Source organism: Clavibacter quasicaliforniensis (assembly GCF_051201715.1).
In the GTDB taxonomy this organism is placed as follows: domain Bacteria; phylum Actinomycetota; class Actinomycetes; order Actinomycetales; family Microbacteriaceae; genus Clavibacter; species Clavibacter seminis.
The window spans coordinates 2,665,711-2,723,119 of the sequence record NZ_CP139624.1 but is presented as its reverse complement, the minus strand read 5'-3'; the positions used below and the strand labels follow the sequence as shown (position 1 = coordinate 2,723,119).

51 protein-coding genes, 2 tRNA genes and 1 pseudogene (1 of these 54 cut by a window edge) are annotated in these 57,409 nt (G+C 72.8%); 31 read left to right on the top strand and 23 right to left on the bottom strand.

The genetic code is table 11. From position 1 onward, the window contains the following. Window positions 1-110 precede the first annotated feature (110 nt). Both NL142_RS12935 and NL142_RS12930 read left to right on the top strand, forming a co-directional pair. A complete protein-coding gene (locus tag NL142_RS12935) occupies window positions 111-494 on the top strand; it encodes a cold-shock protein (protein WP_079534890.1) in 384 nt (127 codons plus the stop codon). Further along, entirely contained in the window at window positions 487-1,179 is a 693-nt protein-coding gene (locus tag NL142_RS12930; protein ID WP_435080080.1) for a DUF3027 domain-containing protein, read from the top strand. The genes NL142_RS12935 and NL142_RS12930 overlap by 8 nt, the downstream gene beginning before the upstream one ends. A 72-nt stretch (window positions 1,180-1,251) precedes the next feature. On the opposite strand, the gene serC is transcribed toward NL142_RS12930, so the two are convergent. Beyond that, on the bottom strand, window positions 1,252-2,370 hold the full coding sequence (gene serC, locus NL142_RS12925; RefSeq protein WP_435080078.1) for a phosphoserine transaminase: 1,119 nt from the start codon (window positions 2,368-2,370) through the stop codon (window positions 1,252-1,254). Window positions 2,371-2,478: 108 nt separating this feature from the next. On the opposite strand from serC, the gene NL142_RS12920 reads away from it, so the two are divergent. The 4 genes from NL142_RS12920 (at window position 2,479) to NL142_RS12905 (ending at window position 7,388) form a co-directional block, all read left to right on the top strand. Further along, window positions 2,479-3,177, top strand: a complete 699-nt coding sequence (locus tag NL142_RS12920) for an iron-dependent transcriptional repressor DtxR (protein ID WP_012039156.1) — start codon at window positions 2,479-2,481, stop codon at window positions 3,175-3,177. 405 nt (window positions 3,178-3,582) lie between these two features. Beyond that, window positions 3,583-4,425: a C40 family peptidase gene (locus NL142_RS12915; RefSeq protein ID WP_277620536.1), complete on the top strand. Its 843-nt coding sequence runs from the start codon at window positions 3,583-3,585 to the stop codon at window positions 4,423-4,425. A gap of 359 nt (window positions 4,426-4,784) precedes the next feature. After that, window positions 4,785-5,282: an HNH endonuclease gene (locus NL142_RS12910; RefSeq protein ID WP_104235109.1), complete on the top strand. Its 498-nt coding sequence runs from the start codon at window positions 4,785-4,787 to the stop codon at window positions 5,280-5,282. Window positions 5,283-5,315: 33 nt separating this feature from the next. Next, window positions 5,316-7,388, top strand: a complete 2,073-nt coding sequence (locus NL142_RS12905; protein ID WP_194684976.1) for a prolyl oligopeptidase family serine peptidase — start codon at window positions 5,316-5,318, stop codon at window positions 7,386-7,388. A gap of 39 nt (window positions 7,389-7,427) precedes the next feature. Here the strand turns inward: NL142_RS12905 and NL142_RS12900 are convergent, their stop codons facing one another. The 4 genes from NL142_RS12900 to NL142_RS12885 form a co-directional block, all read right to left on the bottom strand. Beyond that, window positions 7,428-8,192 carry an AfsR/SARP family transcriptional regulator gene (locus tag NL142_RS12900; RefSeq protein WP_435080074.1) on the bottom strand — a complete coding sequence of 255 codons (765 nt, stop codon included), beginning with the start codon at window positions 8,190-8,192 and terminating at the stop codon, window positions 7,428-7,430. 233 nt (window positions 8,193-8,425) lie between these two features. Further along, on the bottom strand, window positions 8,426-9,796 hold the full coding sequence (locus tag NL142_RS12895) for a hypothetical protein (RefSeq protein WP_435080072.1): 1,371 nt from the start codon (window positions 9,794-9,796) through the stop codon (window positions 8,426-8,428). 220 nt (window positions 9,797-10,016) lie between these two features. Then, on the bottom strand, window positions 10,017-10,367 hold the full coding sequence (locus NL142_RS12890; protein WP_043583279.1) for a histone-like nucleoid-structuring protein Lsr2: 351 nt from the start codon (window positions 10,365-10,367) through the stop codon (window positions 10,017-10,019). Between the two features lie 355 nt (window positions 10,368-10,722). Then, the gene (locus NL142_RS12885) at window positions 10,723-11,505 is read right to left on the bottom strand and encodes an L-threonylcarbamoyladenylate synthase (protein WP_104294506.1); all 783 of its coding nucleotides are present in this window, start codon (window positions 11,503-11,505) and stop codon (window positions 10,723-10,725) included. A 210-nt stretch (window positions 11,506-11,715) separates the two neighbouring features. Between NL142_RS12885 and NL142_RS12880 the strand changes: the two genes are divergently transcribed. Further along, complete coding sequence (locus tag NL142_RS12880; protein WP_435080069.1) at window positions 11,716-13,317, top strand: SNIPE associated domain-containing protein; 1,602 nt, start codon at window positions 11,716-11,718, stop codon at window positions 13,315-13,317. Window positions 13,318-13,325: 8 nt separating this feature from the next. Here the strand turns inward: NL142_RS12880 and NL142_RS12875 are convergent, their stop codons facing one another. From NL142_RS12875 to NL142_RS12855, 5 genes are read right to left on the bottom strand one after another with little or no spacing between them, the layout of a single operon-like run. After that, window positions 13,326-14,903, bottom strand: coding sequence for a PucR family transcriptional regulator (locus tag NL142_RS12875; RefSeq protein ID WP_435080067.1), 1,578 nt, complete (start codon window positions 14,901-14,903; stop codon window positions 13,326-13,328). Continuing rightward, entirely contained in the window at window positions 14,900-15,994 is a 1,095-nt protein-coding gene (locus NL142_RS12870) for a DUF917 domain-containing protein (RefSeq protein ID WP_435080065.1), read from the bottom strand. Before NL142_RS12870 ends, NL142_RS12875 begins: the two co-directional genes overlap by 4 nt. Before the next feature lie 23 nt (window positions 15,995-16,017). Next, window positions 16,018-17,145, bottom strand: coding sequence for an S-methyl thiohydantoin desulfurase family protein (locus NL142_RS12865; RefSeq protein WP_043583289.1), 1,128 nt, complete (start codon window positions 17,143-17,145; stop codon window positions 16,018-16,020). Then, window positions 17,138-18,697: a hydantoinase/oxoprolinase N-terminal domain-containing protein gene (locus NL142_RS12860; RefSeq protein WP_435080063.1), complete on the bottom strand. Its 1,560-nt coding sequence runs from the start codon at window positions 18,695-18,697 to the stop codon at window positions 17,138-17,140. The genes NL142_RS12865 and NL142_RS12860 overlap by 8 nt, the downstream gene beginning before the upstream one ends. Further along, window positions 18,694-20,061 (bottom strand): purine-cytosine permease family protein, encoded by a 1,368-nt coding sequence (locus NL142_RS12855; RefSeq protein WP_435080061.1) that lies wholly within the window; start codon window positions 20,059-20,061, stop codon window positions 18,694-18,696. Before NL142_RS12855 ends, NL142_RS12860 begins: the two co-directional genes overlap by 4 nt. A 171-nt stretch (window positions 20,062-20,232) precedes the next feature. On the opposite strand from NL142_RS12855, the gene NL142_RS12850 reads away from it, so the two are divergent. Further along, window positions 20,233-20,802, top strand: coding sequence for a hypothetical protein (locus NL142_RS12850; RefSeq protein ID WP_435080059.1), 570 nt, complete (start codon window positions 20,233-20,235; stop codon window positions 20,800-20,802). A gap of 24 nt (window positions 20,803-20,826) precedes the next feature. Here the strand turns inward: NL142_RS12850 and NL142_RS12845 are convergent, their stop codons facing one another. Further along, entirely contained in the window at window positions 20,827-21,984 is a 1,158-nt protein-coding gene (locus NL142_RS12845; protein WP_435080057.1) for an LLM class flavin-dependent oxidoreductase, read from the bottom strand. 283 nt (window positions 21,985-22,267) lie between these two features. On the opposite strand from NL142_RS12845, the gene NL142_RS12840 reads away from it, so the two are divergent. Beyond that, window positions 22,268-23,380, top strand: coding sequence for a type I restriction endonuclease (locus tag NL142_RS12840; protein WP_435080055.1), 1,113 nt, complete (start codon window positions 22,268-22,270; stop codon window positions 23,378-23,380). An 86-nt stretch (window positions 23,381-23,466) separates the two neighbouring features. Continuing rightward, complete coding sequence (locus tag NL142_RS12835; protein ID WP_435080053.1) at window positions 23,467-23,910, top strand: hypothetical protein; 444 nt, start codon at window positions 23,467-23,469, stop codon at window positions 23,908-23,910. Window positions 23,911-23,963: 53 nt separating this feature from the next. On the opposite strand, the gene NL142_RS12830 is transcribed toward NL142_RS12835, so the two are convergent. After that, window positions 23,964-24,035, bottom strand: a tRNA-Arg gene (locus NL142_RS12830). Window positions 24,036-24,214: 179 nt separating this feature from the next. Between NL142_RS12830 and NL142_RS12825 the strand changes: the two genes are divergently transcribed. Beyond that, window positions 24,215-28,021 carry a DUF4011 domain-containing protein gene (locus NL142_RS12825; protein WP_435080051.1) on the top strand — a complete coding sequence of 1,269 codons (3,807 nt, stop codon included), beginning with the start codon at window positions 24,215-24,217 and terminating at the stop codon, window positions 28,019-28,021. A gap of 95 nt (window positions 28,022-28,116) precedes the next feature. Beyond that, window positions 28,117-28,269, top strand: a complete 153-nt coding sequence (locus NL142_RS12820) for a hypothetical protein (protein WP_435080049.1) — start codon at window positions 28,117-28,119, stop codon at window positions 28,267-28,269. 40 nt (window positions 28,270-28,309) lie between these two features. Here NL142_RS12820 and mscL read toward each other — a convergent pair whose 3' ends face one another. Next, entirely contained in the window at window positions 28,310-28,792 is a 483-nt protein-coding gene (gene mscL / locus NL142_RS12815) for a large conductance mechanosensitive channel protein MscL (RefSeq protein WP_194636150.1), read from the bottom strand. 32 nt (window positions 28,793-28,824) lie between these two features. Here mscL and NL142_RS12810 point away from each other — a divergent pair, with 32 nt between their 5' ends. Continuing rightward, window positions 28,825-29,079 (top strand): hypothetical protein, encoded by a 255-nt coding sequence (locus tag NL142_RS12810; protein WP_435081632.1) that lies wholly within the window; start codon window positions 28,825-28,827, stop codon window positions 29,077-29,079. A gap of 62 nt (window positions 29,080-29,141) precedes the next feature. Here NL142_RS12810 and NL142_RS12805 read toward each other — a convergent pair. After that, a pseudogene (locus NL142_RS12805) lies at window positions 29,142-29,234 on the bottom strand (FmdB family zinc ribbon protein); the annotation flags it as partial. Window positions 29,235-29,240: 6 nt separating this feature from the next. Continuing rightward, window positions 29,241-29,816 carry a 5-formyltetrahydrofolate cyclo-ligase gene (locus NL142_RS12800; RefSeq protein WP_043583310.1) on the bottom strand — a complete coding sequence of 192 codons (576 nt, stop codon included), beginning with the start codon at window positions 29,814-29,816 and terminating at the stop codon, window positions 29,241-29,243. A gap of 40 nt (window positions 29,817-29,856) precedes the next feature. Here NL142_RS12800 and galU point away from each other — a divergent pair, with 40 nt between their 5' ends. The 7 genes from galU to NL142_RS12765 all read left to right on the top strand — a co-directional run bounded on the left by galU (window position 29,857) and on the right by NL142_RS12765 (window position 36,609). Then, on the top strand, window positions 29,857-30,753 hold the full coding sequence (gene galU / locus NL142_RS12795; RefSeq protein ID WP_012039135.1) for a UTP--glucose-1-phosphate uridylyltransferase GalU: 897 nt from the start codon (window positions 29,857-29,859) through the stop codon (window positions 30,751-30,753). 57 nt (window positions 30,754-30,810) lie between these two features. Next, window positions 30,811-31,479, top strand: coding sequence for a GNAT family N-acetyltransferase (locus tag NL142_RS12790; RefSeq protein WP_194684959.1), 669 nt, complete (start codon window positions 30,811-30,813; stop codon window positions 31,477-31,479). Between the two features lie 98 nt (window positions 31,480-31,577). Further along, entirely contained in the window at window positions 31,578-32,546 is a 969-nt protein-coding gene (locus NL142_RS12785) for a hypothetical protein (RefSeq protein WP_435080046.1), read from the top strand. 113 nt (window positions 32,547-32,659) lie between these two features. Further along, window positions 32,660-32,732: transfer RNA gene (locus NL142_RS12780), tRNA-Ala, on the top strand. Window positions 32,733-32,844: 112 nt separating this feature from the next. Beyond that, on the top strand, window positions 32,845-34,479 hold the full coding sequence (locus NL142_RS12775; RefSeq protein ID WP_435080044.1) for a cellulase family glycosylhydrolase: 1,635 nt from the start codon (window positions 32,845-32,847) through the stop codon (window positions 34,477-34,479). Between the two features lie 99 nt (window positions 34,480-34,578). Continuing rightward, window positions 34,579-36,204, top strand: a complete 1,626-nt coding sequence (locus NL142_RS12770; protein ID WP_435080042.1) for a DUF7059 domain-containing protein — start codon at window positions 34,579-34,581, stop codon at window positions 36,202-36,204. A 9-nt stretch (window positions 36,205-36,213) separates the two neighbouring features. Next, a complete protein-coding gene (locus NL142_RS12765; RefSeq protein ID WP_435080040.1) occupies window positions 36,214-36,609 on the top strand; it encodes a DUF3054 domain-containing protein in 396 nt (131 codons plus the stop codon). A gap of 19 nt (window positions 36,610-36,628) precedes the next feature. On the opposite strand, the gene NL142_RS12760 is transcribed toward NL142_RS12765, so the two are convergent. Next, window positions 36,629-37,066, bottom strand: coding sequence for a pilus assembly protein CpaE (locus NL142_RS12760; RefSeq protein ID WP_435080038.1), 438 nt, complete (start codon window positions 37,064-37,066; stop codon window positions 36,629-36,631). 119 nt (window positions 37,067-37,185) lie between these two features. Here NL142_RS12760 and NL142_RS12755 point away from each other — a divergent pair, with 119 nt between their 5' ends. From NL142_RS12755 to NL142_RS12735, 5 genes are all read left to right on the top strand, one after another. Continuing rightward, the gene (locus NL142_RS12755) at window positions 37,186-38,187 is read left to right on the top strand and encodes a LacI family DNA-binding transcriptional regulator (protein WP_435080036.1); all 1,002 of its coding nucleotides are present in this window, start codon (window positions 37,186-37,188) and stop codon (window positions 38,185-38,187) included. Between the two features lie 103 nt (window positions 38,188-38,290). Continuing rightward, entirely contained in the window at window positions 38,291-39,640 is a 1,350-nt protein-coding gene (locus NL142_RS12750; RefSeq protein WP_435080034.1) for an extracellular solute-binding protein, read from the top strand. A 93-nt stretch (window positions 39,641-39,733) separates the two neighbouring features. Further along, entirely contained in the window at window positions 39,734-40,678 is a 945-nt protein-coding gene (locus tag NL142_RS12745) for a carbohydrate ABC transporter permease (RefSeq protein ID WP_194684952.1), read from the top strand. Further along, window positions 40,675-41,595: a carbohydrate ABC transporter permease gene (locus NL142_RS12740; RefSeq protein WP_435080031.1), complete on the top strand. Its 921-nt coding sequence runs from the start codon at window positions 40,675-40,677 to the stop codon at window positions 41,593-41,595. Before NL142_RS12745 ends, NL142_RS12740 begins: the two co-directional genes overlap by 4 nt. Window positions 41,596-41,677: 82 nt before the next feature. Continuing rightward, window positions 41,678-43,216 (top strand): arabinosylfuranosidase ArfA, encoded by a 1,539-nt coding sequence (locus NL142_RS12735; RefSeq protein ID WP_435080029.1) that lies wholly within the window; start codon window positions 41,678-41,680, stop codon window positions 43,214-43,216. Window positions 43,217-43,285: 69 nt separating this feature from the next. Here the strand turns inward: NL142_RS12735 and NL142_RS12730 are convergent, their stop codons facing one another. After that, entirely contained in the window at window positions 43,286-44,902 is a 1,617-nt protein-coding gene (locus tag NL142_RS12730; RefSeq protein ID WP_435080027.1) for a S1C family serine protease, read from the bottom strand. 135 nt (window positions 44,903-45,037) lie between these two features. Here NL142_RS12730 and NL142_RS12725 point away from each other — a divergent pair, with 135 nt between their 5' ends. Continuing rightward, window positions 45,038-45,565, top strand: coding sequence for a hypothetical protein (locus NL142_RS12725; RefSeq protein WP_435080025.1), 528 nt, complete (start codon window positions 45,038-45,040; stop codon window positions 45,563-45,565). A 9-nt stretch (window positions 45,566-45,574) separates the two neighbouring features. Then, complete coding sequence (locus NL142_RS12720; protein WP_435080023.1) at window positions 45,575-46,567, top strand: aldo/keto reductase; 993 nt, start codon at window positions 45,575-45,577, stop codon at window positions 46,565-46,567. 67 nt (window positions 46,568-46,634) lie between these two features. On the opposite strand, the gene NL142_RS12715 is transcribed toward NL142_RS12720, so the two are convergent. Then, window positions 46,635-47,108, bottom strand: coding sequence for a hypothetical protein (locus tag NL142_RS12715; RefSeq protein WP_435080021.1), 474 nt, complete (start codon window positions 47,106-47,108; stop codon window positions 46,635-46,637). 111 nt (window positions 47,109-47,219) lie between these two features. Then, window positions 47,220-48,431, bottom strand: coding sequence for an MFS transporter (locus NL142_RS12710; RefSeq protein ID WP_012039119.1), 1,212 nt, complete (start codon window positions 48,429-48,431; stop codon window positions 47,220-47,222). Window positions 48,432-48,761: 330 nt separating this feature from the next. On the opposite strand from NL142_RS12710, the gene NL142_RS12705 reads away from it, so the two are divergent. From NL142_RS12705 to NL142_RS12690, 4 genes are all read left to right on the top strand, one after another. Next, a complete protein-coding gene (locus NL142_RS12705; protein WP_435080018.1) occupies window positions 48,762-51,266 on the top strand; it encodes a ribonucleoside-diphosphate reductase subunit alpha in 2,505 nt (834 codons plus the stop codon). Between the two features lie 160 nt (window positions 51,267-51,426). Beyond that, on the top strand, window positions 51,427-52,422 hold the full coding sequence (locus NL142_RS12700; RefSeq protein ID WP_012039117.1) for a ribonucleotide-diphosphate reductase subunit beta: 996 nt from the start codon (window positions 51,427-51,429) through the stop codon (window positions 52,420-52,422). Window positions 52,423-52,556: 134 nt separating this feature from the next. After that, complete coding sequence (locus NL142_RS12695) at window positions 52,557-53,090, top strand: GNAT family N-acetyltransferase (protein ID WP_435080015.1); 534 nt, start codon at window positions 52,557-52,559, stop codon at window positions 53,088-53,090. A 37-nt stretch (window positions 53,091-53,127) separates the two neighbouring features. Next, window positions 53,128-53,973 (top strand): sulfurtransferase, encoded by an 846-nt coding sequence (locus tag NL142_RS12690; RefSeq protein WP_435080013.1) that lies wholly within the window; start codon window positions 53,128-53,130, stop codon window positions 53,971-53,973. 7 nt (window positions 53,974-53,980) lie between these two features. Here the strand turns inward: NL142_RS12690 and NL142_RS12685 are convergent, their stop codons facing one another. The 4 genes in view from NL142_RS12685 to NL142_RS12670 are tightly spaced (each overlapping or abutting the next) and all read right to left on the bottom strand, a layout consistent with a single transcriptional unit that may run on beyond the window. Further along, the gene (locus NL142_RS12685; protein ID WP_435080011.1) at window positions 53,981-55,507 is read right to left on the bottom strand and encodes an ABC transporter ATP-binding protein; all 1,527 of its coding nucleotides are present in this window, start codon (window positions 55,505-55,507) and stop codon (window positions 53,981-53,983) included. After that, entirely contained in the window at window positions 55,504-56,328 is an 825-nt protein-coding gene (locus NL142_RS12680; RefSeq protein ID WP_435080009.1) for an ABC transporter permease subunit, read from the bottom strand. The genes NL142_RS12685 and NL142_RS12680 overlap by 4 nt, the downstream gene beginning before the upstream one ends. After that, complete coding sequence (locus NL142_RS12675) at window positions 56,325-57,299, bottom strand: ABC transporter permease (protein WP_435080007.1); 975 nt, start codon at window positions 57,297-57,299, stop codon at window positions 56,325-56,327. The genes NL142_RS12680 and NL142_RS12675 overlap by 4 nt, the downstream gene beginning before the upstream one ends. Beyond that, window positions 57,296-57,409, bottom strand: the end of a protein-coding gene (locus NL142_RS12670) for an ABC transporter substrate-binding protein (RefSeq protein WP_435080005.1). 1,416 nt of this gene lie beyond the right edge of the window; the window shows 114 of its 1,530 coding nt (coding positions 1,417-1,530); its start codon lies off the right edge, out of view — the gene reads right to left on this strand; it ends in the stop codon at window positions 57,296-57,298. Before NL142_RS12670 ends, NL142_RS12675 begins: the two co-directional genes overlap by 4 nt.

Here is a 57,409-nt window from a genome sequence, read left to right as displayed (position 1 = left end):
ATGGCGGCGGGCCGGGCGTCGCCGCCGCCGGGTCCGTCGGGGCCCCGGCGAATAGACTGGACCGCCCACCAGCACATCGAGCCCCGCCCGGGGCGAGGGAAGAGGATCGCATGCCCACCGGCAAGGTGAAGTTCTACGACGAGGACAAGGGGTTCGGGTTCATCAGCTCGGACGACGGCCAGGAGGTCTTCCTGCACGCGTCGGCCCTGCCCTCGGGCGTCGCCGGAGTGAAGGCCGGCACCCGGCTGGAGTTCGGGATCGCGGACGGCAAGCGCGGCGCGCAGGCCCTCTCGGCGCGGATCCTCGACGCCCCGCCCTCGCTGGCTCGCATGTCCCGCAAGCCCGCCGACGACATGGCCGTCATCGTGGAGGACCTCGTGAAGGTGCTCGACGGGATCGGCACCGGCCTCAAGCGCGGCCGCTACCCCGAGGAGTCGCACGGCCGGAAGATCGCGGCGCTGCTGCGCCGGGTCGCGGAGGAGCTCGATGCCTGAGCCGCGGGATGACGAGACGACGACCGACACGACGGCGTCGGGCGCGGTCGACGAGACCACCGGCGACCTGACCGCCGCCGACGCGCCCACCGCTGAATCCCCCGCGACGGAGGCGGAGCCGGCCGTCCCCGACGCCGAGCTGCTCGCGGCCGTGGACCTCGCCCGCGCTGCCCTGCTCGAGATCACGCCGGCCGAGACCGTCGGCGAGCCGGCCGGGTCGATCGTCGAGGGCGACCGCGTGCTGTCGCTCCTCTTCGCGAACACGATGCCCGGCTACCCCGGCTGGTTCTGGACCGTCACGCTCGCCCGGGTCGACGACGCGGCGCCTACGGTGCTCGAGGCCGAGCTGATGCCCGGGGAGGGCGCGCTGCTCTCGCCCGAGTGGCTCCCGTGGTCCGACCGGCTCGCCGGCATCGAAGCCGACCAGGAGGCCGAGCGCCTCGCGGCAGAGGCCGACGACGAGGACCAGGACGAGGACGGCGACCCGGCGGAGGACGCGGAGGACGCGGACGACGTGCTCGACGGCGTCGACTTCGAGGCCCCTGCATCGGACGACGATGACGACGATGACGACGATGACGACGATGACGATGACGATGACGATGACGACGACGACGACGATGACGATGACGACGACGACGACGATGACGACGACGACACGAGCTTCGACGGCGCCGATCGCTGACCCGCGTCCCGCGTGACGGCGGCGGCGACCCCCGAGGGGGCCGCCGCCGTCGTCATGTCCGGGAGGCCGTGATCAGCCCGCGCCCTGCTCCACCACGAACTCGATGCAGCGCACGAGGGCGCGCACGTCGTCGGGCTCGATGGCCGTGAAGGTCGCGACCCGCAGCTGGTTGCGCCCGAGCTTGCGGTACGGCTCGGTGTCGACGACGCCGTTGGCGCGGAGCGTCTTCGCGACGGCGGCCGCGTCGATGGAGTCGTCGAAGTCCATGGTGACCACCACCTGGGAGCGGTGCGCGGGATCCGTCACGAACGGCCGCGCGTACTCCACGCGCTCCGCCCACTCGTAGAGGACGGAGGACGACTCGCGCGTGCGGGCGTCGGCCCAGGCCAGGCCGCCGGCCCGGTCGATCCAGTCCAGCTGGTCCTCCAGCATGAGCAGCGTGGCGAGCGCCGGGGTGTTCAACGTCTGGTTCAGGCGGGAGTTGTCGACGGCGTTCTTGAGGCTGAGGAACTCGGGGATCCACCGGCCGGACGCCGCGATGCGCTCCACGCGCTCGAGGGCGGCCGGGGAGAACAGCGCGAGCCAGACGCCGCCGTCGCTCGCCAGGTTCTTCTGCGGGGCGAAGTAGTAGACGTCGGCCTGGGCCGCGTCGAAGTCGATGCCGCCGGCCGCGCTCGTCGCGTCGACGACCGTGAGCGCACCGTCGTCGCCGTGGACACGGGTGACGGGCGCCATGACGCCGGTGGAGGTCTCGTTGTGCGGCCACGCGTAGACGTCGACGCCCTCGACCGGGTTCGCGGATGCGCGGCTCCCTGGCTCCGCGCGGATCACGTCGGGCGCCTCGAGGAAGGGCGCCGCGGCGGCCTTCGCGAACTTGCCGCCGAACTCCCCGAACACGAGGTTCTGGCTGCGGCGCTCGATGAGGGAGAAGGCCGCGGCGTCCCAGAACGCCGTGGATCCGCCGTTGCCCAGCACGACCTCGTAGCCGTCGGGCAGGCGGAAGAGCCGGGAGAGCCCGTCGCGGACGCGCCCGACCATGTCCTTCACGGGCGCCTGGCGGTGGGAGGTGCCGAGGATCTGCGCGCCCGCGAGCGCGAGGTGGTCGAGCTGCGCCTGCCGGACCTTGGACGGGCCGCAGCCGAATCGTCCGTCGAGGGGCAGCAGTTCGGTGGGGATCGTCGTGGCTGGCATGCGGCAATGGTAGGGGACCGTCCGTCGTCGCCCCGGGCCGTCCCGCGACCCGAGCCGGTCATCCGGCACCCGGGGAAGTAGGCTGGTCCCTGGCGCAAGGGAGGCCCGATGACTGATCTCGTGGACACGACGGAGATGTACCTCCGCACCATCCTCGACCTCGAGGAGGAGGCCATCGTCCCCCTGCGGGCGCGCATCTCCGAGCGCCTCGGCCACTCGGGCCCCACCGTCTCGCAGACGGTGGCGCGCATGGAGCGCGACGGCCTCGTGATCGTCAGCGGCGACCGCCACCTCGAGCTCACCCCGGAGGGCCGCAGCAAGGCCGTCCACGTGATGCGCAAGCACCGCCTCGCCGAGCGCCTCCTCAGCGACGTCATCGGCCTCGAGTGGGAGTTCGTCCACGACGAGGCCTGCCGCTGGGAGCACGTGATGAGCGAGCAGGTGGAGCGCAAGATCCTCGACCTCCTCGGGCACCCCACGGAGTCGCCGTACGGCAACCCCATCCCCGGGCTCGACGAGCTGGGCGACTCGCCTGCCGTCGCGTTCATGGCCGGCGTCGTGAGCATCGTCGAGGCGTCGCTCGGCACGACGGAGGACGCCCCCGCTCGTGGCGTGATCCGGCGGCTGGGCGAGCCCGTGCAGTTCGACCCGGAGCTGCTCTCCCAGCTCAAGCAGGCCGGCGTGCTGCCGGGCGCGACCGGATCCTTCTCCCGCGAGGGCGCGTACGTCCTGGTGCGGGTGGACGGGGCGGGACCGGGGCTCGAGCTGCCGCTCGAGGTCGCGGGGCACATCTTCATCGAGCGCTGACCAGACGTCGGGGTTCCCGGCACCGACCGTGGGCGGATCCCCAGGACCACCCCCGGACTGGGCACAGGCGGGAACGCGCCGCCCTCACCGGGGATTCCGTCCGGCATCCGTCGTGAGGATGACGTCTGCCGTTATGGATTCGTTAGAAATATGGTCCCGCAGGATGACAAACGGGAGCGCGTCCCTTACTCTCGAACAGGCCCGACCGACCACCACAGAGGTTCCGGGCCCGATGCAGGGCGTCTCGACACCCGTCCCCTGCATGAGTACCCCTCGACGACCTTGGAGGGACGGGGCGCCAGCATGTCCGGCGTCGAGACGCAGGAGGTTGACAACTTGGCCCATGGTGACATCAGCGGTTCCGTCGGGAACCCGTCCGACCCGACTCGACCGCCCGCACCCGGGATGGATCGTCTGCCCACTCGCCGCGAGCTCCGCGCCGCGGAGACCGCGAAGGCCGTCCGCCCGCGTCGCGACTCCGCGACCCGCACCCTCCAGGCTCCCGCTCCCCGCCTGAGCCCGGCTCCGGCGCCCGCCGGCCGTTCGCGCCGCACGAAGGCCGCCAACGCCGTCGTGATGACCTTCGTCACCGGCCTCGTCGGCGTCATGGCCATCCCCGCGTACGCCGCGGGATCGCAGCTCGAGCACACCTCGTCCGCCGAGGGCGCTTCGCTGCAGGACTACACGGCCGCCAACGCGCAGGTCGTCACCGCCGACAACGCGTCGTCCGCCCCGGTCGAGGAGGGCTTCACCGCCACGTCCGTCGCCGACCTCAACGCGCAGAAGGCCGAGGCCGCCCGTGCCGCCCTCGCCGAGCAGCGCCGCACGCAGCTCGCGTCCTCCGCCACGACGTACAACGGCGCGTCCGCGTCGCAGCTCGCCCAGAACCCGATCTACCCGGGCACCTCGGCCACCGGCGTCGCCGCCGTCGCCCGCCAGTACCTCGGGGTCCCCTACGTCTTCGGCGGCAACACCCCCGCGGGCTTCGACTGCTCTGGCCTCGTCCAGTACGTGTTCGCCCAGTTCGGCCTCAACCTCCCGCACTCGGTGCGGGCGCAGGGTGCGGCCGGCGTCACTGTGCCGGCCTCCCAGGCGCGCGCCGGCGACATCGTGGTCTGGAACGACGGCAGCCACGACGGCATCTACACGGGCAACGGCATCATGATCGACGCGCCGAAGCCCGGCGACCACGTCAAGGAGCGCCCGGTCTGGAGCTCCAACGTGCACTACGTCCGCCTTCTGGGCTGACACCGGCACGAGCACGACCCCGGGAGGCCGGCGGCACGCATCCTGTGGGATGCGCCGCCGGCCTCCTGCGTTCCCCGGGACAAACGGGGGACGCTGGGCTACCCTGTCCGGTGAGACGTCCCTCGACCCGCCCGGGAGCCCCGATGACCACCGCACCTGACATCCGCACCATGGATGCGCATGTGCGCCACGGCCATCGGCATCATCCCCGGATGGGCAGCCACCTGTTCCACCCGAGCGGTCACCCGCTCTCCTAGAAGGCATCGCCGAGCACTCGGCGGTGCCTTCGCGTGTTCCCGGGGACGGGACGCCTCATTCGGATTCCTGGAAGCCGTCCAGGCCGGTCTGAGAGGGATGTCGTGCGCACACTGGTACTCAACGCGGGCTTCGAGCCGCTCGCCGTCGTGTCGTTCAAGCGGGCCCTTGTGCTCGTGCTGAGCGGCAAGGCCACCATGCTCGCCCAGGACGAGGAGCACCCGATCCTCGGGAACGGCGGCGCGTGGGGGCGCCCGTCCGTGATCCTGCTCACGCGGTACGTGCGGATCCCGCACGCGCGTCGCGTGCCCGTCTCGCGGCGCGGGGTCCTGCGCCGTGACGGCGGCCGGTGCGCGTACTGCGCCCGCAACGCGACCACCATCGACCACGTCCTCCCGCGTTCCCGCGGCGGGAAGGACACATGGGAGAACCTCGTGGCCTGCTGCCTGTCGTGCAACAACCGCAAGAGCGACCGCACGCCGGAGGAGATGGGCTGGACGCTGCGCACGGCGCCCCGGGCGCCGCAGGGGAGCGGCTGGGTGGTCAGCGGGATGGAGCGGCCCGCGCCAGGATGGGACGAGTTCCTGGCGCCCGCAGCCTGATCCGGGCATCCCTCGCCTCCGTAGGCTGAGGGGATGACCGCCGACGCTCGCGACTCCTCGACCCCCGACGACCCGTTCCTCTGGCTGGAGGAGATCCACGGCGACCGCGCGCTCGCGTGGGTGCGAGCGGAGAACGAGCGGACGCTCGGGCGGTCCCCGGAGGGGTCGCGGGCCGAGCTGACGGGCGAGCTGCTCGAGGTGCTGGAGTCGGACGAGCGGATCCCGTACGTGACCCGGCACGGCGAGCACCTCTACAACCTCTGGCGCGACGCCGACCACGTGCAGGGACTCTGGCGTCGCACGACGCTCGACGAGTACCAGGCGCCCGCGCCCGAGTGGGAGGTGCTGCTCGACCTGGACGCGCTGGGCGAGGCCGAGGGGATCCCGTGGCAGTTCTCCCGCGCGCAGCTGCTGTCGCCGTCGCGCGACCGGGCGCTCGTGTCGCTCTCGCCGGATGGCGGGGACGCGGTCGCCGTCCGCGAGCTCGACCTCGGCACCGGGCTCTTCGTCGAGGGCGGATTCGAGGTGCCGGTCGCGAAGACGATGGTGTCCTGGATCGACCGGGACACGGTCTTCGTCGGCACCGACTTCGGGCCCGGCAGCCTCACCGAGAGCTCGTACGCGCGCACCGCGCGCCGCTGGAGCCGCGGGCAGGCGCTGGCCGACGCCCCCGAGGTGCACGCGGTCGCGGCCACCGACATGCTCGTCCACGTGACGCACGACCCCACGCTCGGATTCGAGCGGGACGTCGTGCGCGAGGTGCCCGACTTCTTCACGTCGCGCACGCTGCTGCTGACGGGCGCGGGCACGGTGCCGATCGACGTGCCCGAGGACGTGGACGTCGACCTGCACCGCGAGTGGCTCGTGCTGCGACCGCGCACCGACACGGAGATCGGCGGCGTCGTGCACGCCGCGGGCTCGCTGCTGTCGGCGCGCCTCGACGACTTCCTCGCCGGATCACGCGAGCTCGCCGTGCTCTTCGCGCCGACCTCGTCGCGGAGCCTCGAGGACTGGGCGTGGACCGCGGGGCACCTCGTGCTCACTCTGCTCGAGGACGTGGCCAGCCGGATCCGCGTGCTGACGCCGCCTACCGCCGCGGGGCCCGCCGGGTGGCGCGAGGAGGACGTGCGGGTGGGGACGCCGCTCGCGTCCGTCTCCGTCGTCGCGACCGACCGCGAGACCGACGAGTACTGGCTCGCCGTGACGGGGTTCCTGACGCCGCCGACGCTGCTGCACGGCGTGGTCGGCGAGGGCGCGCCGCGACCCGTCAAGGAGCAGCCGGCGTCGTTCGACGCCGACGGCCTCGAGGTGCAGCAGCACTTCGCCGTGTCCGACGACGGGACGCGAGTGCCGTACTTCCAGGTGGGTCCGCGCGACCTGCCGCTCGACGGATCCGCGCCCACGCTGCTCTCCGGCTACGGCGGCTTCGAGAACAGCCTGCTGCCGTCGTACAGCGGCGTCAGGGGGCGCGGCTGGCTGGCGCGCGGCGGCGTGTACGTGCTCGCGAACATCCGCGGCGGCGGCGAGTACGGTCCCGCGTGGCACCGTGCGGCGCTGCGGGGAGACCGCCATCGCGCGTACGAGGACTTCGCGGCCGTGGCGCGCGACCTCGTGTCCCGCGGCGTGACCGTGCCCGCGCGCCTCGGCTGCGAGGGCCGCAGCAACGGCGGCTTGCTGGTCGGCAACATGCTCACGACGTACCCGGAGCTGTTCGGCGCTGTGGTCTGCGGCGTGCCGCTCCTCGACATGCGGCGGTACACGCGGCTGTCGGCGGGGGCGTCGTGGATCGCCGAGTACGGGGACCCCGACGTGCCCTCCGACTGGGACTTCATCCGGACCTTCTCGCCGTACCACAACGTGCGCGCGGGGGTCGCGTACCCGCCGACGCTCGTCTACGCGGCCACGAGCGACGATCGCGTGGGTCCGGTGCAGGCGCGGAAGATGGTCGCGCTGCTGCACGAGACCGGGGTCGAGGACGCCTGGTACTTCGAGAACACGGCGGGCGGCCACGGCGGATCGGCGGACAACCCCGCGACGGCCCGGCTGCAGTCGCTCATCCACGCGTTCCTCTGGGAGCGGCTCGGCGGCGTGCCGGCGGGGGACTGAGCGGATGCGCGGCGGCGTGATGGGCCGCCGCGCGGGCCGTCAGCCGACGCGGCGAGCCGTGGCGCGGGCGCGCAGGCCGGACACGAGGTCGGTCAGCATCGCCGTGGGCTCGAGTCCCACCTCGCGGTCCAGCCGCGTGCGGTAGATCTCGTAGGTGCGGAGGGCGTCGGACTGGTTGCCGGCGGCCACGTGCACGGTGATGAGGCAACGCTGCGCGGTCTCACGGAGCGGATCCACGTCGATGGCCCGTCGGGCCGCTGCCGCCGCCTCGTGCAGGCGCCTCCGGGCCAGGAGCGCCTGGGACTGGGCCTCGAGCGCGTTCATGCGCAGGTGCCGCCACTCCTCCGCCGCGGGCTCCAGCCAGGCGTCGAACCAGTCGGGCAGGAGGTCCGCGCTGAAGAGGGCCACCGCGGTGGGCGAGATGTCCGCGTCGTCCGGTTCCCCGTGACGAGGCTCGAGCAGGCGGGCGGCCGTCGCGCGGGCCGTCCGGAGGTCGACGTCGACCGTCTCGTGCAGCACGAGCCCACCGGGTGCGGAGCCGACGATCTCGCGGCCGCCGTCACCGAGGCGGGCGATGGCGGAGCGGAGGCTCGACGCGGCGCGGCCGTCCAGCGCGTCGGGCCACAGCTGGCTGGCGAGGGTGCCGCGGTCGGCGGGGCGGGCGCGGATCGCGAGCGCGGCGATGAGCCGTCTGGTGCCCTCGGAGAGCGCGGCTCCGGTCGGATCCGGGCCGGGAGAGGCGGACGAGGGATCGGTGCCGAGGCCCGCGACGCGGAAGCCGCCGAGCACGTCGACGCGGATCACGAGGGCGCTCCGTCGCGGGTCGCACGTGCGGCGAGGGGTCGAGCGGAGGCGGGTGGGCGGCATGTCCGGCGGAGCGATCCGCCGTCGACTCGCTGATGCATCCGGCACCTCCATCGCGGCCACCGTATCCGTTCGGGCACGAAAGCCCACCATGGGCGTGCTTTTGGGGCTAGGCGCGAGGGAGCGCCCGACGACGTGTCGTCGGGCGCTCCCTCGGTGGATCCGCGGGGCGGCTACCGCTGGGCGGACCTGCGTCGTGCGTTCCAGCCCAGCCCGAGCGCGCCCAGGACCAGGGCGGCGAGGCCCCAGCCGATCGTCGGCGTGGGGTCGTAGCCCGTCACCGGCAGCGATCCGCCGGGCGTCGTTCCCCCGGGGATGATCGGGGTCGCGGTGGTGCTCGTCGGGGTGGGCGTCCCGACCGTCGGCGTCGGAGTGCCCGCCGTCGGGGTGGGCGTGCCCGGGGTGGGCGTGCCCGGGGTCGGCGTGCCGACCGTCGGCGTGGGCGTCGGGACCGTCGCGGTGGGCGTCGGCACGGTGGCGGTCGGCGTCGGGACCGTCGGCGTCGGGGTCGGCACTGTGGCCGTCGGCGTCGGGACCGTCGGGGTCGGCGTCGGCGCGGTGGGCGTCGGGGTCGGCGCCGTGGGCGTCGGCGTGGGAGCCGTCGGGGTCGGGGTCGGCGCCGTCGGCGTGGGAGTCGGGGCGGTGGGCGTCGGGGTCGGCGCGGTGGGCGTCGGCGTCGGGACCGTGGGGGTCGGGGTGGGCACCGTCGGCGTGGGCGTCGGCACGGTGGGCGTCGGCGCGGGCGTGGTCGGCTCGACCGTGGGGGTCGCGGTGGGCGTCGCGGTCGCCGTCGGCGTCGGTGTCACGACCGCCGTGACGAAGTTGCTGATGTTCGTGGCGCAGGTGACGGTCGCGCCGCCGCCGTTGCCGGAGCCGTTGCACTGGTTCACCGAGACGAGGAGCGCGGAGGTCTCGGTGGACGTCGGGACCGTGCAGGTCACGCGACCCGCGGCGCCGCCGCCGTTGCCGGAGCCGTTGCACTGGGTGACGTCGGCGCCGGTCGTGTTGGAGACGGGAGAACAGGCGGTGCCGCCCGCGGCGCCGTCGGTCGCGGAGCCGATGCACTGGTTCACGGTGGCGGGCGTGGTGGTGCTCTCGCCGACGATGTTGTTCGTGATGTCCACGTTGCAGATGACATTGCTGCCGCCGCCGTTCGCGACGCCGTTGCACTGCTCGACCGCGGTGATGATGATCCCGTCGCGCTGCGACACCGTCGTGGTGCAGAGGGGAGCCGCTCCCGCGGCGCCGGCGCACACGCGGGTGGTGACCGTCGATGATCCGGTCTGCGTCGCGACGTTCAATTCGTTGACGACCGTCACGTCGCATTCGACCTGGTCGCCACCGCCGTTGGGGGTGTCGTTGCACTGGCTCGTCGTCGTGGGGGAGACGGCGGCGGATGCTGACTGCATCTGACCGGTCAGGCCGACGACGGCGACGAGCGCGATGAGCGCGGCGCCCGCGGATGCGAGGACGCGTGCGCGGATGCGGTGACCCGGGCGGCGGGCGGGAATTGCGGTCCCGGGTGATGCGAGGTGTTTCGGCACGGTGCTCCTTCTTCTCGGCAAGCGTGCTCGCGCCCCCGCGACGGATCCGCGACGCGGGCGTGACGCGCGCGTGACGCCCGGCGCGCCGCGCCTCCCGCGCCCCGGTATTCCGGGGCTGCGTAATTCATTACGGGGCACCCGCGGGACGACGAAGAGGGCCGATCCTGTGGCGGATCGGCCCTCTTCGCAAGTGCTGCGCGCGGTGCGCGCGTCGTGTCGCCTACTTGTTGGCGCGGTACTCCTCGAGCAGGTCGGCGGAGATGCGGCCGCGCTCGGAGACCTTGTGGCCGTGCTCGCGCAGCCACTCGCGGGCGGCGCCGAGGTCCTCCTTGGGGGCGCTCGAGGACGAGCGGCGCGAGCCGGCCGAGCGGCCGGTGGAGGCGCGGCCGACGCGGCGCGCGCGGTCGACGTACGTGTCGAGCGCCTCACGCAGCTTCGCGGCGTTGGCGTCGCTCAGATCGATCTCGTAATTCACGCCGTCGAGCGCGAACGGGACGGTCTCGCCCTTTCCCTCTTCGATGACGACGCCGTCGATGTCGTCGACGAGCGTGGTGACAACCTTGCGAGCCACGTCTGTTCCTCTCATTGCAGATGGTGCATCAGATGATGCGGCGGGAGCCACGATACCTGTTCTCCCCGGGAAATCCGACACCACGCGTGAATCCCGGAGGAATTCATGTCCGATTCGCGGGGAGATGACCTCGCGATACGTCTCCATGGGGGCTGCGCCCGCATTCCGCCCCATGCGGGGGCGCGGTATCGCGGGCGTTTCCTGCGCGCCATCGCGCGGTGCGTCAGGCATATCGCCGGGGAATGCCCCGCGCCCTCCCCACCCGAGGAATAAGATTGGGGCCACGCGGCGGGGACGCGGGAGGGCCCGCGGAGACGTGCTCCGCGGGCCCTCGTGGGTGCTGATCCCGGCGGGATCAGTAGTACTCGCCGTGGCGGTAGTCCCACGACGGGAACGACCGGGCGAGCGCCGACATGATGACGTCGACCGCGAGGCCGCGGCGGATGAGCGTCGGGTTCGGGGTGACCGAGCGCTCGCCGCGCTGCTCGGGGATGAGCGCGCCGGACGCGTCGACCATGGAGACCATGACGCCCTGCTCGTGCCGGCTCGTCTCGTCGAGGCCGGGCTGGATGGACGCGACGTAGTCGTCGGCGGCGACGATGACGTCGGCCTGCTGCTCGATGCGCTCGCCGATGCCCTCGACGCGACCGCGGTTGCCCTTGCCGGACGGGTTCGCGGAGCTCGCGAACGACAGGCGGCGGCTCTCCCACAGGCGCTCGGCGAGCTGCTCGGCGGGGCGGCCGAAGCGGATCACGAAGCAGCTCGTGCCCCGGCGGTCCATGGCGAGCTGGCCGGCGACCTCGTCGGGGATGAGGTGCTTCGCGTCCTCGCGCCACGGGAGGATGCAGCCGAGCAGCACGTCGGCGTCCCAGTGCTCCTGGTAGAAGGCGAGGATCTCGTCGTTCAGCACGGCGAGCTCCTGCAGCTGCGCGATGCTCGTGCAGAGCACCACGCCCGGCTTGTCGCGGTTGCGCTGCTTGGCGTCGAACTTGCGCTCGAGGCCGGTGCCATCCGTCGTCATGAGGATGTAGCCGACCTTGGTGGCGGCGACGACGAGGCCTCCCGGGGCCTCGAGGGCCTGGGCCGCGCGCTCGTCGAGCGTGCCGTCCCAGGGGATCGTGCGGGTGGTGTCGGTCATGGGCGCGTGCCTCTCGTGCGTGTCGGAGTGGGGCCGCCGGGCGCACCTGCGTCGGGCCGGGGTGCGCGCAGCCGCGCGTGCGGCGGATGAGCGGTGATGTCGACGGTAGGCGCGGCGGCTGGGTGGAGCGGGTGAGCGTCCACAGGGAGGGGCGTCGGCCGCCTCGAACGGGGGCTCCTTGCGGCGGGGGCGGCTGCCTAGCCTGAGGGGATGAGCGCTGCCGCCGGCTGGTACGACGACCAGGATCCCCGCTACGTCCGCTGGTGGGACGGCGCGCGGTGGACCGAGCACGTGCAGCCGAGGCCCGAGGCGGCGCCGCAGGAGCCCGAGCCGATCGCGCCGGCCGCCGAGTCCATCGACCGGCTCTCCAAGCGCGAGGCCCGGGAGCGCGCCGCCGCGGCCGAGGCGCACATCGCGCAGCTGGAGGACCTGATCCGGCGGCACGGCATGCGCGACTTCGCCGAGCTGGACGACTATCGGGCGCGCGCGGAGGCGGAGGCGGAGGCGGCGCGACGGACGGGCGCCGATGCGGCGTCCGCGCTGGTCGCCGCGGCCAGCGAGGAGCGGGACCGCATCCTCGCGGAGGCCGGAGCCGAGCGCCTGCGGGCCGAGCAGGAGGCGGGAGCGGTGCGCCTGCGCGCCGAGGAGGAGGCAGGCGCCGCGCGTCGGCGTGCCGAAGCGGAGCTGCAGGCGGTCGACGAGGCGGTGCACGAGCGGATCGAGGCGCGGCGCGCCCTCGACGCCGAGCTGACGGCCGCCCGCGCCGAGCTCGTGGACGTGACCACCACGGCCGAGCTGCAGGGAGTCGGCCTGTTCGAGTACGACCACCCGGCGGAGTCGTCGGCCGAGCTCGCGTCGCGCCTGGAGGCGCTGCGGTACACGATCAAGAACGCCGTCCGGGACAAGAGGGCGGTGACCGCCACGTCCGGCTTCACGTTCAACGGATCAGAGGCGCAGGGCCGGCGGTTCGTGAGCGACATGTCGAAGGTGCTGCTGCGCGCCTACAACGCCGAGGCGGAGAACGCCGTGAAGGCCACGAAGGCGGGCAACCTCCACGTCGCCCAGAACCGGCTGACCAAGGCGGCGGAGCAGATCGCGAAGAGCGGCACGATGATCGACCTGCGCATCCAGGACGGATATCACGAGCTGCGACTCGAGGAGCTGCAGCTCGCCAGCGCGCACCTGCGCGTGCTGCAGGCGGAGAAGGAGATGGAGCGGGAGCGCCGGGCGGAGCTCCGCGAGCAGGCGAAGGCGTCCGCGGAATTGCAAGCCGAGCACGACCGGCTCGACAAGGAGCGCGCGCACTACGCCGCGACGCTGGCGGCGCTCGAGAGCAAGGGCGACGCCGAGGGCGCGGCGCGAATGCGGGACCGCATCGAGGACGTCGACCGCGCGCTCGTGGAGGTGGACTACCGCGCGGCGAACGTGCGCGCCGGATACGTCTACGTGATCTCCAACGTCGGGGCGTTCGGCGAGCGGATGGTGAAGATCGGCATGACCCGGCGGCTCGAGCCGATGGACCGGGTGGTCGAGCTCGGCGACGCGTCGGTGCCGTTCCGCTTCGACGTGCACGCGCTCTTCTTCGCCGACGACGCGGTCGGCGTGGAGGCGATGCTGCACCGGACCTTCGCCCCGCAGCGGGTGAACCGGATCAACCTCAGGCGCGAGTTCTTCTACGTCACGCCCGACGAGGTGCTCGACGCCCTGAAGGCGCACGCGGTGGAGATCGTCGAGTTCGCCCTGCACCCCGCCGCCGAGGAGTACCGGGCCAGCCGCGCGCTCGAGCTGCCGGAGCCGGCTCCCGCCGGGTGAGGTCCGCCCTAGCCCTCCGCCGCGAGCACCGTGCGGCACGCGAGGTGCAGGGCGAGGCGCGTCTCGGCGTCGGCGAGGTCGACCTGGAGGATGCGCTGCACTCGCTGGATCCGCTCCGCCACGGTGTTGCGGTGCACCGCCAGGATCGAGGCGGTCTCCGCGACCGAGGACTCCGCGTCGAGGTAGGTCGCGAGCGTGGCGAGCAGGTCGCCCGTGGTCTGGCGGCGCAGCGGCGCCAGGAGCTCCAGGGCCGCGGGCTGGAATGTGTCCGTCCGCGTCCAGGCGAGGAGGAGCTGGGCGAGGCCGAGACGGTCGACGTGCAGGAAGCGGCCGGACTGCGGGCGGGACGCGGCGAGGCGGGCGGCGTCCGCGGCCTCGGCCAGCGAGCGGGCGATGCCCGCGGGGCCGCGGTGCACGCGGCCGACGCCGACGTCGCTCGGCAGGTCGTCGTCCCAGCGCTGCTGGGCGCGGCGGACCGCGCGGGCCGCGTCGTGCGCGGTCGGGACGTCGGGCTCGAGCGCGAAGGAGATCCACGCGGCCCAGCCGTCGCCCTGCTCGACCACGCCCACGTCGAGGCCCTCCGCCGCCAGCGCCTCGATGAGCTCGTAGCGGCGGCCGACGATGTCGGCGTCCTGGCGTGACACGACGCGGATCCCCATGTGCCAGCCCTCGACGCGCCAGCCCAGCTCGAGCGCGCGGCGCAGGAGCCCGGCGCCGGGCGAGTCGCCGGCCTCGAGGAGCTCGCCGAGGAGCGCGATGCGCCAGCGGGCCTCGCGCTCGTCGACCACGCGCCGGAGCGACAGGCGGTGCCCGACCGCGAGGGCGACGACGGGGAGCGCGGCGGCGACGGCCTCGACCTCGGCGACGACGGATCCGGGCACCTCGACCACGAGCCAGCTCGGCGCCATGAGTCCCGAGTCGACGGGCGCGGTGACGAGGGTGCCGCGCTCGCCGACGGGGCGCGCGTCGACATGGCCTGCGAGGCCCGCGGCGACGGCGGCGTGCGCCGCGGGGGAGGGAGCTGAGCCCTCCGGCGCGAGCACGCGGCCGGAGGAGCCGACGAGGAGGGCGGGGCGCCCGAGCATCGCGGCCGCGGCGACCAGGGCCTCCGCCGGATCCCGGCCCGCGTCCGCCACCGCGGACACGGCGTCGAGCGCGGCGCGACCCGCAGCGGCCCGCGCGTCGCCGAGGCGGTCGTGCAGGGCGACGGAGGTCGCCCACGCGTCGTCGCAGGTGAGGACCACGATGCCGAGGCGGTCGGCGAGGAGCGTGGTCGCGGGATCCACCGCGACGGCCGCGTCGAGCACGACGGCCGCGACGCCCCGGTCGGCGAGGCGACGCAGCCGCGCGTCGAAGCGCCAGGTGGTGCGCTCGGCGCGGTCGAGGACGACGAGGACGTCGCCCGCGCCGTCGCTGTCGCCGCCGTCGCTGCCACCACTGACGCCGGCCGTCGCGTCGTCCGCGGGCGCGTCCATCCGCACGCCGCGGACGCCGGAGACCGCGGGATCCGCTGCCCCCGCCACCCGTCGCACGTCCGCGAGCGACGCGTGGTCGAGCAGCGCGGAGAGGGGGATCGGCCGGATCACGCGGGAGCACCGACGGCGTCGGCGTCGGCGTCGACCCGCCCGAACCCGAACGCGGCGGGCGAGACGGCGGCCCGGCGCTCGGGCGTCGCGGTCCACCACGCGGGCGCGTCGAGGGCGACGACCACGACGCGGGTGCCAGGCCTGGCGTCGTCGACGAGGAGCACGCGCGCCCCGGCGACGGAGGCGCCGGGGACGGCGACGACCGCGATGATCTCGGGCGAAGCGGCGACCGGCCGGCCGTCCACGAGCGCGATCACGAACTCGTTCTCGGCCTCGAGCCGGACGACCGCGCCGGTCGCCTCGTCGACGACGCTGACGGTCGTCACGTCGAAGCGGCCGGGGCGGGGAGACGTGACCACGTCCACGATGCGGCCGTGCCCGAGGAGCGCGCCGCCGAGCGCCGCAGCGAGCCCGGCCGGGGTGCCGGTGCCGTCGGCCGCGCGGAGTGCGCGGCCGAGCCGGAGCGCGCGCTCGGCGGTGCCGGGGATCGCCGACTCGCGGAGGTCGGCGGCACGCTGCGGCGGCAGGGCGAGCGCCGCCCAGCCGGAGGAGTGCGCGATGACGAGCCGCAGCAGCCCCTCGACCTCCGCGGGCGTGACGCCGTCGAGCAGCATCGTCCGGCCTCCCGGCTCGGTGACGGCGCACGGCGAGATGGCGCGGCCGGAGACGACGAGGCTCGACTGGTCGATGCGGGGGAGCGCGCGGCCGGTGAGGTCGGCGTCGAGGAGCGGGAGGCCGAGCGTCGAGGCGGCGGAGAGCGGTGCGAGGCCGTTCACGCCCGCCATCTCGAGCGCCATGAGGGCGGCGGGAGGCGTGCCCGTCCAGCGGGTGAGCGCCTCGACGGCCTCGGCCAGCTCCGTGCCGGACGGGAGCTTCTCGCGCAGCACGGAGGTGGATCCGATGTAGCCCACCGGCACCACGAGGTCGTCCGCGTCGAGGTCGTCGAGCCCGAGGCCGCGCACGGGCGCATCCCGCAGCTGGCGGGCCGTGGCTGCCGCGAGGATCCGCGGGTCGCCGCCCCCGCCGGAGCCGAGCAGGAGGAGCCCCGAGACGAGGTCGGGGAGGTCGTCGACTCCCAGATCCCGGCTCACGGGCGTCACGGTAGCACCCGGCCCTAGGCGCCCGGCGGCACCGAGAAGTCGTCGACCGGGGAGCGGACGGGGTCGATGTCGTAGCCGAAGTACCGGGGCCCGGCGAGCTCGATGCCGCCCGGGCTGTGCCACCGCTCGTCGGCCGGCGCGGAGACCACGCGCACGCGCTGGCCGAAGCGCAGCGTCTCCGTCGTGATCGGCTCGCCCGTCTCGCTGTCGAGCACCATGATGAGATCCGGCGTCGAGGCGACCGGCACCCCGTCGATCGACGCGAGCAGCATCTCGTTCTGGAACCCGAGCACGATCTCGCGGCCCGCGTCGGCGCCCGCGCCCTGGATCCGGGCCTCGCCCCGCGCGAAGCCGGCGACCGTGCGCCGCGCGACGTCCACGACCTTGCCGCCCAGCAGCACCGCGCCGCCGAGCCGCGCGGCGACCGCCTCGACCGGGTCGACGAGCGCCTCGCGCGCCTCCTCCACGAGCGTGCCGAGCTCGTGGCAGAGCGACAGCGTGTGCGGCACGAACGACGCCTTCACCTGCGCGCCCGTCATCGCGTAGTTCGACATGATCATCGAGCTGCCCATCTGCACCGCCACCGGCCGGGTGAGGCGCTCGGCCCACGCGTTGTCGATGGTGTCGACGACGCCCGTGTTGCCCTTCTCGTCGGCGAACGACATGGGGGTGGCGCGGATCCCGTCGATGGTCGGGATCACCATCTGGATCTCCGGGAACGCCCGCCCCATCCCGTCGCCGTCCACGATCGGCAGACCCATGCGCGCGGCCGCGACCATCGGGATGGTGGAGTTCGCGCCGCCGACCTCGATGCACGCGACGTGCGTGGGCGTCACGCCGAGGTAGCGCGCGAGCGCGAGGATCGCCCCCTGCAGCTGCTCCACCGTCGGCAGCTTCTCCACCATCACGGTGGGCGCGCCCATCATCGCCACGGGGATCACCACGGCATCGTCCGGCAGGTCGAACGGGTCGGCGAGCGGGATGGGCCCGAGCTCCTTGATCGCCTCGCCCGCGAGCAGCCGGCCGATGTACGGGTCTCCGCCGCCGCCCGTGCCGAGGATCGCCGCGCCGCGCGCGATGGCGGGCAGGTGCTCCAGCCGGATCTCGGTGAGGCGGGTGCGGGATGCGGTCGTGTCAGACATGCGCGGCCTTCCTGATGTCGAGGTCGCCGACGGCCTTGGCGCGGATGCGGATCGCGTTGCCGGGCAGGTACGGGATGGGGAGCTCGTCGAAGTCGACGATCTCCACGGTCGAGGGGGAGGCGCCCGCGGCGACCGCGCGCTCCACGGCCTCCTGCCTGGCGTCGTCGAGGGCCTGCTGCCGGGACCCCTCGCTCACGCTGTAGACGCGGTCGAGCTCGCCGGAGACCTGCGCGATGGCCGCGCCGACCGCGTTCGCGACGGCGAAGTTCTCGGGGCGATGCACGCGGCCGAGCCCCTCCAGCGCCTCGGGCAGCAGGATCGACCCGCCGCCGACGGCCACGACGGGCAGCGGGGCGGACGACGTGCGCATGCGCTCCACGACGTCGGCGACGCGCATCGCGATGGTGTCGAGCGCGCGGCGGACGAGCTGCGGCGAGAGGTGCGCCACGCACGCCGGGTCGCCCACGTCGACCATGCCGGCCGCGACCGCGATGTCCGTGGTCGTGAGGGTGTCGCCGCCGAACACGAGCGCCCGGCGGCCGAGCTCGTAGCCGACCGACTCGGGGCCGACGAGGTCGCCGTCGCCGCGCACGAGGGATCCGCCGCCGATGCCGATGGAGAGCACGTCCGGCATGCGGAAGTTCGTCCGGACGCCGGCCACGCTGATCTCCGCCGTCGCCTCCCGCGGGAACCCGCCGGCGAGCACGCCCACGTCGCTCGTGGTGCCGCCGATGTCGACGACCGCGCACGTGCCGAGGCCGGAGAGGAGCGCCGCACCGCGCATCGAGTTGGTGGGACCGGACGCGAAGGTCGCCACGGGGTACCGGCGCGCGAAGTCCACGCCCATGAGCGTGCCGTCGTTCTGCGACAGGTAGAGAGGAGCGGTGATCCCGTGGCCGCGCACCGCGCCCTCGAGCCCGCCGACGATCTGGTCGGCCAGCTCCCGCAGCGACGCGTTGATGATGGTCGCGTTCTCCCGCTCGAGCAGGCCGATGCGGCCGATCTCGTGCGAGAGCGAGATCGCGACATCCGGCCCCAGCTCCGCGGCGAGCACCGCGGCCGCCTCCACCTCGAACTCGCTGTTCACGGGCGCGAACACGCTGGAGATCGCGACGGACCGGAGCCCGCGCCGGGCGATGTCGGCCGCGTGCCGCTTCAGCTCGTCGTGGTCGAGCGGGGCGATGACCCGTCCGTCGAACTCGTGGCCGCCGTGCGCGAGGTAGCCCGTGCCGCGCACCGCCGCCACGAGCTCCTCGGGCCAGTCGACGAAGGGCGGCAGCGATGCCGTGGCGGGCAGCGCGAGCCGCACGGCCGCCGTCGGCGCGAGCCGCCTGGCTTCGACGAGCGCGTTGATGAAGTGGGTCGTGCCGATCATGACGCCGTCGATGTCGGCGGGGTCGAAGGGGTGCTGCCGGTCGAGCTCCGCGAGCGCTCCGACGATGCCGCTGGTCACGTCCTCGGTGGTCGAGGACTTGATGCCGACGACCACGCGGTCGCCGTCCATGAGCACGGCGTCCGTGTTGGTGCCGCCGACGTCGATGCCGATCCTCATCGGGTCGCCACCTTCCCGGCCGTGGCCGCGTCCGGCGCGGCGACACCGGTTGCGGGCTGGTCGGCCGTCTCGGTGCGCACCTCGCCGACACCGCGGATCAGCCCGGCCTTGCCGAGCACCGCGTAGAGCACGAACGCCGTGATGACGGCGTTGAGGCTGCCGAGGCCGAAGGTCGCGTAGTAGCCGACGAGCGCCGACACGACCCAGATCGCGAGGCTCACGGGCACCCAGCGCGGGGCGCTCGCCGGCAGCGCGCCGGCCTCGCGCGAGGCGTCGAGCGCCGGTCGCCAGTTCCTCACGACGAAGTACTCGGCGATCATGATCCCCACGATGGGCGGGAAGGCCACGCCCAGCAGGGTGAGGAACGCGGTGAACTGCCCGAGGATCCCGGCGGCCGCGAGCACCGACCCGATCACGCCGACGACCACCGTCACGAGCGCCCGGTTCACCCGCCGTCCGAACACCGTGTCGATGAAGTTCACGACGCCGAGGCCCGACGAGTAGAGGTTCCAGTCGTTGATCTTGATGGTGCCCAGCAGGATCACCAGCACGCCGACCCAGCCGACCGACGACAGGATGATGGCCGACACGTCGGCGGTGCGCACCGCGTGGGCGAGCAGCACGCCCGAGAGGCCCGTCAGGTACTCGCCGACCGTGATGCTCACGACCGTCTGCTTCACGACATCGGCGGCCGACCGGTTGTAGCGCGTCTGGTCGGGCGAGATGAGCGCGCCGACGATGAAGCCGCCCGCCACGATCGAGGCGCCCGCGATGATCGACATCTGCGGGCCCGGCGCCGGCTGCGTCACGAGCTCCGAGATGTCGTGCTTCTGCAGCTCGATCACCACGGCCCAGCCCACCAGCAGCAGGAAGAGGGGGACCGCGACGTTCGCGACCCACTGCATGCCGTGGAAGCCGAGCATCACGACGGCGGTGATGATGAGCCCGAACGCGAGCGACCAGGCCCACACCGGCAGCCACGGCATGATCGAGTTGAGGCCGGATGCGGAGACGCCCGACTGGATCCCGAACCAGCCGATGAGGCTGACGCCGATGGCGAGGCCGATGAGCGCCGAGCCGTTGTGCCCGAAGCCCGTCCAGCGCGACAGGATCGAGGTGTTCAGGCCCTCGCGCTGCCCGATGAGGCCCGTGAAGATACAGACGACCTCGAGGATCACGGCGCCGATGGTGATGGCCCAGAAGGCATCCCAGAAGCTCATGCTGAAGCCGAGCGTGGCGGCGACGACGAACGCGCTCAGCGCGGAGAGCTGGCCGACGCGCTGGGTCGCGATCTGGAACCAGTGGTAGCGCGCCTCCTGCGGGACCCGCGCGAGCGCGTAGTCGTCGGGTGCGGTGGATGCCATGGATGCTCCTCGGGTGTCACGACGGGTTGCCACAGCGTAGGGATCCGCCGCGGGAGGGCGCCATGTGCAGAGTGCCGTGTCGGGGGTGTGAAGTGGGGCGGAGTGCCGGGGGAGAGTCTCGGCGAGGATGGAGGACCTGATGACATCGGATCGACCACGCAACCCCGACACGTGGGAGCCCCCGGCTTCGGCCCGGCGCTCCTCGGGCATCTCGTCCTCGGAGCCGTCAAGGCGCCGGTCGTGCTCGTGCTCCTGTGGCTCGCGACCCTCCTGCCGGGCGTCCCGTCGCGGGGAGCGGGTGACCTCGTGGCGCTCGTCGCCGTGGCCGTCGGTGTCGGCGCGCTGATCGAGGTCCTGGTCGAGGACCCCTTCGCCCGGCGGCGGAAGCTCTCGTCGCCTGGCGGCTGGGACTTCGCGCTCGTGCCCCCACTCGTCGCGCTGATCGCGGTGGTGGCCCTCGCCTGGCTCATGAGCGGCTCGCTCGAGATGGGCACGGCGGTGGGAGCCGCCTGGGGGCTGGCATCCGCGGTCGGGATCGCCATCGGCCGCCCGTGGGAGCCCGGCATGACGCAGGACGAGTTCGACGCGAAGTACGCCGAGCTGAAGGACATGACCCGCGAGACCTTCGCGCCTGACGTGGAGGAGATCCGCCGTCGAGCCGGGGAACGATCCATGCAGAAGTACCGCGACGCCATCGAGCGGAAGCGCCGGGAGGCAGGAGGGGACGGGGACCCGCGCTGATGCGTCGCCTCGGCGCGGGACCGCTCAGAGGCCGCGCGTCCCCCACGCCTCCGCGAGCAGCTCGTAGGAGCGCACCCGCGCCGCGTGGTCGTGCGTCGTCGTCGTGATCAGGAGCTCGTCGGCACCCGTGACGCGGCGGAGGGTCTCGAGCTTCCGCGTGACCGTCGCGGGATCCCCGACGATGCGCGTGTCGAGGCGGTCCTGCACCTGCGCGAGCTCGGTGGCGTCGAGCGGTGCGGCGGCCTCCTCGTCGGGGGCCGGGTAGGGGATCGCGCCGAGACCCGAGCGGATCGAGAGCACCCAGCGCGCGAACCCGGAGGCGAGGCGCCGCGCCTCTGCGTCGGTGTCGGCCACGAGCACGTCGGCCGAGACGATCACGTGCGGGGCCGCGAGCACGCCCGGGACGAAGTGCTCGCGGTACGCCGCGACGGCGTCGAGGACGCCCCACGGGGTCGAGTGGTAGTTGGCGCCGAAGGGGAGGCCGCGGGATCCGGCGACGCGGGCGCTCTCGCCGGCGGACGACCCGTGGATCCACACCTCGACCGCCGACCCGTCCGCCGGGGGAGCCGCGATCGGCCCGATCTCGGGATCCGCGTACGTCCCGTCGAGGAAGGCGAGCAGGCCGTCCACCGTCTCGCCGAAGGGCGCGACCTCGGAGTCGCCGCGACGGAGCAGCCGCGCCTGCAGCTGGGCGCGGGACCGGTCCTTGAACATCACAGCGCGTGCGGGGATGAGGAGGCCGTCGACGACACGGGCCTCTGCGTCAGCAGGCGCGCCGGCGTCGGCTCCCGCACCCGCCGGTCGCTTCGGCGGCATCGGGCTGCGACCGAGCCCGAGGTCGAACCGCGGCCCGTAGAGCCCCGTGACGGTGCCGAACGCCTCGGCGACCTGCAGCGCGCTGTGGTTCCCGATGAGGGTCGCCGCCGAGCCGACCCGGATCGAGCGGGTCGCCGCGGCGACCGCGGCCAGCATCGCGTGCGGGCTGGATCCCGCGAGCCCGGGGTTCATGTGGTGCTCGGCGAGCCAGTACCGCGCGTAGCCGGCCGCCTCCGCGCGCACCGACAGGTCGACGCTGTCGCGGAGCGCCTCGGCGGAGGACGACCCGGCGGAGACGGGGACCAGGTCGAGGACGGAGAGCGGGGCGCGGGTCGCGGGATCCGTCTGGTCGCTGGTCGCGGTCATGTGCGTGCTCCTCAGATCGGACGTGGGCCTTCCCGACGATGCCCGCCGAGCTGATGTCTGCTGCCCGGAGCGGCCGCGGTGCCGGACAGGCTGGAGCGACGAATGCTCGGGGACCGCACCAGTGTGGGCGGACGGTCGCTCCCGCCGATCCTGTTCTCCACCGCCCGGGCCGTCCGTCGGCGCCCGGAGCCGGACGCGGTCGGCCCGAAATGGGGGCACCCTCATCTCCATGTGCACGCATCGACATCCGTATCGTCGGCATCACCGAGACGAGGGAGTCCCCGTGGAATTCGCCGAACGACTGGCCGCCCTGGCCCTGAAGGTGCGCAACCAGCGCGACGCCATCCAGACGGAGGAGGCGACGAAGAACGCGTTCATCATGCCGTTCATCTCCACGATCCTCGGATACGACGTCTTCAATCCGCTCGAGGTGGTCCCCGAGTTCACGGCGGACCTCGGCCTCAAGAAGGGCGAGAAGATCGACTACGCGATCATGCGCGACGGCGAGGTGCAGATCCTCATCGAGTGCAAGAAGTCGACGGAGCCGCTCAAGATCGAGCACGCCTCGCAGCTGTTCCGCTACTTCGCCGTGACGAACGCGCGGATCGCCGTGCTCACGAACGGCGAGACGTACCACTTCTACACGGACCTCGACGCGCCGAACCGCATGGACGAGAAGCCGTTCCTCGTGCTCGACCTCGCCGACATCGACGAGACCCTGCTGCCCGAGCTGATGAAGCTCACGAAGGACGTCTTCGACCTCGATTCCATCATCAGCGCCGCGGGCGAGCTCAAGTACGTCGGTGCTCTGAAGCGGGCGATCGCCGCCGAGTTCCGCGAGCCGACCACGGATTGGGTGAAGCTCCTCACCCGTCGCGTGTACGACGGATCGTTCACGGAGAAGGTGCGGGAGCAGTTCACGACGCTCGTCGGCAAGGCGTCCAAGCAGTACCTGAATGAGCAGGTGAACGACCGGCTGAAGACCGCGCTGGGGGCTCCCGCCTTCCCCTCGGCGCCGGCATCCGCGTCGGCCGACGTGATCACCAGCGAGGAGGTCGTGGAGGCAGACCTCTATCGCGACACCGAGATCGAGACGACGCTCGAGGAACTCGAGGGCTACCAGATCGTCAAGGCCATCGCCTGCAGCGAGGTGAAGCCGCAGCGCGTGGTGCACCGCGACGCGAAGTCGTACCTCGCGATCCTCCTCGACGACAACAACCGCAAGCCCATCGCGCGCCTCCACTTCAACGGCAAGAAGCAGAAGTACCTCGGGCTCTTCGACGCGCACAAGGTCGAGACGCGCCACCCGATCGGCTCGCTCGACGAGATCTACGCGCACGCGGACGCGATCCGGGAGGCGATCCGCGGGCACGCGGGGGAGCCCGTCGGCGCATGACACGACTCGCGGCGGGGAGCTAGGGCATCGAAGGCGCCTGGACGGTCCTCGTCGCCGTCACCGCGGCGGCGGCCTCTCTCGCGACCGTGATCGGCTTCGTGCACACCGTCGCCGAGGCGCGACGGAGTAGGCGAGCCGGGCTCGCCGCGGTGCACGCGGATCTGACGACGGGGGAGGTGGCGGCCGCTCGTGATGCGATGGGCACCTTCCGCTATTCCCAGGACGGTGGCACGTCCCCGGGCCGTGTCCGCGACGCGGACGCGGTGCGTGCCTACTTCGTGATCCTCTGGGCCCTCGAGCGGGCGGACAATACGCTCTCCTACTATTCGCGGTCCCACCAGCGGCGTGCATCCAGCTTCATCGGATGGAACCTCGACGAGCTCACGCGGAACGTGGTCTGGTTCCGAGGAGAGCACGGCCCGCGTCTCGGGCTCCATGATGCGGAGTCGTGGACGCGATTCCGTCACGCGCTCGTGTCGGACACCGTCTCCGCATCGGTGGGCCGGGCGACGAGGCTGACTCGGGGCTAGCCGCGCCACGTGCGTCGCGGATCCGGGTCGTCGTGATCACGCGATCATGAGGGTGCCCCTGGAGGGACTCGAACCCCCAACCCTTTCCTTAGGACGGAACTGCTCTTCCATTGAGCTACAGAGGCTGACCGGCCCATGGTAGCGGAGGGGAGGCGTCCGGCCGAGGTCCGCGGGGGCGGGCGGGCGGGCGGCCGGGCGACGGGCCGGGCGGCGCCGGGGAACCAGTAGCCGACATGGCTCCCGGATCGTCCCCGCCCGGCTCCGCCTGCCGGTTTCCCCACCCGACGCGTCGTACTGTTGCCGGGTGTGGCGTGCCAATGAACGATCCGACGACGACGACGACCTGCTCTCCGGGTTCGCCGCCGAGCCTCTTGAGGACCCCCACGTGAATGCTTCCCACAACAGCACCAGCCCCCACGACCTCCGGGTCGGCGACGTGCAGCTCGGGAGCGGCAACGTGGCCGAGCCCCGCTGGCGCGAGTGGCGCGAGCAGCTCGCCGGCATCGGCGGGCCCTCTCCTCTCCTCCACTTCGTGGACGCGCCCGGCTCGCGCATCGAGCTGAGCACCACGCACCCGGGTGGCCTCGCGCAGTTCATCACGGGCAAGACGACGCTTCTGTCCTCTCTCATCCGCGACGACCTCGCTCTCCGCAGCGCCCGCAAGGCCGCGAACCGCATCACCCAGAAGGGCATCGAGCTGGTCTCGGCCCGGGGCATCGAGTCGATCCACCTGGCCATCGGCCTCGCCGAGTGGCGCTTCGCCGACGAGCAGTTCCGCGCGCCCGTGCTCCTGCGCCCGCTCGCGATCCGCCGCCACGGCAGCGACTACGAGGTGCGCCTCAAGGGCCAGCCGTTCCTCAACCCGGCGCTCGCGCGGGCGCTCGAGGAGCAGTTCCAGATCACGCTCGACGCCGACTCGTTCGTCGCGCTCGCCGTGCAGAACGGCGCGTTCAAGCCGCAGCCCGTCATCGACCGCCTGCGTGGCCTCACCTCGCACCTGCCCGCGTTCGCGGTGCAGCCGCGCCTCGTCGTCTCCTCGTTCGCGGAGGTGGGCCGGGCGCTCGCCGAGGACGCCGAGCACCTCGACCACCTCGTCATCGACGCCATCGCCGGCAACCCCACCGCCAAGTGGGGCGTGGGCGAGGCGTACGCGCCCGTGGATCCGATCCCGCAGGACCAGCGCCCGCCCGTCACCGACACCCTGCTGCTCGACGCCGATCCCGAGCAGGAGTACGTCATCGCGCAGATCAACGCGGGCAACTCGCTCGTGGTGACCACGCTCCCCGGCACCGGCGGTACGCAGACCATCGTCAACTCGATCGGCTGCCTCGTCGCGCAGAACAAGCGCGTGCTCGTCGTCAGCCCGCGTGCCTCCTCCCTCAAGGGCATCGGCCAGCGCCTCGCCGACGTGGGCCTGCCCGGCCTCGCGGTCGCGCCGAAGTCGCTCAAGCGCGACGTGGTCCAGTCCATCGTCCGCAACGAGAAGGCCGTGCCGGCCCAGACCGCCGAGGTCGACGACGCGCTCGTGCGCCTCCGCCACGTGCTGCTCGACTACCGCTTCGCGCTCGGCCGCCCCGACAGGGACCTCGGCGTCTCCGTGCTCGACGCGCTCGGCGAGCTGTCGCGCCTGGCCCTGCTGCCCGATCCGCCGGCCACCACCGCGCGCCTCACCCGCGACGCGGTCGTCGCCATCGCGCACGACCGCGCGAGCGCCGCAGCCTCCCTCGTCAAGGCCGCGAGCCTCGGCGAGTTCCGCTACGGCCCGGGCGACTCGCCCTGGTACGGCGCCACCTTCTCCACGAGCGCCGCCGCGACCCACGCGCATGACCTCGCGAAGTCGCTCTCCGCCGACGGCCTGCCGCGGCTGCTCGAGCGCGCGGACGAGCTCATCGGCCAGACGCGCATGCGCGCCTACACGTCCATCGACGAGCTCGGCGTGTACCTGCGCCTCCTCCTCGACGTGCGCGAGACGCTCGACAAGTTCCAGCCCGTCGTGTTCGACCGGTCGCTCAGCGAGATCATCGCGGCCACCGGATCCCGCCGCGATGCTCCCGAGATGACGAGCATCACGCGCCGGCGCCTCCGCAAGCTCGCGCGCGAGTACGTGCGCCCCGGCGTGCACATCTCGGACATGCACGAGAGCCTCAAGGCCATCCAGAAGCAGCGGATCCTGTGGCAGCGCTACGTCGCGGTCGGCTCCACCCCCGAGGTCCCGCGCGGGATCTCCGACGTCCACGTGCGCTACCAGGAGGTCGCCGCCGACCTCAAGGTGCTCGACGAGCCGCTGAGCATGCTCACCCGTCCCACCCCGCTCGGCAAGCTGCCCGTCGACGAGCTGCGCGTGAAGGTCGCCCAGCTCGCCGAGGACAGCGAGGTGCTCCAGAACCTGCAGGAGCGCACCTCCCTGCTGGCCGAGCTCCGCCGTCTCGACCTGGATCCGCTGCTCCGCGGCCTCTCCGACCGGCACGTGCCGCAGGAGGCCGTCGCCGCCGAGCTCGAGCTCGCCTGGTGGCAGTCCGTGCTGGAGCAGATGCTCGCGGGCGACAAGGCGCTCCTCAACGCGAACACGAGCGTGCTCGACCGGCTCGAGTCCGACTTCCGTCTCGTCGACGAGGCGCACGCCACCGCCAGCGCGGGCCTGCTCGCGTGGCAGCTCGCGGAGACGTGGAAGATCGGCGTGGTCGACTGGCCCGAGGAGGCGCACCACCTGCGCCAGCTGCTCGGCGGATCCGCCCCCGTCGACGCCGCGGCCCTCCACCACTCCGCGCCCCACCTCTCGCGCACCATCGCGCCGGTCTGGCTCGCGTCGCCGTACGAGGTGCCGACGATCACCGACGAGATGCCGTTCGATGCCGTCTTCCTCGTGGACGCCGGCGCCATGACGCTCGCGGAGGCCCTCGGCGGCATTCGGCGCGGCAAGCAGACCGTCGTGTTCGGGGATCCCGTCACGCAGACGCCGTCGCCGTTCACCATCGCTGTCGTCCCGCAGCCGGAGCGCTCCACGCCGCAGCTCGCGGACGACGACTCCACGCTCGAGGAGCGCCACGCCGACTCCGCGCTCGCGCGCCTCGGCGAGCTGCTGCCCACCCTCTCCCTCACGCGCAGCTACCGCGCGGGCGGCGAGGACCTGGCCGAGCTCGTCAACCGCCGCTTCTACGGCGGCCGGATCCAGTCCCTCCCGTGGGCGGGCACGTTCCTCGGCCACGGCAGCCTGTCGCTCGACTTCGTCGCCGACGGCCACGGCATGCCCGACGAGGACACCGGCGCCGTCGAGAGCGTCGACGCCGAGGTGATCCGCGTGGTGGAGCTCGTGCTCGACCACGCGAGCCACCGCCCGCGCGAGTCCCTCATGGTCATCACCGCGAGCGCCCGTCACGCCGTGCGCGTGCAGCAGGCCGTGCTCCACGCGGCCGCGAAGCGGAGCGACGTCACCGAGTTCTTCATCGGCGACCGCGCCGAGCCGTTCATGGTCGCGACCCTCGAGCAGTGCGTCGCGCAGAGCCGCGACCGCGTGATCTTCTCGGTCGGCTACGGACGCACCCCGCACGGCCGCGTGCTGTCGAACTTCGGCGCCCTCGCGGCGCCCGGCGGGGAGCGCCTGCTCGCCGTCGCCATGACGCGCGCGCGCCGCTCGATGGTGGTCGTCTCCTGCTTCCAGCCCTCGGACATCGACCAGGACCGGATGAAGCACGGCATCGTCGCGCTCGCCCAGATCCTCTCCGAGGCGGAGGCCCGCTTCAAGGAGGACCCGATCCCGGACGACGGCGATGCCATGCTCGTCGACCTCGCCCGCCGCCTCGAGGGCCTCGGCCTCGCGCCCGCCCTCGGGCACCGCGACAAGCTCGGGCTCGTCGCGTCGTACGGCGGCCGGGCCATCGCGATCGAGACGGATCCGGTCGTCAACCAGACGAGCCTCCGCGAGTCGCTGCGCCTCCGGCCCGAGATGCTCAAGCGCCTCGGCTGGCACTACCTGCGCGTGCACTCCTTCGAGCTGTTCGCGGATCCGGACGCCGTCGCCCGCCGCATCGCCACCGCCCTCGGCGCGATCTCGGACGCGCACCCCGTGACCGCGCCCGTGCAGGTCCAGGCCGGCGCGCACCGGGCGGACTGATGCGGGAGCGTGACGCGTCGGACGCCGAACCTGCGGCCGACGCCGCGGGGGAGCGCCGCCCCGTCCGCCGCTCGCGTCGCGCGTCGACGCCGCCGGTGCCCGGATCCGACCCCACGCCGCAGGCCGCCCCGCGCGTTCCCGCGGTGCCCGCCGCCGAGGACGCCCCGCAGGGCTGGGGCGACGCGCCCACCGCCTCCGACGCGAACGACGACCGCCTCCGGCTCGACCGCCCGCCCCACTGGGGCTGACTGGTCGACGCCGGAGGCGGTCGGGTCGCGCGGATTCGCGCTAGGCCGGCTTGCCGGGCTCGGCCACGTGCTGGCCGGTGGACGACGGGATCGTGTGCGCGCCCTCGGGCGACGGCCGCCCGGCGAGCAGGTCGCGGATCTCGATGAGCAGCTCGGTCTCGGTCGGCGGCACGTCCTTCGGCGTCGCCTCCTCCTCGGCCTTCTGCTTCGCGAACGCGACCTTCTTGAGGTGGTTCACCGGCAGCACGAGCGCGAAGTAGACGACCGCGGCGACGATCAGGAAGTTGATCAGCGCCGCAAGCACCGCGCCGAACAGCAGCGTCGCGGGCTTGCCGGTCGCGGTGGGGATGTCGACCTTGAACGCCTCGCTCAGCGTCGAGGCGTTGAACAGCGCGCCGACCAGCGGGTTGAAGACGGATGTGACGATGGCCGTCACGATCGCGGTGAACGCGGCGCCGATGACGACCGCGACCGCGAGGTCGATGACGTTGCCGCGGAGGATGAACTCCTTGAAGCCCTTCACGGGTGCTCCTGTCTGGCGGGCCGCCCGATCAGGTGGACGGCGAGGACGAGCCGGAGCCCGAGGATGCGGGACCGGAGGGGGTGCTGGGGGTCACGGTACCGGAGCCCTGGCCCACGGTGCCGGAGCCGGAGGATCCCGACGAGTCCGAGGATCCGGAAGACGAAGACGAAGACGACGAGGAATCGGAGGACGAGGACGACGAGTCGCCCGACTTCGCCGACGAGGACCCCGACGACGACGACCGCGACCGCTTCGCCGCGTCCTCGGTGCGCGAGTCGTTGCGGTAGAAGCCGCTGCCGGTGAAGCTCACGCCGACGGCGGCGAACAGCTTGCGGAGCTTGCCGCCGCACACGGGGCACTCGGTGAGGGAGTCGTCGGTGAACGCCTGGACGATGTCGAAGGCGTTGCCGCACACCGTGCAGCGGTAGGAGTACGTGGGCATGGGTCCCTAGAAGGAGTGGATGAGGGTCGGGGTCACGATGCCGTCGACCGGCATGTCGTGCTTCTCCCGCGGGAGCTCGTCGACGAACTCGGCGTCGAACACCACAGCGTAGACCGGGGGGCAGGCCTCCATGGATCCGAGGGTCTTGTCGAAGTAGCCGCGGCCCCAGCCCATGCGCATACCGCCCTGGTCGACCGCGGCGGCGGGCACCACGATGAGGTCGACGTCGTTGATGGCGATGGGCCCGAGCAGCTCGCCCACCGGCTCCGGCAGGCCGAACAGGCCCTCGGTCTCGGTGCCGTCGCTCACGACCCAGTCGAGCAGGCCGTCGTTGCGCGACACCGGCAGGAGCACCTGCCGGTCGTTCGCGTGCAACCACTGGAGGAAGGGCCGCGTGGTCGGCTCGTCGACGGTGGAGAGGTAGCAGGCCACCCGGCTCGCGTCGTGGTTCGCCACGAGCTCCGTCAGGCGGCTGGTCAGCCCGTGCGCCGCCTCGTCGCGCTCCGTCGAGGTCATCTGGCGACGACGCTCCCGCAGCTGGGCGCGCAGGGCCCTCTTCTCGTTCCCGACTTCGCTCGGCATGGGTCGAGTCTAGGGAGATCCGCCCGGTACGCTCGATCGCATGGTCACCCACATCACGAAGGCTGTCATCCCCGCCGCGGGACTCGGAACGCGATTCCTCCCCGCGACGAAGGCGATGCCGAAGGAGATGCTGCCGGTCGTCGACCGCCCGGCCATCCAGTACGTGGTGGAGGAGGCCGTGGGCGCGGGACTGCACGACGTCCTCATGATTACGGGCCGCAACAAGACCGCCCTCGAGAACCACTTCGACCGCAACGCCGAGCTCGAGGCCACCCTCCAGCTCAAGGGCGACGACGCGAAGCTCCGCAAGGTCAACGAGTCCACCGACCTCGCCGACATGCACTACGTCCGCCAGGGCGACCCCAAGGGCCTCGGCCACGCGGTGCTCCGCGCCGAGATGCACGTGGGCCGCGAGCCGTTCGCCGTGCTGCTCGGCGACGACATCATCGACAAGCGCGACGTGCTCCTCTCCCGCATGATCGAGGTCCAGCTCCAGCGCGGCTGCTCCGTCGTCGCTTTGCTCGAGGTGGATCCCTCGCAGACGCACCTCTACGGCGTCGCCACGGTCGAGGAGACCGACGACGACGACGTCGTGCGCATCACCGGCATGGTCGAGAAGCCCGCCGCCGGCACCGCGCCCTCCAACCTCGCCATCATCGGCCGCTACGTGCTGCGCCCCGAGGTCTTCGACGTGCTCCACAAGACGGAGCCCGGCAAGGGCGGCGAGATCCAGCTCACCGACGCGCTCGAGAAGATGGCCGCCGCGCCCGAGTGGACCGGCGGCGTCTACGGCGTCGTCTTCCGCGGCCGCCGCTATGACACCGGCGACCGGCTCGACTACCTGAAGGCCATCGTCCAGCTCGGCGTCGACCACGAGGACCTCGGCGAGGGACTGCGCGAGTGGCTGCCCGAGTTCGTCAAGACGCTCGAGCGCTGATCGAGGACGGCGCCGCGCGGTCCGGTCGCACCGGCGCTCCCGCTGAGGCCTAGGCTCATGGACGTGCCGCAGACCGTACCCACCATGCGGGACGGGCGCATCTCCGTCCGGCCCATCCGGCTCCGCGACTCGCGGGCCCTCGAGCGCTCGCTCCTCGACAACCGCTCCTGGCTCCGCAAGTGGGAGGCCACGAGTCCGTACGCGCCGATGGCGTTCGACACGCGCGCGAGCATCCGGTCGCTGCAGGCCAACGCGCGCGCCGGCCTCGGGGTGCCGCTCGTCATCGACTACGACGACGAGTTCGCCGGGCAGCTCAACGTGTCGTCCATCGCGTACGGCTCGCTCTCGAGCGCGACCATCGGCTACTGGGTCGGCCAGGAGTTCGCGGGACGCAACGTCACGCCCACGGCCGTGGCGCTCGCGACCGACTACTGCTTCACCGCGCTCGGGCTGCACCGGATGGAGATCTGCATCCGCCCGGAGAACGCGCCCAGCCTCCGCGTCGTGCAGAAGCTCGGCTTCCGGTACGAGGGGCTCCGCCGCCGCTACATCCACATCAACGGCGACTGGCGCGACCACTTCTGCTTCGGCCTCGTCGTCGAGGAGCTGTCGACCAGCGTGCTCGCGCGCTGGAAGGAGGGCGGCGTGGATCCCGAATGGTCACGCATCCCCGACGCGGACGTCCAGGCGGCCGCCGTTCCGCTGGCCGTGCAGCGCCGGATCTGACCTCGCCCCGTCCGCGGACCTGCGGATGCGCCGGTCCGGCAGTGGACACGCGGCGCGCTTCCCGCGTCGTGCCCGCCGGACCTCCTAGCCTCGGGATCATGCAATCCGGCGGCATCATCATCGCGCTCTCCGCGGTGCTCTGGCTCGCCTACCTCCTGCCCACGTGGCTGCACCGGCGCCAGTACATGGCGACCGAGCGCAACGCGGTGCGCCTCCAGCAGACCCTGCGGATCCTGGCCGAGACGGCCGAGGTCCCCGACGCGGTGCGCGCCGAGACAAACGCCCGCAGCGTCGTCGAGCAGCAGCGCGCCCTCCGCCGGGCCGCAGAAGAAGCCGAAGCCGCCGCGCGTGCGCGAGACGCCGCCGCCCAGCGCGCCCTACCGAAAGTGGCCCCCGTGTCCGCAACGTCGCCCTCCGCCGCCACGCGCCTCCGTCGCAGCCGCCTCGCCGCCACCGCGATCCTCGCCCTCGCCCTCGTCGGCGTCATCGCCGGGATCGCCCAGGTCGCCGGGGCCGGCGCGTGGACGCTCCTCGTGATCTCCTCGCTCGCCACGTTCGCGTCGCTCGCCTTCCTGCAGCGCATGTCGCAGGTCGCCGCCGCCCGCCGCCTGCAGGCGCCGGAGGCCCGCCCGAAGCCGCGCACCGGCTTCACCGACTTCCTCGAGCGGGCAGCGCAGCCCGCCGAGCCCGTCGCGGAGCGCGAGGAGGGCGAGTCCTGGACCCCCGTTCCCGTGCCCAAGCCGCTCTACCTCTCCCGCTCGCAGGCACCCGGGCCGCGTCCCGGCGCCGGGAGCGCGCCCCGCACGCCGCTCTCGCCCGTCGAGGAGATGCGCCGCGCCGCCGCGGAGTCCGAGGCGACGTTGCGCCGCGCGCACCTCGAGCCCGAGGTCGCGCGCCTGTCCGCCGAGGAGGAGGCGGCGGCGCCCGCCGCATCCGCCGCTCCTGCCGCCCCCGCCGCGCGCACGGCTCCCGTCAGCCGCTTCTCGCGCATGGGCATCGTCGACGACGCGGAGCCCGGCATGGGCGACCTCGACGAGGTGCTGCGCCGCCGCAGGGCGGTCGGCTAGCGCGCCGGTCCGTCCGTCGGAGGGCCCGCGCCGGGCGACCGGCCTGCTGGGTCCGCGGTCGCCTCGGCGGTTCGAAGGGCTCCGCGTGACGTGGTAGTCTCGTGGAGTTGTCAGGGCCTATGGCGCAGTTGGTAGCGCGCCTCGTTCGCATCGAGGAGGTCAGGAGTTCGAATCTCCTTAGGTCCACAAGAACCCCGCTCCGGCGGGGTTTTTGCTTTCCCGGCGGCGCACGCCAGCTCACCCTCACGGGGTGTGAGGGATGCGCGCGCGGCGGGCGCGGCGGTCCTAGCCTTCCCGCATGAAGACACGAAGAGGCATCACCACAGCCCTGCTCGGATTGCTCCTCCCGGTCGCGCTCGCGGCTGCGGGAGCGTCGACCGCCTCCGCAGCCGATGCGGGCTCCACCTCGGCGCGGACCGCCGCGGCGTCGACCACCGCGACCGCATCCGGATGGCTCCACACGGACGGCGGGAAGATCGTCGACTCGTCCGGTTCCACGTACACCGTGCGCGGAGCCGCCTGGTTCGGGCTCGAGTCGTCGGGCTGCGTGCTCCACGGGCTCGACAAGATCACCCTCGACAGCGGCATGAAGCACCTCCACGACATGGGCTTCACGACGGTGCGCATGCCGTTCGCGAACAGCTGCCTCCGGGCGTCGAGCGTGGCCGACTGGGGCGCCACCGCCAATCCGGATCTGAAGGGCATCACCCCGCTGCAGCTCATGGACCGCGCCATCGCCTCCGCGAAGGCCAACGGCCTGAACGTGTTCCTCGACCAGCACCGCCCGACGACCGACGGGCAGTCCGAGCTGTGGTATTCGAACGACCTCTCCGAGGCGCAGTGGATCGCTGACTGGAAGATGCTCGCGGACCGCTACAAGGACGACCCCACGGTCATCGGCGTCGACCTGCACAACGAGCCGCATGGCCAGGCCACGTGGGGCACCGGGGTCATCGGCACCGACTGGCGGCTGGCCGCCGAGCGCGGTGGTGACGCGGTGCTGTCGGTCAACCCGAAGCTGCTCGTCATCGTCGAGGGCACCGACACGGAGCCCGGCGGGTCCGGCACGTGGTGGGGCGGGGCGCTGGGCGCCGCCGGCGACAAGCCGGTCGAGCTGAGCGTGCCGAACCGCGTCGTGTACTCGCCGCACGACTACCCCGCGAGCATCTACGCACAGTCGTGGTTCAGCGCGTCGGACTACCCCGACAACCTCCCGGGCGTGTGGGACGTCGCCTGGGGGTACCTCGCGAAGAAGAGCATCGCCCCGGTGCTGCTCGGTGAGTTCGGCACCAAGCTCGAGACCACCAGCGACAAGCAGTGGCTCTCGACCCTCGTGTCGTACCTCCAGACCACCGGCATCAGCTCGTCGTTCTGGTCGTTCAACCCCGACAGCGGTGACACGGGCGGGCTCGTGAAGTCCGACTGGGTCACCCCCGAGCAGGCGAAGCTCGACGCGATGGCGCCGATCCTGCACCCGGCGTCCTCGTCGGGATCCGGCTCGGGGTCGGGGTCGGGGTCGGGTTCCGGCTCGGGAAGCGGTTCCGGCTCGGGATCCGGCACGCAGCCCGCGCCGCAGCCGCAGCCGCAGCCGCAGCCCCAGCCCCAGCCGCAGCCCCAGCCGCAGCCCGCTCCGTCGGGCGGGGCGTCCGCCACGTACAAGCTGAACGGGTCGTGGGGCACGGGATACTCGTCCGAGCTCTCCGTCACCGCCAGCTCAGCGGTGTCCGGCTGGACGGTCTCCTGGGACAGCCCCGGCGTCACGGCCGTCCCGAACAGCTGGGGGATGACCTGCACCGTGGCGTCCAGCCGCATCACGTGCACCGGCGCTGACTGGGCGGGGAAGATCCCCGCGGGCCAGACCGTGCACGTCGGCCTGAACGTCCAGGGGACGCAGGCTCCGAGCGCGCCCGCGCTCACCGTCTCGAGCCGCTGACCCCGGCTCCTTCTCATCACCTGCGGCGCCGGTCGCCGAGCGAACCCCGCTCGGCGGCCGGCGCCGCTTCCTCGTGCCGGGCCCGGTTAAGATCGGTCGGTGCCCCGCCCCGCGATCCCGCCCGTGACCATCGCGACCCCTGAGGTGCGGGCGCTGCGCGCCGACCTCGAGGCGGCGCCCTTCACCCTGGCGTCGGCGCTCGACGTGTGGGGTGACGCGGCCGGGCAGGCGCTGCACCGCGGGAACCGGATCCCGGCCCGTCGCGCCGTCGAGGCCGCCCGCACCGCCGACGGCCTGCCCGCGGCCGCCGTCCTCGCGGCCCTCTTCGTGCTCGGTGACCCGGTCGACGCGGCCGACCTCCGCGACGCCCTGCCGATGCTGGGCCTCGACGGTGCCGCACGCCTCGGCCTCGTCGAGGTCGACGGCGAGCGGGTGCGCCCGGCCGTCGATCTCCGCCCCTACGGCTTCATCGACGCGCACGGCGTCGGCGAGTGGTGGATCGCGTCCGACCTCGGCGAGCTGGCCACCGGCGGCGCGCTCGACGAGGACCACGTGCTCGGCGTCGGCGGCGCGTCCGCCACCCTCAGCGGCCTCATGATCTCCGCGCCCGTCGCCAGCGCCCTCGACCTCGGCACCGGCTGCGGGATCCAGGCGCTGCACGCCTCCCGCCACGCCGACCGGGTCGTGGCGACCGACATCTCCGCGCGCGCCCTCGCGTTCGCGGCGCTCAACGCGGCCCTCAACGGGATCACGACCATCGAGCTCCGGCTCGGCAGCCTGTTCGAGCCGGTCGCGGGGGAGCGGTTCGACCACATCGTCTCGAACCCGCCGTTCGTGATCACCCCGCGCGCGGAGGGCGTGCCGGCCTACGAGTACCGCGACGCCGGGCTCGTCGGCGACGCGCTCGTGGAGGGCGTCGTCGCCGACCTCGCCGACCACCTCACGCCCGGCGGCGTCGCGCAGCTCCTCGGCAACTGGGAGCACCGCACCGGGGAGCCCGGCCTCGAGCGCGTCGCGGGCTGGCTGGACCGGGCGGCGGCGCGCACCGGATCCGGCCTCGACGCGTGGATCGTCGAGCGCGAGGTGCAGGACGCCGCGCTCTATGCCGAGACGTGGATCCGCGACGGCGGCACACGTGCCGGCACCCCGGAGTCGGAGGCCCTCATGGGCGCCTGGCTCGACGACTTCACCGCGCGTGGCGTGGACGCGGTCGGCTTCGGCTACCTCACCCTCCGCCGGCCGACCTCGGGGACGCCGACGCTCCGCCGGATCGAGCGGCTGCACGGCGGCCTCGGCCACAACCCCACCGGCCTCGGTGACCACCTCCAGGCATCCCTGGCTGCGCACGACGCACTCGCCGACGTCGACGACCACGCGCTCGCCGGGCTCGCGCTCGTGGTGGCCGGCGACGTCACGGAGGAGCGGCACTACTGGCCGGGCGCCGAGGATCCCACGGTCATGACGCTCCGCCAGGGCGCCGGCTTCGGCCGCGAGGTGCCGCTCGACACCGGGCTCGCGGCGCTCGTCGGCGCGTGCGACGGGGAGCTCGCGGTGGGCGCCATCGTCGACGCCGTCGCGCAGCTCACCGCGGTGGACGCCGACGCCCTGCGCGCCGAGCTGCTCCCGCGGATCCGCGCGCTCGTCGCCGACGGGTTCCTCACGCTGCCGGGCACGACGGTGTCCGACGACGACGGGCTCGCCGACCGCCCAGCGCGCGACGCCTAGGATCGCGGGGTGACTCCCCGAACCGCCCGCCGCGCAGCCCGTCCCGAGATCGTCCGCGCCGTCGTCCTCGACGCCGCGCTCATCGTCGTCTTCGTCCTCATCGGGCGGGCGAGCCACGGCGAGGACCTCGTGCCGTCGGGCGTCCTCGGCACCGCGTGGCCGTTCCTCGCGGGCGGGCTCGTCGGCTGGATCGTGGCTCGGGCCTGGCGCAGCCCGTCGCGCGTCGTGCCCACCGGCCTCCTGGTGTGGGGCGTGACGCTCGTGGTCGGCATGGTGCTCCGCGCGCTCAGCGGCGAGGGCGTCGTGATCCCGTTCGTCATCACGACCGCGATCATCCTGGGGCTCCTGATGCTCGGCTGGCGCGCGATCTCGGCCCTCGTCGTACGTCGTCGCGCGCGGGCCTGAGCCCGCCGGCGACCCCGCGTCAGGCGGCGGGCGGCGTCGGGGTCCGGGCCTCCATCACGGCGATGAGCGCCTTGGCGTAGGCCTCCTCGGCCTCGAGGTCCCGGTGCTCGACCTCCTGGCCGTCGATCTCGACGAGCACCACGTGCGCACCGTCCTCCGCGCCGCCGATCTCGCGCCTGAGCGACCTGAACGCCCCGCCGAGCAGCGCTCGGAGCTGGTCCTCGCGCGGCAGCCACAGGCTGTCCTCGAGGGCCACGGAGTCGAGCGCCCACTCGGTCGTGCCGTTGAAGCCGAGCACGGTGCCGGTCGCGTGCTCGTGCGCCTCGATCGTGAGCTCGCTGATGGTGAAGACGTCGGACTCGAAGCCCTGGCCGCGGATCCGGAACCGGTCGCCGGGCTCGGGGCTCCACTCGAGGCCGAGCTCCAGGAGGGTAGTGGCGTTCGCGGTGGAGATCATCCGTGAAGTATGCCGGGCGCTCCCGGGCGTCGCCTCCGCGGGCGGGGGAATGCGTGTGCATTAGATTCGCAGGGCACCGCGTGCGGCAGACGCCGCCGACGGTCGGCCCCGGGAGGACCATGCGCGCGACAGTGAAGGACGTCGCCGCGCGCGCCGGGGTCTCCCCGAAGACGGTCTCGAACGTCATCACCGGGCGCGTCGCCGTGAGCCCCGCCACGCGCGAGCGCGTCGAGCGGGCGGTCGCCGACCTCGACTACGTGCCGAACCTGTCCGCCCGCGGCCTCCGCAACGGGCGCACGGGCGTCATCGCGGTCGCCCTGCCCGACCTCGGCACCGCCTACTCCGCCGAGCTCGCGCACCACCTGGTGGAGGTGGCGCACGAGGCCGGCTACAGCATCCAGATGGAGGAGACGGGCTCGCGGCCCGACCGCGAGCGCGACCTCATGTCCCGGGCGCGCGAGCACCTGGTCGACGGCCTGATCCTCAACCCCGTGCTGCTCTCACGTAGCGCCATCTCGCGCGCCGAGTCGCTGCCGCCCGTCGTGGTGATCGGCGAGGTCGAGCAGGAGATCGTCGACCGTGTGCTCGTCGACAGCGTCCGGGCGGCGTACGACATGACGCGCCACCTCCTCGGCACGGGGGCCCGGCGCATCGCCGCGCTCGGCACGGCCACGCGCGAGGAGTCCGCGGCGGGCGACCTCCGCCGCATCGGCTACCGGCGCGCGATGGAGGAGGCGGGCGAGGTGCCCGTCGAGATCGACCGCACGGGCTGGAACAGCGCGTCGGGGGCCGAGGCCGTCGACGCCTGGCTGGCCGACGGCAATCCCGTGCCGGACGCCCTGTTCTGCTTCACCGACGGCCTCGCGTTCGGCGCCCTGCGCGCGCTCGCCGACCACGGGGTGCGCGTCCCCGAGGACATCCAGGTCGCGGGCTTCGACGACGTCGACCAGTCGCGCTTCTCGATCCCCACCCTCACCTCCGTGCACTTCGACATCCGCGCCTACGCGGAGGCAGCCGTCGGCCAGCTGGTGCGCAGGATCGAGGAGCGCGACGGCCCGCCCGTGCAGGTCGTGATCCCGCACCGCATCGTCGTCCGCGGCAGCACGCGCCCGACCGCCTGACCCGGCCTGACCCGACGGCGAACCTCCGACGGATCGGCCCGGGGAAACGTTGCGCTCCGCATTACAACGATGTAATGATCACTGCATCACAAAGGAGTGGTCAATGGATCCTGTTACGGGAAAGGCCGGGGGACGTCCCTCGGCATGGTCGAGGCGTCAGATCCTCATGGGCGGAGCGGCGGCCCTGGGCGGCGCGTTCCTGGTCGGAGGTCTCTCCGGCTGCGCGCCCCAGGTGGCGTCGGCCGGCGGCATCGTCGACCTGAAGTACTGGCACCTGCTGTCCGGCGGCGACGGCATCCGGATGACGGAGATGGTGAAGGAGGCGAACGACTCCGGCGGCGGATTCGACGTCACCGCCACCGTCCTCGCCTGGGGCCAGCCGTACTACACGAAGCTCGCCATGGCGTCGGTCGGCGGCCGCGCCCCCGACGTCGCCATCATGCACGCGGCCCGCGTGCCCGGCTTCGCGCCCGGCGGCCTGCTCGATCCGTGGGACACCGACAGGCTCGCCGAGCTCGGGGTCACGCAGGCCGACTTCGAGCCGCGCGTCTGGGACAAGGGCGTCGTCGACGGGAAGCTGTACTCCATCGCCCTCGACAGCCACCCGTTCATCCTCATGTACAACACGGACATCGCGGCCCAGGCTGGCGTGCTGGGCAGCGATGGCCAGCTCGAGGAGATCACGTCGCCTGACCGGTTCCTCGAGGTCATGCGGGCGATGCAGGCCGTCACCGGCGAGCACGCCCTGAGCTACGGGTACCTCGGCGACGGCGCCCAGATGTGGCGCATGTTCTACACGTTCTACAAGCAGATGGGCGGCGACATGGAGCTGCCCACGGGCGGCCAGGTCGTCTACGACCGCGACAAGGCCGTCGCGTCGCTCGAGTACATCCAGACCCTGCTCGACGGCACGATCGCCACCCCGAGCGGCGACGCGGGCACCGCCATCGCCGAGTTCGCGGGCGCCAAGAGCGGCGCCATCGTCACGGGCGTGTGGGAGCTCCCCACCTTCCAGAAGGCGAAGGTGCCCTTCGACGCGATGCCCATCCCGAACCTGTTCGGCACGCCCGCGACCTTCGCCGACTCGCACGCGTTCGTGCTGCCGCACCAGAGCTCGCCGGATCCCGTCAAGCGCGAGAGGACGTACGCGTTCGTCGCCGACCTGCTGAAGAACTCGCTGCAGTGGGCGGGCGCCGGGCACATCCCGGCGTACAAGCCCATCGTCGACAGCCCCGAGTACGCGGAGCTCCTGCCGCAGGCGCACTACGCGAACGCGGCCGCGCAGATCGAGTACGACCCGGTGGCGTACTTCACCGGATCCGGCTCGGACTTCCAGACGTACTTCGCCGAGAACGTGCAGAACGTGTTCCTCGGGCGGCAGGAGGCGGGCGTCGGCCTCGACGCCTTCATCCGGCAGATCGACGCGCTGCTCGCCAAGCCCAACCCCCTGTAGCGCGCGACCCCGCAGCGCCCGATCGACCTCGCGACCGCCGCCCGTGCGCGGCGCCGCACCCTCTTCCCAGCGAAACGACGAAGGAGTCCACTCGTGACGACAGCAGCACCACCCACCCCGGTCGCCCCCGCGCCCGGGCCAGCCTCCCCGCGGCCCGCCGTCGGCCAGCCCAAGGTCAAGGCCAAGGAGCAGACCCAGGGCATGCTCTTCATCGCCCCGTTCCTCATCACCTTCCTGGTGTTCCTGGTCTGGCCGGTGCTCTACGGCTTCTACCAGAGCCTCACCGGGCAGAGCCTCACGGGCGCCAACAGCGAGCTCATCGGCTTCGCGAACTACTTCGAGGCGTTCGGCGACAGCCAGATGTGGCGCTCGCTCGGCAACACCGTGGTGTTCACGATCGCGAGCACCATCCCGCTCCTCGTCGTCGGCCTCGTGCTCGCGCTCCTCGTGAACCTCGGCCTCCCGGGCCAGTGGCTCTGGCGGCTCGCGTTCTTCCTGCCGTTCCTGCTCGCGTCCACGGTGGTGTCGCTGTTCTGGCTGTGGATGTACAACCCGCAGCTCGGCGTGGTGAACGCGATCGCCGGGGCGTTCGGCCTCCCGCAGCCCGCGTGGCTGCAGGACTCGAACCTCGCCATGACGAGCGTCGTCGTCACCACCGTGTGGTGGACCGTCGGGTTCAACTTCCTCATCTACCTGGCCGCGCTGCAGAACATCCCCGACCAGCAGTACGAGGCCGCCGCGCTCGACGGCGCGGGCAAGTGGCGGCAGCTGTTCTCCATCACGATCCCGCAGCTCGCCCCGACCACCGCGCTCCTCGCGATCCTGCAGGTGCTCGCGTCGCTCAAGGTCTTCGACCAGATCTACCAGATGACCGCGGGCGGCCCGGGCGGATCGACGCGGCCCATCGTGCAGTACGTCTTCGAGACCGGGTTCACCGGCTTCCGCTTCGGCTACTCGGCCGCCATCTCCTACATCTTCTTCGCCCTGATCGTGGTCATCTCGGTCATCCAGTTCACCGCCACCCGGAGGAAGTCATGACCACCGCGACCCGTCCCGCCTTCTCCTCCGGCACGCTCGCCCGGAGGCCCGCGACCAGCGTCGCCGCCCGCCAGGGCCGCACCGGGACGCCCCGGTTCCAGCCGTCGCGCATCGCCGCGCTCCTGATCCTCATCGTCCTCGCCGCCGCGTGGCTGCTGCCGTTCCTCTGGGCGGTGCTCACGTCGTTCAAGTCGGAGACGGACGCCGCGGCGTTCCCCGTCACCGTCTTCCCGGCGGGAGGCTTCACGCTCGACGCCTACGCGTCGGTGCTGAACGGCGGCACGATCCCGCTGTGGACGTGGAACAGCCTGCTGACGAGCACGGTGATCACCGTGGTCGCGGTCGTGTTCTCGGCGCTCGCCGGCTACGCGCTCAGCCGCATCGACTTCCGCGGCCGCAAGCTGCTGATGGGGGCGATCGTGGCGTCGATCATCATCCCGCCGCAGATCCTCATCGTCCCGCTCTTCTACCAGATGCTGTCGTTCAACCTGGTGGACACCCTCTGGGCCGTGATCCTGCCGCAGATCGTGCAGCCCGCCATGGTGTTCATCCTGAAGGCGTTCTTCGACCAGATCCCGATCGAGCTCGAGGACGCCGCGCGCGTCGACGGCGCGGGACGCGTGCGCGTGTTCCTGCAGATCGTGATGCCGCTGTCGCGCCCCATCCTCTCGGCGGTCGCGATCTTCGTCTTCATCGGCGCGTGGAACAACTTCCTCTGGCCCTTCATCGCCACGAACGACGCCACGCTCATGACCCTGCCGGTCGGCCTGCAGACGGTGAAGAACGCCTACGGGATCCAGTACGCGCAGAACATGGCGTCGGCCGTGCTCGCCGCGCTGCCGCTGATCCTGGTGTTCCTCTTCTTCCAGCGCCAGATCATCAAGGGCATCTCGACCACCGGGTTCGGCGGGCAGTGATGCCGCGCTACGACACCCCGACCCGCACCACCCATCCCGCCCGGGACGCACGCGCCCGGGCCCCTCGTCAAGGAGGACGCCCATGACCCGCGCCCGCATCACCATCGACCGCGACTTCACCATCGGCGACGTGCCCCGCCGGCTCTTCGGCTCGTTCGTCGAGCACATGGGCCGGTGCGTCTACAGCGGCATCTACGAGCCGGGCCACCCGACCGCGACGCCCGAGGGCTACCGGCAGGACGTGCTCGACCTCACCAAGGAGCTCGGCGCCACGGTCGTCCGGTACCCCGGCGGCAACTTCGTCTCCGGCTACGACTGGGAGGACGGCGTCGGCCCCGTCGAGGACCGGCCCCGCCGCCTCGACGGCGCGTGGCACACCGTGGAGACGAACGCGTTCGGCCTGCACGAGTTCGTGGGCTGGTCGAGGGCCGCGGGCGTCGAGGTGATGGAGGCCATCAACCTCGGCACGCGCGGCGTCGACGCGGCCCGCTCACTCGTGGAGTACGCGAACCACCCCGGCGGATCGAAGTACTCCGACATGCGGCGCAGGAACGGCGCCGAGGAGCCCTTCGACATCAAGCTCTGGTGCCTCGGCAACGAGATGGACGGGCCGTGGCAGATCGGGCACAAGACCGCCGACGAGTACGGCCGCCTCGCGCAGGAGGCCGGCAAGGCCATGCGGCTGGTGGATCCGAGCATCGAGCTGGTCGCGTGCGGCAGCTCCAACTCGGGCATGCCGACCTTCGGCCAGTGGGAGCAGACCGTGCTCGGCCACACCTACGACGTCGTCGACTACGTCTCGCTGCACGCCTACTACCAGGAGCACGAGGGCGACGTGCGGAGCTTCCTCGCGAGCGCCGTGGACATGGACTTCTTCATCGAGTCGGTGGTCGCCACCGCGGACGCGACCGGCGCGCGCCTGAAGAACCGCAAGCGCATCGACCTCTCGTTCGACGAGTGGAACGTCTGGTACCAGCGCGGGCTGGACGGCGAGGACCAACCGCACCGCATCGAGAAGGCGGGCTGGCGCGAGCACCCGCGGGTCATCGAGGACGAGTACAGCGTCACCGACGCGGTGGTCGTCGGCACTCTGCTCAACTCGCTGCTGCGGCACGGCGACCGGGTGAAGATCGCGAACCAGGCGCAGCTCGTGAACGTGATCGCGCCGATCCGCAGCGAGGAGGCCGGGCCCGCCTGGCGGCAGTCGATCTTCTGGCCGTTCGCCCGGATGGCGCAGCTCGCGACGGGCCGGATCCTCCAGGTCGAGGTCGACAGCGACCGCTACGACAACGACCGGTTCGGCACCGCCGACGTGGTCGACGTGAGCGCGACCTGGGACGACGAGGCCGGCACCGTGTCGCTCTTCCTCGCCAACCGCGGGCTCGAGGAGGACGCGTCGACCGAGGTCGCGCTGCGCGGGCTCGATGCCGGCCGGATCCTCCGCGCCGAGGTCCTGCGCGTGCCCGAGGGCGGTGACCGGCACGCGAGCAACACGCTCGAGTCGGGCGAGCAGGTCGGCCTCGTGCCGCTCGAGGGCGTGCGCGCGGAGGGCGGGCGCCTGACGCTCACGCTCCCGGCGCTGTCCTGGGCGGTCGTGGTGCTGGACGTGACCCGCAGCTGACGCCAGCCGCACGACGACGGCCCGCCCTGCGCGATGCAGGACGGGCCGTCGTCGTGGGGGAGGAGCGGGTCAGCTCACGGGGCCCTCGGTGAGGGTGACGGTGCCGGTCTTCTCGGCGCCGGCCGCGGTGGTCCACCCGAGCTTCACCGACTCGCCGGGCTTGTGCGCGGAGATCGCGGTGCTGAGCTCGGAGGCCGAGGCGACGGCCTTGCCGTCGACCGAGGTGACGACGTCGCCCTGGGCGAGTCCCGCCTTCGCGGCGCCGGATCCGTCGACGACGCCCTGCACGGGAGCGCCCGCGACGGTGCCCGCGCCGTTCGCGAGCAGCACTCCGAGGAACGCCGGGTAGCCGATCTTGACTGTGCCGGACTCGACGCCGCTCTCGATCTGCTTCGCGATGGACACGGCCTTGTCGATCGGGATGGCGAACCCGGCGATCGGCTCGGAGCCCGAGGAGGCTGCGGTGTCGATGCCGACGACCTCCCCCTCCGCGTCCACGAGCGGCCCGCCGGAGTCGCCGGAGACGATCGCCGCGTCCGTCTGGATCAGGTCGGTGAGCGTCTCGCCCGCGGCCGTGCCCTCGGACTGCGTCGTGATGGTCTGGCCGAGCGCCGTGACCTGGCCGGTCGCCGCGGTGAGCGTGCCCGTGCCGCCCGCGTTGCCGACGCCCGTGACGGCCTCGCCGACCTGTGCGCCGTCCGTGTCGAGCTTCGCCGGCGTGAGGCCCGACGCGCCCTCGAGCTTGAGGACCGCGACGTCGTTCGTGGCGTCGGTGCCGACGACCTTCCCGACGTAGGCCTTGCCGGTCGACTCGACCGTGACGCGGATGCTGGTGGCGCCGCTGACGACGTGGTTGTTGGTGAGGATCGTGCCGTCGGACGACAGGATGATGCCCGTGCCCGCGCCGGCCGCGTTCTCGTAGGTGAGCGCGGAGTCGATCGTGACGACGCCGGCCTTCTGCGCGGTGGTCGCCTCGGGGGAGGTGACCGAGGTGCCCCGCCCGGTGCCGGACTGCGTGCCGGATTCCGAGCCGGAGCCGCTGCCGGATCCCTGCCCGGGCAGCGTGGTCGTGCCGCGGCCGAAGCCCTGGCCCGGCGTGAAGGAGCCCGGGTCCTGGATCTGCGTGCTCCCGGCCTGCGGGTTCGAGCGACCGAGGTCGGCCATGAAGCCCACCGCGGTGCCGCTGCCGAAGGAGAGGAGGAGCGCGAGGGCGGACGCCCCGGCGATGAGGCCCGTGCGGAGGCCGCGGCGCATCCGCTTGGGCGGGACGGGGTTCCCGGCCGCGTCGACGTGGAGGGGGCGGCCGAAGGCGTCGGTGGCGGGGGCGGGCCACGGGGATCCCGCGGGGTGGCCCCCGGCGGGCATCGCGGTGGCGTAGGCGGCGGTGGGCTGCTGGGCGGTGGGCTGCTGCGCCGTCGGCTGCTGCGCGGTGGGGGCGCCGGCGCCGACCGCGGGGCCCGCGGTGGCGTGCGCGTCGGTCGGGGCGGTCCACGCCGCGGGGGCCGCGGGCGCGGCGTGTGCGCGGGGCGCGTCGGGCGCTGCGGGACCGTCGGCCGCGGGACCGGCAGGCGCCGGCCAGGCGGGCTGCGCGGTCTCGGCCGCGGCCGGGGCGGCGTCGGTCGAGCGGGTGTCGTCGATGGGGGCCTCGTCCGGACGTCCGGTCGGCTCCTGGGGTGTCTCGTTCATGACGGGTCCTTCGTGTCTCGGGTGGCCCGGTGGGGGCCATGAGGAGATCACACCCGGCGACCCTATGAGCACCCCATGACGAGCACTAGCGTCCGCCAAGCATCCTGGGCCCGACCCGGGCGTAGCCTGACCGTCATGACGCGGAGGTCGGACGGGGAGGGCGAGCCCGCCGACGTGGATCCGCGGTTCGACCCGGCGTTCCAGCGGGCCTCCGGTCCAGCCCCGGCGCCGCATCCGCGGACGGATCCGCAGGCGGGCGCCGAGGCTCCCGGTCCGTCCGCGCCCACCGGGGACCCGCAGACGCACGGGACGCTGGCGCCGTACGTCCCCCGAGCGGCCGACCGCCCGGCCCTCGCCGGCTGGCTCGCCCCGACGCTCTGGATCCTCGCCGTCGCCTTCCCCGCCGCGGGCCTCGGCCTCCGCGCGCTCGCCGCCCGCATCGCGACCTCCATGCCGTACTCGAGCTTCGGCGACCCGCTGGGCGAGCGCTGGCTCCTCGACGCCGTGCCCCTGCTCGTGACCCTCGCGCCGGGCGTCGTCGCGGGCGGCCCGATGGCGGTGATCGCCGCGCTCGCCGTGCACGCCCTGCGCCGCCGGCCCGCCCGCGCCGCGACGGACGACCCCGGCGCTGGCGAACGCGAGGCCGACGTCCCCCGCGCGTAGGCTCGACGCATGGAGCAGAGAAGCCTCGGCAGGACCCATCGGAACGTCTCGGTCATCGGACTCGGGACCTGGCAGCTCGGCGGGGACTGGGGTGACGTGGCCGAGGACGACGCCCTCGCCGTGCTCGACGCAGCGGCCGACGCCGGCATCACCTTCTTCGACACCGCCGACGTCTACGGCGACGGCCGCAGCGAGACGATCATCGGATCCTGGCTGCGCGCGCACCCCGACGCGGGCGTCACCGTCGCGACCAAGATGGGCCGCCGCGACGCCCAGGATCCCGCGAACTTCACCCTCGACCGCTTCCGCGAGTGGACCGACCGGTCCCGCCGGAACCTCGGCGTCGAGACGCTCGACCTCGTGCAGCTGCACTGCCCGCCCACGCCCGTGTTCTCGAGCGACCGCGTCTACGACGCCCTCGACGAGCTCGTCGCCGACGGCGCGATCGCGTCCTACGGCGTGAGCGTCGAGACGACCGACGAGGCCCTCCTCGCCATCGCGCGCCCCGGCGTCGCGAGCGTGCAGATCATCCTCAACGCGTTCCGCCTCAAGCCGCTCGACCGCGTGCTCCCGGCCGCCGTCGAGGCCGGGGTCGGGATCATCGCCCGCGTCCCGCTCGCCTCCGGCCTCCTCAGCGGCCGCTACACCGCGGACACGTCCTTCGCCGAGACCGACCACCGCAACTTCAACCGCACCGGCGCCGCGTTCGACGTGGGGGAGACCTTCTCGGGCGTCGACTACGACGACGGCGTGGCCGCGGCCCGCGAGTTCGCGGCCGCCGCCCACGAGGCCGCGCCCGACCTCACGCCGGCGCAGGTCGCGCTCGCCTGGATCGTGCAGCGCGAGGGCGTCTCCGCGGTGATCCCCGGCGCCCGCAACGCGGAGCAGGCCCGGGCCAACGCCCGCGCCGGCGACGCCCCCGCGCTCGGCGAGGTCTTCGAGCGCCAGGTGGCGGACGTCTACGACCGGTACTTCCGCGCCGCGGTGCACCCGCGCTGGTAGTCCCACCAGGCACACGGCGGCCCCGGTCAGCTTCGCGCTGACCGGGGCCGTCGTCCGTGCGGGAGGGCTACTGCAGCTGGTCGCAGGCGGTCGACATCTGCGTCTTCAGCTCGTCGCTGATGGGCTGGCCGACGCCGGGCGCGATCTGGTCGGCGAGGGCCGTGATCTGCTGGCCGGCCGCCGCGGCGCCGCTCTCGGTGGAGGCGGAGATCTCGGTGCCGAGGTCGCGGAACGCCTGCACGTCCGACTCCTCGAGCGTGGACTTGTCCTTGAGGCCGCACGCGATGTCGCGGGTCTTCGCGGCGATGGCCTCCCGGGAACCGGACGCGGCGGCGTCGCCGGAGCCGGCGTCCGCGCTCGCCTCGGGCGTGGGGCTCGCGGCGTCGGCGGAGGCGCTTGCGGAGGCGGAGGGCGTGGGGGTCGCGGCGTCGTCGGCGGCCGGCGAGCTGCAGCCGGCGAGCGCGAGGCCGAGCACGAGGCCCAGCCCGGCGATCCCGGCGCGCAGGCGGCGCGTGGTCTGAGGGGTCTGCGGAGAGGTCATGCCCTCACACTATCCAGCGCGGCGGGCCGTTTCCTCAGGGGCGGAGACTCCGGGGGCGGAGACTCCGGGGGACGATCCGGCGGGACCCGGGCGTGCCGTCGAGGACGGCCGTCAGGTCATGACCGGGACGGGCTCCGTGTCCGGGATGGGTCCGGCGTCGCGGCCGCGGAGGTCCGGGCTGTGCCGGTGGAAGACGGCGGCGATGGCCGTGCCGGCCGCGAGCAGCGCCGCCGCGACGACGAACGCGCCCTGCGCCCCCTGCGCGTCGATGACGAAGCCGGCCGCGGCTGATCCGAGCGCGGCGCCGATGAGCTGCCCGGTGCCGACCCAGCCGTACGCCTCCGCGGTGTCGCTGAAGCGCACCGACGACGAGACCACGGCGAACAGCACGGCCAGCGCCGGCGCGATGCCGACGCCCGCCAGGAAGAGGAACACGGAGAGCCAGGCGAACTGCATCCACACGGCGGCCAGGGCGGTGCCGACCAGGATGATCGTGAGCCGCCGGGCCATCGCCCACGGGCTGATGGGGATGTGCCCGAGCGAGAGGCCGCCGATGAGCGAGCCGACCGCGAAGATCGCGAGCACGAAGCCGGCCTCAGGACCGCCGTGCCCGTAGACCGCGACGACGCCCGCCTCGATGGCGGAGCACGCGGCGATGAGCAGGAAGCCGACGACGGTGCTGAGGAGCACGGGCGGCCGGCCGAGCACCACGCCGAACCGGCGCTTGCTCCGCGGGATGCGCACCCGGCCGAGCTCGGGCGAGGAGATGAACCACGCGCCGCCGCCGACGAGGAAGGCGGCCGCGACGAGGATCCCGGCGCTGGTGTCCACCTGGATCGCGAGGAACGTCGCGATGACGGGGCCGAGCACCCAGATGATCTCCTGCGCCGACGCGTCGAGGGAGAAGAGGGGTGTGAGCTGCTTGGAGTTGACCATCTTCGGGTAGATGGTGCGGACCGCCGGTTGGACCGGCGGGTTGGCGAGACCCGCGACGAGCCCGAGCACCATGAACACGGGGACGGACGTGCTCTCGTCGCCGAGCGCCACCGCGACGACGGCGACCGTGCAGACGACCGACGTGAGGATGAGCACCGGGCGCATCCCCCAGACCCCCATCCAGCGGCTCGTGAGCGGGCCGGCGACGGCCTGGCCGATGCTCGTCGCCGCGAGCACGAGGCCGGCTGCGCCGTACGACTCGTGGATCCGCTCGACGTGCATCAGGAACGCCAGCGAGAGCATGCCGCCCGGGAAGCGCGCCACGAGCTGGGCGGCGATGATCCGGCCCACGCCGCGGGTCTTGAGGAGGCTTCCGTACGTGCTCACGAGGGTCAGATCCTACCGGCCGGGAGGCCTGCTCCCGCAGCGCCGGGCGCCACCGGACAGCGATGTCGGCGGCGCTCCGTAGCCTGTGGAACCTGTGGACAAGTCCGCGGAGTTGTCCACACCTGTGGACGACACGCCCACTAGATGTGGTGGCTAGGCGCTGACCACGACCCGACATATAGTGGCTCTCAGCCGAGAGCCACTGGATGGCGGATCGTGCCGCCGCCTTTTCCGCGGCTGAAGAATCGCCGCTTGATCGGCGCATGAACCGGGGGCATTCCCGCCCCGCCCAGAGGCATGGGCCTCGAGACCGCAAGGAGCAGATGCAGAGTGTCGATCACGGTAGTCAAGAGGGACGGCTCGAAGGAGCCGTACGACGCGAACAGGATCAACCTGGCCATCGAGGACGCGACGCAGGGCCTCGACGAGAACATCGGCTGGGTCACGCAGATCGCGTCCGAGCTGGAGATCACCCTCTTCGACGGGATCACCACGCAGCAGCTGGATGAGGCCGTCATCCAGGTCGCGCTCCAGAACGTGAAGGACGACCCGGCGTTCGACACCGTCGCCGCGCGCCTGCTCCTCAAGACCATCTACAAGCGCGTCCTCGGCGACTACTCCTCGCCCGAGGAGCTCAAGCGCCTCCACGCGGAGCACTTCGCCCGCAACATCCAGCGCGGCGTCGACGAGATGCTCCTCGACTCCCGCCTCGTGCAGCTGTTCGACCTGGAGCGCCTCTCCCAGGCCCTCGAGCCCGCGCACGACGAGCTGCTCAAGTACATCGGCGTCGTCACGCTGAACAACCGCTACGGCATCAAGGGCCGCAACGGCGACGCCCTCGAGGTGCCCCAGTACTTCTGGATGCGCATCGCGATGGGCCTCACGCTCAACGAGCAGAACCCGACCGAGACGGCCATCGCGTTCTACGAGAAGATGTCGAAGCTCGAGTACCTCGCGGCCGGCTCCACCCTCGTCAACGCGGGCACCATCTACCCGCAGCTCGCGAACTGCTTCGTCATGGAGATGCAGGACGACATCGAGCACATCGCGAAGACCACGCGCGACGTCATGTGGCTCACCAAGGGCACGGGCGGCATCGGCCTCTCCGTCTCCAAGCTGCGCGCGCAGGGCTCGCCCATCCGCTCGAACAACACCACCTCCACGGGCCCGATCCCGTTCATGCACACCATCGACTCCGTGCTCCGCGCGGTCAGCCGCGGCGGCAAGAAGTTCGGCGCCCTGTGCTTCTACATGGAGAACTGGCACCTCGACTTCCCCGAGTTCCTCGACCTGCGCCAGAACTCGGGCGACCCGTACCGCCGCACCCGCACCGCCAACACGGCCGTGTGGATCAGCGACGAGTTCATGAAGCGCGTCCAGAACGACGACGACTGGTACCTCTTCGACCCGCTGGAGGTCTCCGACCTCAACGAGCTGTACGGCAAGGCGTTCTCGGAGCGCTACGCGTTCTACGTCGGCGAGGCCGAGGCCGGGCGCATCCGCATGTTCAAGCGCATCAAGGCGCGCGAGCAGTTCAAGTCGATCCTCATCTCGCTCCAGACCACCAGCCACCCGTGGCTGACCTGGAAGGACACGATCAACAACCGCGCCCTGAACAACAACACGGGCACGATCCACCTCTCGAACCTCTGCACCGAGATCACGCTGCCGCAGGACGAGGACAACGTCTCCGTCTGCAACCTGGCGTCGATCAACCTGTCGCAGCACTTCGCCGACGGCAAGGTCGACTTCGCGAAGATCGAGCAGAGCGCGCGCCTCGCGGTGCGTCAGCTCGACAACCTCATCGACATCACGCGCTCCAGCGTGAAGGAGGCGGACTTCTCCAACCAGCAGAACCGCGCGGTGGGCCTCGGCGTCATGGGCTTCACCGACATCGTCGAGAAGCTCGGCTTCTCGTACGAGTCCGAGGAGTCGTACGACCTGATCGACGAGATCATGGAGCACGTCTCATACGCGGCCATCGACGAGTCGGCCGATCTCGCCAAGGAGCGCGGCGCGTACCCGAACTTCGAGGGCTCGCGCTGGTCGGAGGGCCTCGTGCCGCTCGACTCGATCGCGCTCATGGAGGCCGATCGCGGCGTGCCCGTCAAGGTCAACCGCACGACGCGCCTCGACTGGGACGCCCTGCGCGCCAAGGTCAAGGGCGGCATGCGCAACGCGACGCTCATGGCGATCGCGCCCACCGCGTCCATCGGCCTCGTCGCCGGCACCACGCCCGGCCTCGACCCGCAGTTCTCGCAGATCTTCAGCCGCTCCACCTCCTCGGGCAAGTTCCTCGAGGTCAACCGGAACCTGGTCAAGGACCTGCAGGAGCTCGGCATCTGGGAGACCGTGCGCGAGAACATCCTGCGCAGCCAGGGCGACATCCAGAACATCGCCGCCATCCCGGACTCGGTCAAGGCCACGTACCGCACGAGCTTCCAGCTCTCGCCGTACGCGTTCCTCGAGGTCGCGGCCCGCGCGCAGAAGTGGATCGACCAGGCCATCAGCCGCAACATGTACCTCGAGACGCGCGACCTCGGCGACATGATGGACATCTACTTCGCCGGCTGGGAGCGCGGGGTCAAGACCACGTACTACCTGCACATGAAGCCGCGTCACACGGCCGAGCAGTCGACCGTCAAGGTCGACAAGTCGCAGGACGCCGACGGCACCAAGCGCAAGGGCTTCGGCGGATTCGGCGGCGGAGCTCCCGCGGCCGTCCCCGCATCGGCCGCTCCCGCATCCACCGCGACCGCGGAGGCCCCGGCCCCGCAGTCCGCCCCGGCGCCCCGCAAGGGCTTCGGCTTCGGCGGAGTGGGAGGTGCACGCTGATGAACGACGACACGTTCGGCGACTACGTCGTCCCCATGGACCCCATGGACGAGCTCCAGTGCGACTCCTGCCAGTAGGCGGGAATCGCTCCTAGCTCCTCCCGGCCCGACCGGCCGCCCCACCGCACGACCCGTAACGCAGCGCGAAAGTAGAGACACCAATGTCGAAGATCCTCGGCACGGGAATCCAGGAGGGCCTCCTCCTCAAGCCCGTCAACTACCAGTGGGCCATGGACCTGTACGACCAGGCCGTCGCCAACACGTGGTTCCCCAACGAGATCCAGCTCGGCGAGGACATCGCGGACTTCAAGAAGATGACGGACGAGGAGCGCCACGCGATTACGTTCCTCATGAGCTACTTCAACCCGAACGAGCTCCTCGTGAACAAGGCGCTCGCGTTCGGCGTCTACCCCTACATCAACGCGCCGGAGTGCCACCTCTACCTGGCGAAGCAGATGTGGGAGGAGGCGAACCACTGCATGTCGTTCGAGTACGTCCTGGAGACGTTCCCGATCGACCGCGAGGCCGCGTACAACTCCCACGTCGACATCCCGTCGATGGCGCGCAAGGAGGAGTTCGAGGTCAAGTTCATCAAGCGCATGACCGAGCAGACCCTCGACATCACCACCACCGAGGGCAAGAAGGACTTCGTCCGGAACCTCGTCGCGTACAACGTGATCCTCGAGGGGATCTGGTTCTACTCGGGCTTCATGGTGTCGCTGTCGTTCCGCCAGCGGAACCTGCTGCGCAACTTCGGCTCGCTCATGGACTGGATCGTGCGCGACGAGTCGCTGCACCTCAAGTTCGGGATCAACCTCATCCTCACCGTGCTCGAGGAGAACCCCGACCTGCAGACCGAGGAGTTCGCCGCCGAGATCAAGCAGATGATCCTCGACGCCGTCGAGATGGAGGAGCAGTACAACCGCGACCTCCTGCCCAACGGCATCCTCGGGCTCAACGCGAACTACATCAACCAGTACGTGAAGTACCTCGCCGACCGCCGTCTCGAGGAGCTCGGCTTCGAGGCCGAGTACAAGGTCTCCAACCCGGCGAAGTGGATGGCGACGGCGAACGACACGCTGCAGCTCGTCAACTTCTTCGAGTCGACCAACACGTCGTACGAGTCGAACGCGTCGGCCACCGTCGGCGCCAAGTAGGACCGCACCACCTGCCGCGGGAGACCGCGGCACCGCACCATCGACGCCGCCCGCGCCGCGCATCCACCCGGATGCCGGTGCGGGCGTCGTCATGCCCGCGCCGGCATCCGGCCGGGCTAGGAGGAAGAGGGAGCATGACCGAGCAGGAGACCGGCGCCCGCCACGTCGCACGCGACGGGCGGGTCTACCGCACCGAGGTGGTCGGCTGGGACGACCCGCGCGGGGCGCGGATCCGAGCGGCGATGGAAGCCGAGATGGACGTGCGGTACGAGGGGCGGCACGACGACGATCCAGACTGGCCCGCGAAGGCCGCGGTCGCGTTCGCGTTCGACCCGGCCGACGTGGAGGCGGTAGTGCTGCTCGTCCTCGACGGGGACGACCGGGATGCGGCGGCGCACGGCGTCATTCGGCACCTCGGCGACGAGCTGGAGCTGAAGAAGGTCGTCGTGGATCCCGCGCACCGCGGCACCGGCCTCGCGCGCGTGCTCATGGCGGAGCTGGAGCGCGTGGCCCGGGAGCGCGGCGCCCGCCGGCTCATCCTGCAGACGGGCGACCGGCAGCCCGACGCCATCCAGCTCTACGCGACCGCGGGGTGGCTGCCCATCGACGTGTACCCCCCGTACATCCCGGTCACGAACTCCGTCTGCTTCGAGAAGCCGCTGCGCTGACACGGGCCGTGCCGCCGCGGCCTGCGAGCATGGGGCGATGGAGATCCTCATCACCCCCGTCGAGCTCGACCACGCCCTCCGCACGCGCGACGACGTGCGCGTGATCGACGTGCGGTGGTCGCTCGGTGGTCCTCCCGGGCGGCCGCTGCACGAGGCCGGGCACATCCCGGGCGCCGTGTACGCGGACCTCGACACCGAGCTCGCCGGGCACGGCGCTCCCGAGGAGGGTCGGCACCCGCTGCCCGCGACGGCCGACCTCGAGCGGGCGGCGCGCGCCTGGGGGATCCGGCAGGGCGACACGGTCGTCGTGCACGACGGCGGCGGCAACACGTCGGCCGCACGCGCGTGGTGGCTGCTGCGCGACGCCGGGATCCAGGACGTGCGGATCCTCGACGGCGCGCTGCCCGCGTGGGTCGCGGCGGGGCTGCCGCTGGAGACGGCTTCGGCCGTGCCCGCTCCCGGCGACGTGACGCTCACACGCGGTGCGCTGCCGATCCTCGACGAGGCCGCCGCAGCCGACGTCGCGCGTACCGGGACGCTCCTCGACGCCCGCGCGGCGGAGCGGTACCGCGGCGAGGTCGAGCCCGTGGATCCGCGCGCCGGCCACATCCCCGGCGCCGTGAGCGCGCCGACCGCCGGGAACCTCGACGCGGACGGCGCCTTCCTGCCGGCCGCCGACCTCCGGGCGCGGTACGCGGAGCTCGGGATCCGGGCGGGCGACCGGGTGGGCGTCTACTGCGGCTCGGGCGTCACGGCCGCGCACGAGATCGCGGCGCTCGCCATCGCGGGGATCGACGCGGCCCTGTACCCGGGATCGTGGTCGGCCTGGGCGAACCGGCCGGAGCTGCCGGCCGCGACGGGCGGGGCGCCCGCCGGCGACTGACGCCCCGTCAGCCGAGCCGGCCGGCGTCGAGGGTGAGCACCCGGTCGGCGCGATCGGCCGCCGTCGCGCTGTGAGTGATGAGCAGGATCGCGACGCCCGTGCGGGCGCGTGCCCCGTCGAGGGCGTCGAGCACCGTCCGCTCGGCCGTTGCGTCGAGGGACGCGGTGATCTCGTCGCACACCAGGAGGGCCGGGGCCGCGGCCATCGCCCGGGCGATCGCGACGCGCTGGCGCTGACCGCCGCTCAGCTCGTGCGGGCGACGGGCGAGGAGGCGCGGATCGAGTCCGAGGCCCGCGAGCAGCTCGGCGGGATCGACGGCTGCTGACCCCTGACGGACGGCCGCGCGACCCGCGCGGGCTAGGGCCGTCCGCACCGTCTCGCCCGGGTGCAGGGCGGCGCGGGAGTCCTGGAGCACCAGCCCCACGAGCGGCTTCTCGGATCGGGAGCGGGCGTCGCCCGACCACGGGATGCGGGTGCCCGCCACCTCGAGGGCGCCCGACTCCGGCACGAGGAGGCCGGCGATCGCGCGGCCGACGCTCGTCTTCCCGGATCCGGATCGGCCGCGGATCGCGAGGATCCCGCCGACCGGGATGCGGAGGGAGGCCTCCTCGACGACCCGGTGCGCGCCGAAGCGGATGCGGAGGCCGGACACGTCGACGGCGGGAGCGGCCGCGGCCGCGGGCGCGGCCGGCCGCGCGGGAGCGGGTGAGGCGGGGATGGTCGGTGCGGCCGTGTGGGGCGAGGCCGCCGTCGTGAGCGCGCGCGGGGGCGGCGCGGTGGCCGGGGCTCCGCCGGGTGCCCGGATCCCGTCGCGCAGGGTGACGACGCGCCCGCTCGCGCGCGCCAGCACCTCGGGCGCGTGGCTGGCGAGGACGACGGCCGGCAGCCACGGGAGGCGGGCGACGTGGCGCGCGACGAGGTCGGCGGTCTCGGCGTCCAGCGCGCTCGTCGGCTCGTCGAGGAGGAGCACCGCGGGCCGGCCGGCGAGGAGCGCCGCGAGGATCACGCGCTGCGCCTGGCCGCCGGAGAGCTCGGATCCGCGGCGACGCAGCAGCGCGGGGTCGAGGCGCGCGTCGTGCGCGGCCTCGAGCACGAGGCGGCCGAGGTCCGCGCGTGAAGCGCGGCTCGCGGACCGTCGCGCCGCCTGGCGGATGTGGTGGAGCGCGGTGCGCGCGGGATCCAGCGCGCTCGCCGGATCCTGCGGCACGTGCCCGACGACCCGCCCGCGGAGGATGCGCCGGCCGGCCGGGGTGAGGGGATCCACGCCGTGGACGCGGACGGTGCCCGCCGCGACCCGGGTATCGGGGGAGAGGTGGCCGAGCAGCGCGTGGAGGAGGGTCGACTTCCCGCTGCCGGACGGCCCGGAGAGCCCGACGACCTCGCCGGGCGCGACGCGGAGGTCGATCCCGTGGAGGAGCGCCGCGCCGGGGGCGGTCGCGTCGTCCGCGTCGTCCGCGTCGGTCGCGTCGGTCGTGTCCGTCGTGCCGGGCGCGCCGCGGATGGTGAGGCCGCGGACCTCGATGGCGGGGATCACCGGCCGCCTCCGCGAAGCCTGCTCGACGCATCCACCGCCATCGTGACCCCGAGCGCGACGACCACGAGGAGCCCCGCCGGCACGAGGGTCGCGAGCGGGTTCGCGCGGATGCCGACCACGTCCTCCCGGACCATCCGCCCCCAGTCCGCCGCGGGCGCGCTGGCGCCCACGCCGAGGAACCCGGCCGCCGCGGCGAGCTGGAGCGCGGCGATGAAGCGGAGTCCCGCGTCCGCCAGGGCGACCGAGCGGATCCCGGGGAGGACGTCGTGACGGAGCTGGCTGCCGATCCCGTCGCCGCGCGCCCGGGCGATGACGACGTGGTCGGCCGCCGCGACCATGCGCGTCTGCTGCCGGATGACCCGCACGGAGAACGGCGCGCTCACGAGGGCGATGGCGGCGACGATCGCCGCGGGCTGGCCCGGGGCACCCGCCGCGAGGACGAGCAGCACCAGCAGCGCGGGCAGGGCGGCGACGCCGTCGACGACGCGCACGGCCGCATCCGACACCCGGGACGGGCGGAGCCCCGACCGGATGCCGAGCGCGAGCCCCACGGCGCTCGCGATCGCGGTCGCGACGAGGGCCTCGAGCACGAGCCCCTGCCCGCCCGCCGCCACGCGCGCGAGCAGGTCGCGCCCCAGCAGCTCCGTGCCGAGCGGATGCGCGGCGTCCGGACCCGCGAACGGCCGCCCGACGACCTCGTCCGGCGAGCCGAGCGGCAGCAGGGGCCCGAGGAGGGCGGCGGCGACGACGCCCGCGGCGAGGAGCAGGGCGAGCGCGCGGGACCCGCCTGGCGCCCGGGATCCGCCGCGCATGCCGCTCATCCGCCCACCCGCTCGGCACCCCGGCGCCGTCGGAGCAGGGCCGCGCCGACGTCGCCCACCAGCAGGATGGCGAGGGCCGTGCCTCCGAGCGTCAGCGCCACCGCCTGCACCATCGGCACGTCCCGCGCGGACACCGCGTGCGCGAGCTCCAGGCCGATGCCGGGGACGCCGAACAGCGTCTCCACGACGATCCCGCCGCCGAGCAGCCCGGCGGCCACCAGCGCGAGCGACTGCAGCGCCGGCGCCGCCGCGTTCGGCAGCACGTGCACGAGCGCGAGGCGGAAGCCGCGGGTGCCGTTCAGTCGCGCGTGCTCGATGTACGGCGTGCGCATCACGTCGACGACGGCCGCGCGCAGCATCTGCGCGGCCGGCCCGGCACCGGCGAGGGCGAGCGTCGCGACCGGCAGCACGAGCACCTCCGGATGCTGCCACGCGGCATCGCCCAGCGGCAGGAGCGCGACGGCCGGGAGCACGGGCACGAGGGAGGTGAGCAGCACGAGGAGCGCGATGGCGACGAGGAAGTCCGGGGTCGCCATCATGACCACCGTGAGGGAGGTGAGCAGCCGGTCGGCCGCGCTGCCCTCCCGCATGCCCGACGCGAGGCCGAGGGTGGTCGCGACCACCGCGATCACCGCCACCGCGAGCGCCGTGATCGTGAGCGTGTCAGCGATGCGCTCGGCGACCAGCGGGGCGATCTCGCGGCCGGAGACGAGCGATCGGCCGAGGTCGCCGTGCAGGGCGCCGACGGCCCAGGCCAGGTATCGTTCCGCCGCCGGGCGGTCGAGGCCCATATCCGTCCGGAGGGCGTCGCGCTCCGCCGCGGTGGCGCCGCTGCCCGCGAGGGCCCCCGACGCGTCCCCCGGGAGCGCGGATGCGCTCCAGAACACGACGACCGAGAGCGCCACCAGGGTCACGAGCGCGGCGCCGCACCGTCCGGCGATCCACCGGCCGAGCGGCGCCGCGGAGCTCACCTGGCCGCGACCGTCGCCCGCGACAGGTCGGGGAACTGCAGCTCGCGGACCCCGGCGACGCCGTCGGACTGCGCGCTGATCGAGGGCACGAACACCGGCGCGATCGTGTA

Excerpts from the sequence above, each read along its gene's own strand:
- NL142_RS12935 (WP_079534890.1), top strand. The coding sequence starts at position 111 with ATGCCCACCGGCAAGGTGAAGTTCTACGACGAGGACAAGGGGTTCGGG.
- NL142_RS12930 (WP_435080080.1), top strand. The coding sequence starts at position 487 with ATGCCTGAGCCGCGGGATGACGAGACGACGACCGACACGACGGCGTCG.
- serC (WP_435080078.1), bottom strand. The coding sequence starts at position 2,370 with ATGCCAGCCACGACGATCCCCACCGAACTGCTGCCCCTCGACGGACGA.
- NL142_RS12920 (WP_012039156.1), top strand. The coding sequence starts at position 2,479 with ATGACTGATCTCGTGGACACGACGGAGATGTACCTCCGCACCATCCTC.
- NL142_RS12915 (WP_277620536.1), top strand. The coding sequence starts at position 3,583 with ATGGATCGTCTGCCCACTCGCCGCGAGCTCCGCGCCGCGGAGACCGCG.
- NL142_RS12905 (WP_194684976.1), top strand. The coding sequence starts at position 5,316 with ATGACCGCCGACGCTCGCGACTCCTCGACCCCCGACGACCCGTTCCTC.
- NL142_RS12885 (WP_104294506.1), bottom strand. The coding sequence starts at position 11,505 with ATGACCGACACCACCCGCACGATCCCCTGGGACGGCACGCTCGACGAG.
- NL142_RS12880 (WP_435080069.1), top strand. The coding sequence starts at position 11,716 with ATGAGCGCTGCCGCCGGCTGGTACGACGACCAGGATCCCCGCTACGTC.
- NL142_RS12865 (WP_043583289.1), bottom strand. The coding sequence starts at position 17,145 with ATGTCTGACACGACCGCATCCCGCACCCGCCTCACCGAGATCCGGCTG.
- NL142_RS12860 (WP_435080063.1), bottom strand. The coding sequence starts at position 18,697 with ATGAGGATCGGCATCGACGTCGGCGGCACCAACACGGACGCCGTGCTC.
- NL142_RS12855 (WP_435080061.1), bottom strand. The coding sequence starts at position 20,061 with ATGGCATCCACCGCACCCGACGACTACGCGCTCGCGCGGGTCCCGCAG.
- NL142_RS12845 (WP_435080057.1), bottom strand. The coding sequence starts at position 21,984 with ATGACCGCGACCAGCGACCAGACGGATCCCGCGACCCGCGCCCCGCTC.
- NL142_RS12800 (WP_043583310.1), bottom strand. The coding sequence starts at position 29,816 with ATGCCGAGCGAAGTCGGGAACGAGAAGAGGGCCCTGCGCGCCCAGCTG.
- galU (WP_012039135.1), top strand. The coding sequence starts at position 29,857 with ATGGTCACCCACATCACGAAGGCTGTCATCCCCGCCGCGGGACTCGGA.
- NL142_RS12790 (WP_194684959.1), top strand. The coding sequence starts at position 30,811 with ATGGACGTGCCGCAGACCGTACCCACCATGCGGGACGGGCGCATCTCC.
- NL142_RS12785 (WP_435080046.1), top strand. The coding sequence starts at position 31,578 with ATGCAATCCGGCGGCATCATCATCGCGCTCTCCGCGGTGCTCTGGCTC.
- NL142_RS12775 (WP_435080044.1), top strand. The coding sequence starts at position 32,845 with ATGAAGACACGAAGAGGCATCACCACAGCCCTGCTCGGATTGCTCCTC.
- NL142_RS12760 (WP_435080038.1), bottom strand. The coding sequence starts at position 37,066 with ATGATCTCCACCGCGAACGCCACTACCCTCCTGGAGCTCGGCCTCGAG.
- NL142_RS12755 (WP_435080036.1), top strand. The coding sequence starts at position 37,186 with ATGCGCGCGACAGTGAAGGACGTCGCCGCGCGCGCCGGGGTCTCCCCG.
- NL142_RS12750 (WP_435080034.1), top strand. The coding sequence starts at position 38,291 with ATGGATCCTGTTACGGGAAAGGCCGGGGGACGTCCCTCGGCATGGTCG.
- NL142_RS12740 (WP_435080031.1), top strand. The coding sequence starts at position 40,675 with ATGACCACCGCGACCCGTCCCGCCTTCTCCTCCGGCACGCTCGCCCGG.
- NL142_RS12735 (WP_435080029.1), top strand. The coding sequence starts at position 41,678 with ATGACCCGCGCCCGCATCACCATCGACCGCGACTTCACCATCGGCGAC.
- NL142_RS12730 (WP_435080027.1), bottom strand. The coding sequence starts at position 44,902 with ATGAACGAGACACCCCAGGAGCCGACCGGACGTCCGGACGAGGCCCCC.
- NL142_RS12725 (WP_435080025.1), top strand. The coding sequence starts at position 45,038 with ATGACGCGGAGGTCGGACGGGGAGGGCGAGCCCGCCGACGTGGATCCG.
- NL142_RS12720 (WP_435080023.1), top strand. The coding sequence starts at position 45,575 with ATGGAGCAGAGAAGCCTCGGCAGGACCCATCGGAACGTCTCGGTCATC.
- NL142_RS12715 (WP_435080021.1), bottom strand. The coding sequence starts at position 47,108 with ATGACCTCTCCGCAGACCCCTCAGACCACGCGCCGCCTGCGCGCCGGG.
- NL142_RS12700 (WP_012039117.1), top strand. The coding sequence starts at position 51,427 with ATGTCGAAGATCCTCGGCACGGGAATCCAGGAGGGCCTCCTCCTCAAG.
- NL142_RS12695 (WP_435080015.1), top strand. The coding sequence starts at position 52,557 with ATGACCGAGCAGGAGACCGGCGCCCGCCACGTCGCACGCGACGGGCGG.
- NL142_RS12690 (WP_435080013.1), top strand. The coding sequence starts at position 53,128 with ATGGAGATCCTCATCACCCCCGTCGAGCTCGACCACGCCCTCCGCACG.
- NL142_RS12680 (WP_435080009.1), bottom strand. The coding sequence starts at position 56,328 with ATGAGCGGCATGCGCGGCGGATCCCGGGCGCCAGGCGGGTCCCGCGCG.